This window comes from Devosia sp. Root105 (genome assembly GCF_001424865.1).
Taxonomy (GTDB): Bacteria; Pseudomonadota; Alphaproteobacteria; order Rhizobiales; family Devosiaceae; genus Devosia_A.
The window spans coordinates 331,506-387,574 of sequence record NZ_LMCR01000012.1 but is presented as its reverse complement, the minus strand read 5'-3'; the positions used below and the strand labels follow the sequence as shown (position 1 = coordinate 387,574).

Below are 56,069 nucleotides of genomic sequence, written 5' to 3'. Positions count from 1 at the left end.
ATTGATCGATCCCAAGCAATGGGAAGTAGAAGCCGAGCCTGAACTGTTGCGCACCGAACGCGATAGCGCCGACTTCACGGTAAAAGTCTATCGTCGGCGTGAACCCGCTGCACGTTGATCGCAGGGGAGCGCTTGCCTATATAGGGCGGCAATCGATAATCCGGCTGAAAGGTGGCGTATGCCCTGGGACAACAATACGGGCGGGGGAGGCCGCAACTCCAACAACGGCGGCCCCTGGGGTCAGACGCCGGGTGGTGGGGGTAGCGGTGGTGGCGGCGGTGGCCGCCGGGGCGGTGGTACGCCCAACCTCGAAGAACTTCTGTCCCGCGGTCGCGACCGTTTTCAGGGTGGGATCCCCGGTGGGCGCTGGACTATCATCGGCGTCGTCCTGGCGCTCGGCGCGTTCTGGGTGGCCAACTCGGTGTTCACCGTCCAGGAACAGGAATGGGCGGTAAAGCTCCGCTTCGGCCAGCCGCTGGAAAGCGTTCCGGCCGGCCTGCATTTCGCGCTGTGGCCGATCGAGACCGTCGAGCGGGCGCCGCGTACGGAAAACCGCACCGAGATCGGATCTGTCGGCTCGACGCGCACGCAGTCTGACGAAGGGCTGATGCTCTCGGGCGACCAGAACATCGTCGACGTGAAGTTCTCGGTGCTGTGGTCGGTGACCGACCCGGTAGCCTACCTGTTCAACGTCCGCGATCCCGACGACATGGTGCGCTCGATCGGCGAAAGCGCGATGCGCGAAATCGTCGGCCGCCGTCCGGCGCAGGACGTGTTCCGCGACGATCGCGCCGGCATCCAAAACGACGTGCGCGGTATCGTACAGTCGATCGTCCAGAGCTACAGCATGGGCGTGACGGTGTCGCAGATCGCCATCGAGCAGGCGGCCCCGCCGACTGAAGTGGCCGACGCCTTCAACGAAGTGCAGCGTGCCGAACAGGACGAAGACCGTTTCCAGGAAGAAGCGCGGCAATACGCCAACACGCTTCTGGGTGACGCTCGAGGTCAGGCCGCACAGGTCCGCGAAGATGCGGCCGCCTACAAGAACCGTGTCGTGCAGGAAGCAGAAGGTGAGGCGGCTCGCTTCCTCTCCATCTACGCCGAGTACGCCAAGGCCCCCGAAGTGACGCGCAAGCGTCTGTTCCTCGAAACCATGGAGCAGGTGCTGGGCGGTTCGGAGAAGGTGCTCGTCGACAAGAGCGCCGGATCGGGCGTTGTGCCCTACCTGCCGCTGCCGGAGATCCGGCCGAACTCGACACTCAACACCACGCCCGTCCCCGCCGACGCGACGCCGAGGTAAGCCATGAACAGACTTGTTATTCTCGGCATTGCCGTCGTCGCTCTGCTGTACATCTTCGTGTCGTCGATCTTCGTGGTCAACGAGCGCGAACAGGCCATCGTCATGCGCTTCGGCCAGATCACCGACGTGAAGACGGATCCGGGTCTCTATTTCAAGATCCCGACCAACTTCGTCGACACGGTGCAGATCATCGAAGACCGGCTGCTGCGCTACGACGCCGCCAACATGACGGTGCAGGTGTCGGACGGTAAGTTCTACATCGTCGACGCCTACCTCACCTACCGCATCGCCGACCCGCGGCTGTTCCGCTCCCGCGCGCAGGGCGAACTGCGCGTGGTGGAGGATCGTGTGTCGACCCGTTTCGACGCGGCGCTCCGCCAGGTCTACGGTCGTCGCGCCTTCACCGAGGCGCTGTCCGAACAGCGTCCGGAGATGATGCGCGAGGCGCGCGACCTGATCCGCCCCGATATGGCCCAACTGGGCATCGAGGTGGTTGATGTGCGCATCATCCGCACTGACCTCGATCCGAGCGTTTCGGCCGAAACCTTCAACCGTATGAAGGCCGAGCGTCTGGCCGAAGCGGCATTGCTTCGCGCCCGTGGTCAGGAAGCGGCGCAGACCGCCCGAGCCATCGCCGATCGTCAGGCCGTCGAGGTTCTCTCGGCAGCCCGCCGTGACGCGGAAATCCTGCGAGGCGAGGGCGATGCCGAGCGCTCGCAGATCTTCGCCGATGCTTATAACCGCGACACCGACTTCTTCGACTTCTACCGTTCGATGCAGTCGTATCGCGCGGCGCTCGGGCCGAACGGCACCACCATGGTGCTGTCGCCGGACTCGGAGTTCTTCCGGTTCTTCCAGAACCAGAACCCCGACAACGTGACGCCGCCGCCCGAAGCCGCGACGACGCCGATCCCGGCGACGCCGCTGGTCGAAGAGCCGCCCGTGGACTCGCCGGTCCTCAGCCAGCCTGCCGCCGACGCGGTCACCGCCCCTGCCGAGGCTGCACCGACGGAAGCTGCACCGGCGGAGACCACTCCGGCAACGCCGGCTTCGGCCGAACCTGCACCGGCCGCGCCGGCGCAGTAAATGCTCGAGCTCTTCTCGGCACTGGCCCTCGTGCTGGTCCTGGAAGGGCTCGTCTATGCCGCGTTCCCCGAACAGATGAAGAAGCTGCTGGCGTCGATCCAATCGACGCCAGCTTCAACCATTCGTGCGGCTGCGCTGGCTTGCGCCGGGGTCGGACTTGTTCTCTTGTGGCTGCTTCGGGGCTGACTGCGACATGCGCAGCCGCGGCTGAGTCGTTGCAGGAGAAGTGAATGCGTGCTGCCGGTCGGGTTTTGCGGTCTCTGGCCGTCGCGGGAGTGCTGGCCCTGGCGGCGCAGGCGGCGCCGGTGGCGGCGAGGGGCCCGGAATCGGTCGCAGCGCTCGCCGAGCAACTCTCTCCCGCGGTGGTGAACATCGGCACCTCACGGCGTGTGCCGGGCGGTGGCGGCGTGCCGTTCCCCGATCTGCCTGATGGCTCGCCGCTCGAGGAACTGTTCGACGAGCACAACCCGAACAATGGGCTGGGCGAGGAGCAGATGCAGGAGGCGCGCAGCCTTGGCTCCGGCTTCATCATCTCCGCCGACGGCATCGTCGTCACCAACAACCACGTCATCGAGGGCGCCGAGGAAATCGAGGTCTACCTGACCGACGGCACCCGCCTGCCGGCGACCATTGTCGGCAAGGACGACAAGACCGACCTCGCGGTGCTGAAGGTCGATGCCGGCCATGCGCTGCCGTTCGTCGAGTTCGGCGACAGCGACGGCGCGGTGGTCGGCGACTGGGTGATGGCGATCGGCAACCCATTTGGCCTTGGCGGCTCGGTAACGCTGGGCATCGTCTCCGCCCGTAACCGCGACATCCAGTCCGGCCCCTATGACCAGTTCATCCAGACCGACGCAGCGATCAACCAGGGCAACTCCGGTGGTCCGTTGTTCGACATGGACGGTAAGGTGGTCGGCATCAACACCGCCATCATTGCCCGCGGCGGCTCGTCATTGGGGATCGGCTTTGCCGTGCCGGTGAACCTGGCGCGGCCGGTGATCGACCAGCTCGCCGAGTTCGGCGAAACCCGCCGCGGCTGGCTCGGCGTCGGTATCCAGGAAGTCAGCGAGGACATCGCCAGCAGCCTTGGCCTCAAGAGTACTGCCGGGGCGCTGGTGATCGACGTCACCAAAGGCGGCCCGTCCGAGGGGCAGGTGGTCGAGGGCGACATCATCCTCGAGTTCGACAGCAAGCCGATTGCCCGCATGCGGGACCTGCCGCGTGTCGTCGCCGAGACGGAAGTCGGCAAGGCCGTGCCGGTGAAGATCCTGCGCGACGGCGCCGAGCAGACGCTCAGCATCACTTTGGGCCGCCTTGAACTCGGCGAGCAGTTGATCGCCAAGAACAATACACCGGCAACGCCGACGCCGGAGGCTGCGCCGGCGCCGGAGCCGACCGCCACCGAGGAGGAGACGCCGCCGCTGGGGTTGCCCGACCTCGTCGGCTTCGACGTGGCGCTGCTCGACGAGGGCAAGCGTGCGGAGTTCGGCATTGCGCCGGAGGAGGACGGTATCGTCGTCACCAGCGTGAAGAGCGGCAGCGACGCCGATCAGAAGGGTTTCATCCCGGGCCTCTTGGTCACCGAGGTGAACCAGAAGGAGATCGGCACCATCGATGAACTGAGCGAACTGGTGGGGCAGGCCAAGGAGGCTGGCCGTCCGGCGGTGCTGTTCAAGGTGATCGACCCCACCGGCACCAGCCGGTTCATCGCCGTCCGGTTGGGCTAGAGTTCCAGCCGGTACAGCACGTGCGGCCGGAGCGGGTTGCCCTCCGGCACGGTGATGTCGTTGAAATCCTCGGCTGGGTCCCGCCGCATCCCGAGCTTTTCCATCAGCCGTCGCGACGGGGTGTTGATCTCGGAGGTGTAGCCGATCACCTGCAAGGGCAGCCGGCCGGGAGCCCAGGCAAGGCAGGCGGTCGCCGCTTCGAACGCGTAGCCCTGGCCCCAATATTGCTGCCCGAAGATCCAGCCGATCTCGATCTGGCGGCCGCCGGGAATCTCCTCGTCGGTCCAGGAGAAGCCGATGCCGCCGATCAGCGCATGGTCGGCCTGCCGCTCAACCGCCACGAAGCCGAACCCTTGCTCATCCAGCGCTTGCTCACAGGCCACGATGACCGCATCGGACTCGCTGCGGCTCTGGATCGACGGCCAGTAGTAGCGGCGGACTTCGAGATCGGCGTTGATGGCAGCCCATGCTTCGTGATCTGCCCCCTGCCACGGTCTCAGCAGCAGACGGTCCGTCTCGATCCTCACGCGTCGAGCGCCGGATTGGTGATCCGGTACACCACGTGCGAACGCAGTGGGTGACCTGGCGCAAGCCTCGGGTGCTCGAAGTCGGCGTCCGCATCGCGCACCATGCCGATCTTCTTCATGACGCGCTGGCTGGGCAGGTTGCCAACAAAGGTGAAGGCGACGACCTCCGGCAGCTGGAGCGTCTCGAAGCCATAGGTGAGCCAGGCTCGGGCGCCCTCCGGGGCAAGGCCCTGACCCCAGAATGCCTTGTCGAACTGCCAGCCGATCTCGACCGCCGGCTGGCCACGAATGGCGGCGCGCGTTTCCTCGGGAATGTAGCCAAGGCCGACGAGGCCGACGAACTGGCCAGTCGACCTGAGCTCGGCCGCGCCGAAATGAAAGCCCATGGCGGCCTGCTTCTCGATCGAGAACTCCAGCTGCGCCCTGGTCTGCTCCGGCGTCGCCACCGTGGGATAAAAGCGGCGGACTTCAGCATCGCCGAGGACTGCCGCCAGCGAAGCGTGATCGCGGCTTTCCCAGGACCTGAGAACGAGTCGCTCCGTCTCCAGCCTCACCTGACTATGTCCTCATCGGTATAGCCCTGCAGGTAGAGTAGGGCCGTGAGGTCGCCATGGTCGATGCGGATGCCCGCCTCGGCCGCGACATGCGGCTTGGCATGGAGCGCCACGCCGAAGCCGGCGGCCTTGATCATGTCGAGATCATTGGCGCCATCGCCCACCGCCATCGTCGCGCTCATCGGCAGGTTGCGCTCGGCGGCCAGCGCCTCCAGGCGATGCAGCTTGGTCGACTTGTCGACGATCGGGCTCTTGACCGTACCGGTCAGCCGCTCGCCATCGAACTCGAGCACGTTGGCGATCGCCTCGTCAAAGCCGATGCGCTTGCCGAAATAGTCGGCAAAGAAGGTGAAGCCGCCCGAAACCAGCGAAGTATAGGCGCCATAGGCCTTCATGGTGTGGATCAGGGCGCGGCCGCCCGGTGCGAGGGTAATACGCTCACGCCGAATCTCCTCGATGGCGGTGCGTTCCAACCCCTTGATCAGCGCCACCCGGGTACGCAGCGCCTGCTCGAAATCCAGCTCGCCATTCATGGCGCGCTCGGTGATTGCGGCCACCTCGGCCTTGATGCCAACGGCGTCGGCGAGCTCGTCGATACATTCCTGCTCGATCATGGTGGAATCCATGTCGGCGACCAGCACCTGCTTGCGGCGACCTTCCGCCGGGACCAGCGCTACGTCGACTGGCCGATTGCCGATGACGGCGCGCGCTGCAGCGACCGGATCGGCAGCCTTGGGCGCCTCGATGTCACAGGCGATGCGCTGGTGCAGCCAGTTGATCTCACCCCTGGTCTCGTGCTGGATCGCCGCGACCAGCGCCGAGTCAATTGCAGGGTCAGCCGGATTGGCGATGAGGCAGAGAACCATCATGTGCGTGAGAAAGGCCTGAAAAGGATGGGCAAGGGCCCGGAAAGGCGAGCGGTGTTGATAGCGGGTCCGACTGCCAGCGGCAAGTCGGCGCTGGCGCTCGACCTGGCGCGCCAGCAGGGCGGGGTGATCGTCAACACCGACGCGTTGCAGGTCTATGACGTGCTGCAGCTGCTGACCGCCCGTCCATCCGAAATCGAAATGGCCGGCGTGCCGCACCGGCTCTACGGCACGGTGCATCCATCCGTGCGCTTTTCGACCGGCGAATGGGCCCGCGCGGCGGCCGTGGTGATCGAAACAGAGGCCGATCGGCCGCTGATCTTCGTCGGTGGGACGGGCCTCTACTTCGATGTGCTCACCACCGGCTTTGCCGACGTCCCGGAGGTGCCGGCGGCCGCACTGGCGGCTGCCGAGGCCGAGGTCGAGGGGCTGGACCGGGAGGGCCGCGGCCGGCTGATTGCGGCGCGCGATCCCCTCGTTGCGAGCCGCCTCAGGGCGCCGGACCCGCAGCGGGTGATCCGGGCGCTCGCCGTGCTGAATGCCACCGGCCGCTCGCTCGCCAGCTATCAGGACGAAGCACAGCAGGGGCTGCTCGAGGGGTTCGCGCTCGAGCGCCTGGTGCTCAACCCCGACCGCGAAGTGCTGCGCCAGCGCATCGCCCGCCGCTTCGAGACCATGTTCTCAGGCGGTGCAGTGGAGGAGGTCGAGGCGCTGCTGGCGCTGACACTCGATCCCAGCCTGCCGGCGATGAAGGCGATCGGCGTGCCGGAAATCACGGCGATGCTGGCGGGGGAGCTCGAAGAGAATCAGGCCATCGAGCGCGCCGTCATCGCCACCCGGCAATACGCCAAGCGCCAGCGCACCTGGTTCCGCAACCGCATGGCCGACTGGAACTGGATTACTTCTTAGACCGCCTCAGCAAACGTTGTGTCAGGTAACGTCGATGCGCGTCGCGCCGGTGGTGCGCTCGAGGTCGGCAGCGGTGATCTCGAACACCGAGCGCGGGTCGCCGGCCGCCGCCCAGACCGTGCCGTAATTGTAGAGCGCGTCATCGAGATAGGTGGTCAGCGGCAGAGGGTGCCCGTAGGGCGAGACGCCGCCGATCGAGAAGCCGGTGTGGAGCTTGACGAAATCCGCATCCGGCCGCTCCAGCACCTCGCCGATGCGCTGTCCGGCGCGCTTCTCGTGCACCCGGTTGCTGCCCGAGACCAGCAGCAGGTACGGCTTGCCGCTGTCCTTGCCCTTGAACAGCAGCGACTTGACGATCCGTCCGACCTCGACGCCGAGCGCATCCGCCGCCATCTGGGCGGTGGTAGCCAGTTGCTCGAGCACGATCACCTGTGCCGGCAGGGCGTGGCTGGCAAGGGCGTCGGCGACGCGCTGTTCGGCGGCTTTTAGCGGGGGCATTGGGCGAGGATCCTAAGCAGGTACGACGAGCTTCTTCATCAGGCCCAGCCGCCCGCGCAAGGCGAAGCGGCTGACCAGCAATGTCGCCACGAACGCCAGGCCGGTGGCAAGGCCCAGCCAGACGCCGACACCGCGCATGTCGAAGACAAAGCCGAGCACGTAGGCGGTCGGCAGGCCGACGAACCAGTAGCCGAATATGGCCAGCAGCATCGGGGTGCGGGTGTCGGAGAGGCCACGCAGCGAATGGGCCGCGACCACCTGCGCGCCATCGACCAGCTGGAAGATGCCGGCAATGCCGAGATAGGTGGCGGCGAGCATCAGCGCGCTCGCATTGGCGGGGTCGGAGCTGTCGAGGAAGATGGTGACCAGCGCATGCGGCACGGCGAGGAAGAGCGCCGCGGTCAGCGCCATGAACCCCGTGCCCATGACGATAGCCGTCCAGCCGGCAAGGCGCACGCCCTCGCTGTCGCCGCGGCCGTAAGCGAGGCCGACGCGCACCGTGGCGGCCATGCCAAGGCCGAGCGGCACCATGAACGCGGTCGAGGCCAGTTGCAGCGCCACGGCGTGGGCGGCGGTCTCGTTGGTGCCGAGCCGGCCCATCAGGATAGCGGCAACCGAGAACAGCCCGACTTCGGCTGCGACGGTCAGCCCGATCGGCAGCCCGACCTTGAGGATTTCACGGAAGCGCGGCCAGTCCGGCTTGAAGAACCGCACCAGAATATGGAAGCGCTTCAGCTTCCGGTGCGTCACCACATAGCCGAGCAGGGCAAGGAACATCACCACGTTGACGAGGCCGGTGGCGATGGCGGCGCCGCGCAACTCGAGGCGCGGGAAGCCGAAATGGCCGAAGATCAGCGTGTAGGCGAGCAAGCCGTTGACCAGCACGCCGATGACCGTGACGACGAGGATCACCCGGGTCGCGGCAAAGGCCGAGAGGAACGAGCGCACCACCATGATGCCGAGCGCCGGGTAGAGCATCCAGAAGCCGGCAAACATGTAGCTCTCGGCCAGCGTCGTGACCTCCGGGTCCTGGCCGATGGCGAGGTAGATCGGGCGAATGTTAAGGACGATCGGCACCAGCAGCGTGGCAACAAGGATCGCCACCCAGAAGCCCTGGCGGACGATGCGGCGCACTGCCTTGGTATCACCGCGGCCACGCGCCTGTGCCACCAGCGGCGCGACGGCGCCGACGATGCCGATGCCGGTCAACTGGAACGGCATGAGGAAGGCGCCGGCCAGCGTGCCGGCCGCAAGATATTTCGGGCCGAGCCAGCCCATCAGCACCACGTCGGTGGTGAACAGCAGGTTCTGCGCCAGCTGCGCGACGATCAACGGCCAGGCCAGCGCAAAGCTTGCACGAAGCTCTGTTGCCCAGCCATTGGACGGCGTTGAAGCATCGATGCCGGATACCGGCACCGTTGTCGGCTCATTCATAATGGTAATCCCAATCGCGTGGGACCCTTACCTCAGCCAACGATTTGCCTCAAGTTCATGCGGAACCTATCCGGAGCCGGTGCATTGTCGTGCAGGGCTCGCGTCTTAACAAAACCTCCCGGAGGGTATTCATGCGTAAACTTCTATCCATCGCCGTCGTTCTGGCCGGGGCGATGACGCTCACGGCGTGCTCCACCACCGAGAAGACGGCCAGTACCGGCGCGATTGCCGGGGCCGTGATCGGTGGCGTGACGACCGGTACTGTCGGCGGTGCGCTGGTTGGTGCAACGGTTGGCGGCATCAGTGGTGCCGTGGCCGGCGAGCTCATCGGCCGCTATCGCGATGACCCGTCCAAGTGCGTCTGGGAAGACCGCAACGGTCGCCGCTATCTCGCTCCGTGCTCGCCGAACGGCTGACACGGCAAGCGATTTGAACAATGGCCCGACGGGAAACCGTCGGGCCATTTTCATTTGCGTCCGGTCATTTGAGCCCGATCAGCAGCCGGTCCGCTCCGCCCCGGCTGGCGACGAACAAATCGGGCCGGCCATCGCCGTTGAAATCGGCAAGCTCGATATCGAATGCATTGGCGCCGGCAATAGGCGGTACGACATCCGGCGCGGCGGTGAAATGGCCGGCACCATCGTTGGCGAAAGCTAGCGGCGGAAAGTCCGAGCGCTTTGCCATGAGGTCACCCATTCGGCCGCGGATCAGGTCCACGTCCCCATCGCGGTCGTAGTCGATGAAGGCGACCGCCGTGGTAAGTTCGTCATCGGGCTCGAGATGCGTGGCGGTCACGTCGGTGAAGCGGCCGCGGCCGTCATTGAGCAGCAGCCGATCCTGCTGGTCGCGGTCGGCGTTGAAGATGCGGACATTGGCGAAATAGAGGTCGAGGTCGCCGTCGCCATCCACATCGCTCAGATCGGCGTCCCGCGTCTCCTCGGGCGTCGCTCGCAACGGCAGCGGCGCATCGGCGAAATGGCCGGCGCCGTCGTTCAGGTAGAGCCGGTTCTGCTCCTCGTTGCCGAAAACCAGGTCGGCGTCTCCGTCGCCATCAACGTCGCCGACCGCAATATCCTGGCTGATGTCGCCGTACTGGGGCAGGCGGGCTGCGCTCTCGTCAACGAACCTACCGGCGCCATCGTTGATCCAGACGAAATCCGGACCGGCGTTGGCGGTGACGAGATCGGCATCGGCGTCGCCGTCGACATCCACGGCGACCACTGTGTTGGAAGTGGCGCGGTCGGGCAGTCGGTCCGATACATCGGTGAAGCCGGCGGCGCCGTCGTTGAGGTGATAACCCACCACCTGATCGTCCTCGCCGATAAACACCAGGTCGGGGTCGCCATCCCCGTCATAGTCGGCGATGGCGACGTCCTCGTGGTCGCCGCCGGGGCCTCCGAGTGGAGCCTCGCTGAACCGCCCGGTGTCGTCATTGAGCAGCACGCGGTTGCCGCCGTACTCGATGGCAATGGCGAGGTCGGCATCGCCGTCGCCATCGAGGTCGGCGGCGGTCGCGCCCATCGCGTTGGGAGAACCACTCTTGGGCGGCAACGCCTCTGCCGACACCTCGATGAAATACGGCGTGGCGGTGTCCGGCGAGCAGAGGCCGAAGCTGATGGCGGCGATCAGGGCGCAGAGCTGATCCATTGGTCGACGGTATTGGCTGAGGCGTCCCGGGACAAGCGCCTGTCGCCGCGGGGCCGATTGTGCTAGGGTCGGCTCGAGGCTCAGGCCGGAGTGATACCGGCGTCGCGTTCGTGGCGCCGGACTCGTACCCCAGGACCACAGTGAATACCTTCAAGAGCATCGCCGTGCCGGTGACGCGTCGGCTTGGTGCCGGCAAGGCCAAACCGCGCGCCGGTGCGTCGGGGGTCGATCGTCATTCCGACAGGCCGGCCGCCGAGTTCCATCGTCAGCCGGCGCAGCCCATCACACCGAATGCGGTGCACCGCTTCCATGTCGGGCAACGATTGACCATGGCGCGCGGCTCGCGCGACATCGCGCGGTCGGCGGCGGTCTGCCAGGTGGTGGCGCTGCTGCCGCACGAAAGCGGCCCGTTGCTCTACCGCGTGCGCAGCGAACTCGAGAGCTTTGAGCGCGTGGTCGACGAGGTCGATCTGGCGCCATACCGGTAATCGTCGCGGTCGGCCTTGATTAAGGCGCAATGGTGGCAGATATAACCGGGCACGTTTCGCTTCCATCTGGCGCTACCAGCTCGGGCCGCTTGCGGTCTAATTGGCTACCTCTTGATATTGTGAACGTTTAGACCCGGTCGGCATGTCGCCGAACGAGGAACGCGTGCAAAGCGGGAAGATCCTGCGCACGACAATTGAAAGGGGGCCATCATGATCGAAGGCACCGTTAAGTTCTTCAACACCACCAAGGGCTTCGGCTTCATTCAGCCGGACGATGGTTCGAAGGACGCTTTCGTCCACATCTCTGCCGTCGAGCGTTCGGGCCTGTCCGGCCTCGCCGAAGGCCAGAAGGTGAGCTACGAGCTCGAAAAGGGCCGTGACGGCAAGGTTTCGGCGACGAACCTCAAGGCGCTCTAAGAACGCCCCGTGGCGCTGAGGGACTTGTCCTGGCGGCGCAACGACGGAAAAGGCCCCTCACGGGGCCTTTTTTGTTGGTCGACTTTCCCAGAGCTTACGGCTTCAAGCCGGCTGGAACCGGCGGCGCCTCGTAGCGCACCGTGATCTGCACCCGGCCGTTGCCGGCAAGGTACGGATCGTTGGGAAACAGCGGCTCCGACGTGGCGCTGCCGTTCACTGCCCGAATGCGATCGTCGGACAGGCCGAACTCGCCGAGGATAGCGCGAACCGCGTTGGCGCGGTCGCTCGAGAGATCCCAGGCGCCATAGCGTGGGTTGTCGTAGACCGCGCCGGCGGCGGTATGGCCCGAGATGGTGATCTGGTTCGACAGCTTCTGCAGGATCGGGGCGAGTGAGGCGATGGCCTTGCGAGTCGACTCGTAGGGGTATTTCGACCCCTCGGGGAACATCGGCCGGCCTTCCTGGTCCATGATCTCGATGTCGAGCCCGTTCTCGGTCTCGCGCACCAAGAGGTTATCGGCGATCTTGGTGATGTCGGGCAGGGCCTGCCAGGCCTGGCGGATGCTGGCGGCTGCCGCGTGATAGTCGGCATTGTAGCGGGATTCGAGCGTCACCGTCGAAGCGCGGATCGCGTCGTAGTCGCTGCCGCCGATCTCGGCCACGCCGCCACGCGATTCCATCTTCGGGCCGGCTTCGCTGCTCTCCGGCGCGGTCAGCGCGTCCTTGTTGGATTCGACGGCGATCTTGGCGCCATCCTCGGCAAAGGCGAGGCCACCCATGACGCCGCCGGCGCCGCTGGTGTTCTCGCTGACATTGGGCGGCGCGAAATAGTCGGCGAGGCCCTTCTTCTGCTCCGGCGTCGTCATGCTGATCAGCCACAGCAGCAGGAAGAACGCCATCATGGCCGTCACGAAGTCGGCGTAGGCGATCTTCCAGGCGCCGCCATGATGGGCATGGGCGGCCCGCTTGACCCGCTTGATGATGATGGTCTGGTCGTTGCGCGCCATGGCTCAGACCTTCACGATGCCGGCAGGTTGGCAGTGGCTTCGTCGATCTCGGCGAAGGTCGGCCGCACTTCCGACATCAGCGCCTTGCGCGCGAACTCGACGGCGATGGCCGGGGCATAGCCCGACATCTGCGCCAAGAGGCCAACCTTCATCGACAGGAAGTACTTCGACTCCGCCTCGAAGATGTTGCGCAGCGACTGCGCCATCGGTCCGAAGAAGCCATAGGCGACGAACACGCCGAGAAAGGTTCCGACCAGCGCGCCGCCGATCATGTGGCCGAGCACTTCCGGCGGCTCGCTGATCGACCCCATGGTCTTGATCACGCCGAGCACCGCCGCGACGATGCCGAGCGCCGGCGTGCCGTCGGCCAGCGCCTGCACCGCGGACACCAGGCGCTCGCGCTCCTGGTGATGCGTCTCCAGTTCCTCATCCATCAACGACTCCATCTCGTGGGCGACGTTGCTGCCGAGGGTGACCATGCGCAGGTAATCGCACATGAACTCGACGGCGTCGTGGTTGCCGGCGAAGGTCGGGAAGCGCTGGAACAGCGATGAGTTGGCGGGATCCTCGATATGCGGCTCGAGCGCCAGCACGCCCTTGGCCTGTACCAGCTTGAACAGCGTGAACTGCAGTCCGAGCAGCTCGACATAGGCGGCCTTGTCGTAGCGCGGACCGCGGAACAGGATGCCGAAGATGCTGGCCGTCTGCTTCAGCACCGGCCCGGTATTGCCGATGATGTAGGCGCCGAACGCCGCACCCAGGATGATCAGCGCCTCGAAGGGCTGGATCAGCACTTCGAGATGCCCGCCCATGGCGACATAGCCGCCGATGACGCTGGCAAAGATTACGACAATGCCGATGATGAGACGCATAAAACAGGACCCGCGCTACTAAATCAGGGACAAGGGTCCTGCGAACCTGAGGCGAGCGATCGGCGCGGTCCGATCCAGCTGCCTTCTATGTTCGAAGCGACTCCTGTCTGCTTCTCGAACTCCGCCCGAAACCGCGCGGAAACCTAGTCTTTTCGGCGCCTTTCACCGGCGCGTCGTTCAGCCGCCAATCTGCTATGCCGCGGTTAAGGTTCAGCTAATGGCGAGGCGCGGAAAGGCGGGCAGACTGATGCGTTGGTTCCGCAAGCTTTCCTGGTTCAGTAAGCCACCAAAGCGTTGCCCCCAACACCGGCCGTCATCCCGAGGAAAGTCGGGACCCAGTGCGCAGGACGTTCGCCCCGCGCGGAGCTTTCCGACCTTGCGGTGACGGACCGGGGCGGTTCGCGTATGCCCAACCATCGAGCAGTGGGTCCCGGCGTTCGCCGGGATGACGGCCGGTGAATAGAACGGCGTGAAGCGCCGAAGCGACCTCCCGCACCGACAATTTCGAAAATGCCCCATTAGGAGCATTCAAATCCGCGCGGGAATGCGGCATAGCTGCCATACTGGTATGGTAGGGATTTTGAGGAGCTTCCCGTTGAAGATTACAGACCTGAAATGCGCGATCATTGCCTCGAGCCCGGTGATCCGCATCACCACCGATGAGGGCATCACCGGCTGGAGCCAGATCGAGACCCCCAAACCCTACGTCAAGCCGCAGGTGCTGCAGCTGAAGGATTGGATCGTCGGGCAGGACCCGCGCGACGTCGAGCGCGTCATGCGCCGCATCCGGGTGCGCGGTGGCTTCAAGCCGTTCGGCTCGGCGGTCTCGGCCATCGAGCATGCGCTGTGGGACATTGCCGGCAAGGCGGCCAACGCTCCGGCCTACCGCCTGCTCGGCGGCAAGGTGCGCGACCAGGTCCGCACCTATCGCACGCTGTACCAGGCCGAGGTGCCTGGCGGCGCCGAGCACACACCCGAGGGCTACAAGCGCTGGGCCGAGTACGGCAAGTCGCTGAAGGGCGAGTTCACCCTGTTCAAGCTGCCGAGCGCCTACCACTCGTCGATGGTGCGCGACTTCCCGGATTTCTTCTACGGCGAAGTGCAGGAGGATGCGCCGTTCCCGTACCCGCACAAGGGCACGATGACCAAGGAAGGCTTCGACCACCTCGTCGCCTGCATCACCTCGGCCTGCGAGACGCTGGGCAAGGGCTACAATACCGCGGTCGATGCCGGCCCGGGCTTCATGCCGCTCGATGCGCTGCGCCTCGCCAAGGCGGTCGAGCACCTGCACCTGCTGTGGATCGAAGATACCGTGACCGGCGACTACTCGCCCTACGTCAACCCTGACGTCTACAAGGACGTGACGCACCACACCACGACGCCGATCCACACCGGCGAGCAGATCTATCTGCGCCAGCACTATAAGCAGCTGATCGAGAGCCACGCGGTGAACGTCATTGGCCCCGATCCCTGCGACGTCGGCGGCCTCGCCGAGATCAAGTGGGTCGCCGAGCACGCGGACCTGCACGGCATTGCCATCGCGCCACACGGCACCGCCAACGGCATCCTCGGGCTCGCCGCGCTGATCCAGGTCTGCGCCACCATGCCGGACAACCTGATCGCCTTCGAGTACCCGGCCCGCTTCGAACCGTTCTGGTACGACATCACCGAGGGCTTTGAGGGCATGCCGGTGAAGGGCGGGCTGATCGACGTGCCGGATCGCCCAGGCCTCGGCGTCAACCTGATCGCCAAGGAAGCCAGGAAGTACCTCGAAGAGGGCGACGAGAACTTCTTCGACTGAGGTACAACGAGGGGCAGAAGCTCCAGCGCAGGTGCGGGCTGTCCCCCACCCCTGTCCCCTCCCCGCAAGGGGGAGGGAGACGCCTGCTGAGGTGCCGGTGTTTTGGTCTCCCTCCCCCTCGAGGGGAGGGACAGTGGTGGGGGGCGGCAGCCACCGGCGGCAGCGGCTTGCCAAGACCCAGACTACCCGGCGCGACGCGCCGCCTCGTACACCGCGACGAGCCGGTCGATGGTCATGTTCCAGCCGGCGACCATGCCGCAATTCATCCACCAGTCGACCCTTTCAGGGGTGTACTGGTCCGGGAACTGCACGTGGAAATCCATCAGGGTCTGCGCCCCATAGGGGGTCAGCTGGATGGTGACCAGCGGGCTCTCGTCGAGATTGTCGAGGTCGAGTTCAGGCCAGCCGCCGACGGCGCCCCAGTAGAACGCCAGCTTCTTGCCCGGCACGATCTCGCGATAGACGCCGCCGGTGAAGTACCGCTTTTCGGGGGTCTCCACCATCTCCTGGCGCCATTGGCCGCCGACCCTGAGGTCGACCGTCGCTGGCTGATCGGTGTGCTGGTCGGGGTTGAAGTACCAGTCGAGATAGGCCGGGTCGGTCCAGGCTTCGAACACCACGCTGGCCGGCGCGGCGAAGGTGCGTTGCAGAGCGATTCCACGATCGAGGGCATAGCTGGCAGGCATGTCACTGGTCTCCCTTGGAGGCTTTTGCGGCATCGGCGCGGGCGGCCATCATGGCCTCGAGCTGCGTGTCGAGCCGGTCGAAGCGGGTGGTGAAGAACTCGCGGTATTGCGCCATCCAGGCGTCGGCTTCGACCAGCGGCGCGATCTCCAGCGTGCAGGGCCGCGATTGCGCCGAGCGCTGCTTGCTGATCAGCCCCGCCTGCTCGAGCACCTTGAGATGCCGCGACACGGTGGGGAGGGTGAGCGCGAAGGGTTCGGCCAGCTCGTTGACCGTGGCTGGCCCCTGGGTCAGCCGCGCCAGCATGGCGCGACGCGTGGGGTCGGCAAGGGCGGCGAAGGTAGCGGTGAGTGGATCTTGTATTTGCATGACAACGTAATTACGCCATAGAGCAAATAATGTAAAGCCCTGTTGCGCCGGTGACGCAGGGCACCTGTGACGCCGCCGCGCTTGCGTCGCGGGCCGGCTGATGCTTTACGCCACGCAACAACCCGCGGCCGCGATCACCCAGCAGAGGCCCGACACTTCAGCAGGGCCTCGTAACCGCATGATCCGCCTCGAGAACATTTCCAAGCAGAACGGCAAGCAGATCGTCTTCATCGAAGCCTCCGCTGCGCTGCAGCGTGGCGAGAAGGTCGGGCTGGTCGGCCCGAACGGCGCCGGCAAGACCACCCTGTTCCGGATGATCACCGGCGAAGAGCAGCCGGACGAGGGGCAGGTAGCGGTCGATCGCGGCGTCACCATCGGCTATTTCAGCCAGGATGTCGGCGACATGGCCGGTCGTCCGGCGGTTGCCGAAGTAATGGAGGGCGCGGGGCCCGCCGGCGCGCTGATTGCCGAGATGAGCGAGCTCGAGGCGGCGATGGCCGACCCGGATCGCGCCGACGAGATGGACGAGATCATCACCCGCTATGGCGAGGTGCAGGGCCAGTTCCAGGAGTTGGATGGCTACAGCCTCGATGCGCGGGCGCGCGAAGTGCTGCACGGGCTTGGCTTCAGCCAGGAGATGATGGACGGCGACGTCGGTGCGCTGTCAGGCGGCTGGAAGATGCGCGTGGCGCTCGGCAAGATCCTGTTGATGCGGCCCGATGCCCTGCTGCTCGACGAGCCATCCAACCACCTTGATATCGAAAGCCTGATCTGGCTCGAGGATTTCCTGAAGCGCTACGAGGGCGGGGTGCTGATGACCTCGCACGACCGCGCCTTCATGAACCGCATCGTCAACAAGGTCGTCGAAATCGACGGCGGTTCGCTCACCGCATATTCCGGCGACTACGAGTATTACCAGCAGCAGCGCGCCCTTTCGGACAAGCAGATGCAGGCGCAGTTCGAGCGCCAGCAGGCGATGCTGGCCAAGGAGATCGCCTTCATCGAGCGCTTCAAGGCGCGCGCCAGCCACGCCGCGCAGGTGCAGAGCCGGGTCAAGAAGCTCGACAAGATCGACAAGGTGGAGCCGCCCAAGCGCCGCCAGACCGTAAACTTCGAGTTCCGTCCGCCGGCGCGCTCCGGCGAGGACGTGGTGCTGCTGAAGGGCGTCGACAAAGCCTATGGCAGCCGCTCGATCTACGAGGGGCTGGATTTCCATGTCCGGCGCAAGGAGCGCTGGTGCATCATGGGCGTCAACGGCGCCGGCAAATCGACGCTGCTGAAGCTGGTGGCGGGCAGCACCGAGCCGGATAACGGCTCGATCAATGTCGGGCCCAGCGTCAAGCTCGGCTATTTCGCGCAGCACGCCATGGACCTGCTCGATGGCGACCGCACGGTGTTCCAGTCGCTCGAGGACAGTTTTCCGCAGGCTGGGCAGGCGGCGCTGCGGGCGCTGGCCGGTTGCTTCGGCTTTTCCGGCGATGAGATCGAGAAGAGGTGCCGGGTGCTGTCAGGCGGCGAGAAAGCCCGCCTGGTGATGGCCAAGCTCCTGTTCGACTCCCCGAACTTCCTGGTGCTCGACGAGCCGACCAACCACCTGGATATCGCGACAAAGGAAATGCTGATCGAGGCATTGTCGCAGTATGAGGGGACGATGCTGTTCGTCTCGCACGACCGCCACTTCCTCGCCGCGCTCAGCAACCGCGTCCTGGAGCTGACGCCCGAGGGCGTCCACGCCTATGGCGGTGGCTACACCGAATATGTGGCGCGCACCGGCCAGGAAGCACCGGGCCTCCGGGGCTAGAGCGGCCCCTCTCCTCTGAGCGGAGACGGGAAGACGAGGCGATCTCATGGCGACCAAGGTCGCTAAATTGCGATGCTTCGCCAAAATCGGATGTTGATCGTCTTGCTCTAGCTTTGCTTTGCGAGGGCAGGGGCAATTTCCAGATGTTCGGCTATTTCGACACGATGCTGCGGTACTTCGAGTTCACGGGGCGCTCTTCGCGGACCCAATACTGGGTGTATACGCTGGTCTCGCTGCTCCTGCTGTTCGGCGCGCTCTATGTCGACATTGCCGTTCTCGGGTACTTTCGGCCGGGCGTCAGTGGCCTGGGGCCGCTGACGCTGTTCTGCGTCTTCATCCACGTCGTGCCGAACATCACTGTGACGGTGCGGCGGCTGCATGACAGCGGGCGCTCCGGCTGGTGGTACTGGATCAGCCTGGTGCCGTTCATCGGCGGCATCTGGCTGCTGGTGCTGATGTGCTTCGGGCCCGACGGCTATGGCGCCAACGCGTACGGCGACGACCCGCGCGAGACCAGCACGTGGGCGCCCCGCGCCAAGGCCGTCCCGCTCAGCCGGGCGCAGGCGTTTGTCGCAGACATGGACGCCCGCCGGCGCGCCCGCGGCCCCTGGTCGCCAAGTTCGGAAAGCTAGGTCGCGATCCCGTGCACCGGCGGCAGCGCCGCTGGCAGCTCTGTGTCGCCGAGCCGGGCCCTCAGTTCGATCTCGAGGTCGCGGCTGATCTGTGAGATCGGCACGTCGTTGGCATTGCCCTCGAACGGGTTCGAGGTGCTCTCGCCGACGAGGTCGAGCGCAAAGTACATCCAGCCGATCAGCACGCTGAACGGCACGCTCAGCCACAGCATCACCGTACCGAGCACGCCGCCGGAGCCGCCCATGGCTGCGAAGGTCGGCACCACGCCGAATGGCAGGAGCGTTGCGAAGATGACGACGAAGATGGCGCTGACCACGGCATATTGGCGGGGGTAGGGCGTGTTCTTGATCCGATCGCAGCGCGCCTGCTGGTCGTGACAATCACGCAGGAGCTTCATCAGCTCGGAATAGACCTGCGTCGGGATAGCGCTCTGCTTCAGCAACGCGTTGATTTCTTCGCCCTGCAGCTGCAGCAGCGCCAGCGCCGGCTGCGGCCGGGCCGCGATGGCATCCGCCTCCGCGCCGAGCAACGGCGCCAGCGCCTGTGGCAGCGTCGTGAGATCTTCCTGGATCTGGTAGTAGCGCCGCCGGAACGCGCGGTTGGCGCCCTGGCTCACCGTCTCCCATGGCATTGGCCGGCGCAGCGAGTAGCGCAGCGCCGTCAACCAGGCGAGGTGGCGGAGGATCACCCGGCGCGCCGCCTCCTTGTCGAGGAAATCGCAGCTCAGCGTCGCCAGCAGCCGGCTGATCGCGGCGATCTGGGCGAAGGCCTGCAACGCATCGGAGCTGCGCTGCAGCACCTGGCCGTTCTTGAACCCGGCGACCAGCGCCACGCTGGTGCCGAGCACCGCGACGATCGGCCAGGGGATGGAGAACCCGGCCAGCGGCGGCAGGCTGTAGGCCGCCACCGCCACGAGGCTGACGATCAGGACATAAAGCGCACCGCGCCGCGACCAGACCGCGAAATCCAGCAACCGGTAGGAACGTCCGACATGCATCAGCGGCGACTCCGAGATTCGAAGCCGCCATTATTGCATGCGCGAAATGGAAGCGCCGCTGGCGAGGCGCTTAGCCGATCACCTTCCACTGCTCGTCGCGCGGCCCGGTGGGGCGGAAGTCGTAGCGGTCGAGCCCGAGGCCGTGCAGCGTCGCACGTTCGATCAGCGAGAACTCGGCCGGGTCGTCGCGGTTGAAGTTCATCGGGTCCTTCAGCACCACCGGCGGGTTGGTCATGAAGCGCACATTGGGCGAATGGTTGTTCGACGAAGCGTGCAGCATGTAGGGGTGGAGGATGATGAAGTCGCCGACCTCGCCGGTGACTTCGACGAACTCCTCGCACTTGTCGATCAGGTGGCCGAAGTCGAACGACGGATCGACCCCCTCCGGATGGTCGGCTAGGTAGCGCGCCACGTGCTTGATCGAGTCGGGCGCAATGAAGGTGCCGCCGCCCTTGTGGCCGACGTTGGACCAGTAGACGACGGTCAACAGGCCCTGTTCGCGGCTATCGAGGAAGTGGCGGAAGAAGCTGCCATCCTTGTGCCAGCCGCCGGCTTCCGGCGAGGGCTTCATCCACGGCTTGTCGGCGCCGCGGCGGAAGTTGACGATGAAGGCATCCGACCACTCGGTGGAATCGATGGTGGTGAAATGCTGCGACTCGATCTCCATCACCTTGTGATCGATGCGGTCTTCGCCGCCGGTCACGTCGCAAAGCGCCCCCCAGGCCCTGGGCGAGATATCCTTGATCGCCGCAATGTTGTTGCGGTCCATCCAGACGATGTCCTTCTTCCAGGTCGAGCGGTCGACCGGGTCATAACCCAGCCGCGTGTACGCCTCAGCCGTCCATTTCCTGGCCAGCTCCGGATCGAGGCAGCCTTTGACGAGCACATAGCCCTTTTCGACAAAGTGCTGCGCCTGCTCTGGAGTGAGCACCTGGAGTTTGTGAGGCATGGGATGTTCCTACGGGATGTGACAGCTCAGTCCGCGGGCGCGGTATGGTAGTATGTTAAGCACGGATTTTGTGGCGAGTGGAGCCCTGCCATTCGTCGGATAGCAGCTGATGCGTGCTTACCATCCGAAGCGTTTGGCTATCGCAGGCTCCGCCCCTGTTGAAACGCCTCCGCCACGAACTCGGCGATGAACTCGACATCCTCCGACCAGGTCTCGCGAAGCGCCGCCACCGACAGCGTTCGCGCCTCGATAGGTGGCTCCGCAGCGTAACGCACTACCCTCGCGGCGAGTTCTGGGCTGAGCAGTGCCGGGGTGATCACTGCGAAGCCGAGGCCTGCCGCCACCAGTTCAGAGATCACCGATAGCGAGTTGCAGACGCTCAGCGATTTAGGTGCCTCCCGGCCGGTATCGAACCAGGCACGGATGGTCCGTCCGATGGTCGATTGCGCCGGCTGCGTGAAGATCGCCTCGTCTATGAGGTCCGCCGGATGCAGCACCTGGTCGGCCAGCCGATGACCTACCGGGCCCACCCACGCCAGGTCGATCTGCCCCAGCGCCTGCGATATGGCGCCTTCCACGTTGGTGCTGTCGTTGCTGATCACCACGTCGAGTTGGCGCTCTTCGAGCTGCCGGATCAAAGCGGCGCCCACGTCGACTGCCAGTTCGACCCGCAGTTGCGGCCGCCGCAGCTTCAGCGCACCGATCAGCCCAGGCAGCGCCAGATGCGCCACCGTCTCCACCACGCCGAGGCGCAGCAGCCCGCGGAGCTTTCCCGACCCGGCCTCGTCATGGATCTCGCGCGCCAGCGTCAGCATCTGTTCGGCCTGGTTCTGGATGGCTCGGCCCGCTTCAGTCAGTCGGGCCCGCCCGCCCGAACGGTCGAACAGCGCCGTCCCCAGTTCCAGTTCGAGCTCGCGGATGCGACCGGAGACCGATGGCTGCGTGACGTTGAGCTGCCGCGCCGCGGCGTGAAAGCTGCCCAGCCGGCTGATCCAGTAGAAGGTTTCAATCTGGGCGAGGGTCAGACGCATGATAGGCAAAGCCTATCAGTCTGGCGCCAACTATCAATTGGAACTGATCGCTCGCACCTGACTAGACTTCGTCCACTGTACGAGACGGAGATCAGCCTTGGCCTATCGCGTTGGCATCGATATCGGCGGCACCTTCACCGACATCGCCTTGGTCGACGCCGCCGGCACGGTGTCGATCCGCAAGGTCCCGTCGACGCCGGATGATTACAGTCGCGGCATTGCTGATGGGCTCGCGACACTGATCGGCGAGCTCGGCATCGTGCCGGCCGAGATCTCCGCGATCGTCCACGCCACCACCGTTGCCACCAACACCATTCTCGAATTCAAGGGCGCCCGCACCGGGCTTGTTACCACCCGCGGGTTTCGCGACGTGCTGGAGCTGCGGCGCTTGCGCATCCCGGTGCTCTACGACCTGCAATATGACAAGCCGCCGCCGCTGGTGCCGCGCCAGCGCCGGCTCGAGATCAGCGAGCGGATGAGGCCCGACGGCACGGTTCGCGTGCCGCTTGATGAGGCCGAGGTCCGTAACGCCGCCCAGCGCTTCCGCGCCGCGGGCATCGAGTCGGTGGCGATCAGCTACCTGCACGCCTATGCCAACCCGGAGCACGAGATCCGCACCGAGGCGATCCTGCGTGAGGAACTCGGCGACAGCGTCTACATCACTCGCGGCTCGGAAATCCTGCCCGAGATCCGCGAGTATGAGCGCACTTCGACCGCGGTGGTGAACGCCTATGTCGGTCCGGTGATCCGTTCCTATGCCGATGCGCTGGCCGGCCGGCTCGCCGCCATCGGTGTCACCGCGCCGATCGAGATGATGCATTCGGGCGGCGGCATCATGCGGCTCGCCGCATCGGTGAAGCGCGCCGCCTCGCTGGTCGAATCGGGCCCGGCCGCCGGCGTCATCGCCTGCGCCCGGCTGGTGCGCGGCGAGGGGCGGGGGGCCAACATCATCTCGTTCGACATGGGCGGCACCACCGCCAAGGCAGCGCTGATCGAGAACGGCGAAGCGGCTCGCACCGACGAGTACGAAGTGGGCGCCGGCATCAACCTCTCCAGCAAGCTGGTGAAGGGCGGCGGTTATCCGATCAAGATGCCGTTCATCGACGTGTCGGAGATCGGCGCCGGCGGCGGCAGCCTTGTGGCGCTGGACCGGCAAGGGCGCGTCACCGTCGGGCCGGAAAGCGCCGGCGCCATGCCGGGTCCGGTCGCCTATGGCCGCGGCGGTACGCGCGCCACCCTGACCGACGTGTTCGTGACGCTCGGCTATATCAACGACACGACGCTCGCCGGTGGCAGCATCGCCGTCGATGCCGAGGGGGCGCGCAACGCGCTCCGCACCCAGATCGCCGAGCCACTTGGCCAGGATCTGCTGACCACTGCGCGGGGCGTGCTGACCCTTGCGGTTTCGACCATGACCCGGGCGGTGAAAGCCGTTTCCACCTATCGCGGTCGCGACCCGCGCGATTTCAGCCTCGTCGCCTTCGGCGGCAATGGCCCGGTGGTCGCTGCCGATATCGCCGCGGCGCTCGGCATCCGCCACATTATCGTGCCGGTGGCCGCCGGCGTGTTCAGTGGTTCGGGGCTGCTGCGCTCCGATGTGGAGCAGGAGTTCGTGCAGCCGCTGCTGGCCGACACCGTGGCGATCAGCCCCGCGATGCTGGCCGACCTGAAGGCCGAGTTGAGTATCCGGGCCCGAGCGGCGCTCGCTGCCGATGGTTACGATGCCGCCAGCGCCGAGTTCCGCTACAGCGCCGATCTCCGCTATTTCGGCCAGGCCTATGAGTTGAACATTGCCGACCGAACCGGCGAGGTCGCTGACCTGGTCGAGGGCTTCCACACCGAGCACGAGCGCACCTATGGCCACCGCTCCAGCGCCGATCCGGTGCAACTGGTGAACCTTCGCCTTACCGTGCGTGTACCCGTCGCTTCGGAGATCGTGCGCTACGCGCCGGCCCCGGATTTCGAGCGGCGCGACCGGTTGGTGGCCTTCGGCACGACGCCAGTGATGACCCCGGTGATCGGCCGCGAGGCGCTGGGCTTGAGCCTGCGGCCCGGGCCCTTCATCATCGAGGATTACGACTGCACCTGCGTGATCCCGCCAAATGCGTCCGCTCGGCTCGATGCGGCCGGCAACATCGAAATCGAGGTCAGCCAGCCATGAGCCGCGTCGATCCCATCACCCTCGAGGTCATCCGCAACGGCCTGGCTTCGATCGCCGACGAAATGGCGCTGATCGTCATGCGCAGCGCCTATTCCCCCGTAGTGCGCGACATCATGGATTACTCGACGGCGCTCTGCGACCCCCAGGGGCGGGTGATCGCCCAAGGCCTCACGCTGCCGATCCAGCTCTGCTCGTTCCCGCGCGTCATGCGCTTCATCGAAGAAAAGTTCGGCGCCGACCTGAGCCCAGGCGACGTGCTGATCACCAACGACCCCTACAGCGCCGGTGGCCAGCACCTCCCCGATATCTACGTGATCAAGCCGATCTTTCAGGGGACGGCGCTCGCCGGCTATGCGGCGACCGTCGCCCACCATACCGATCTCGGCGGCATCGTGCCCGGGAGCGTTGCAATCTATGCCACCGAGATCCAGCAGGAGGGGCTGCGTCTGCCGCTGCTGAAGCTCTACGCCGCGGGCGAGCCCAATGCGACGCTGTTCGAGCTGATCCAGTCCAACACCCGCCAGCCGGTGGAGGTGCTGGGCGATTTGCGGGCGCAGATCGCTGCCTGCACCACCGCCGAGCGCGGCCTGCTGCAACTGGTCGAGCGCTATGGCGCCGCCGAGCTGGCGCTCTATACCGAGGCGCTTCATGCGCATGCCGAACGGATGATGCGCGACACCATCCGCGAGCTGCCCAACGGCGTCTATGTCGGCGAGGATTACCTCGACGGCATCGGCGAGGCGCCCGAACCGATCCGCATCCGGGCCACCGTGACCGTCATGGACGACAGCATCGACATCGACTTCGAGGGCACCTCGGGCCAGGTGGCAGCGAGCATCAACTGCCCGATTTCGCTCCCCGAGTCCGCCGCCTTCACTGCCATCCGCTGTCTGTCGCGCCGCGATATCCCCAATTGCGATGGCTACCTGAAGCCGATCACCGTCCGGGCGCCCGAGGGGTGCCTGCTCAACCCGGTCTACCCGGCCGCCTGTGGGGCGCGGGGCGTCGTCGGCTATCGGGTGTTCGACACCATCATGCACGCACTGGCCCAGGTGGTGCCCGAACGCGCCATTGCCGGCTCGGAAGGCGGGCCGTTCCTGATGGCGGCGGGCGGCACGTACCAAGGCCGACAATATGTGCTCAACGAGATGCTGGTGGGCACCTGGGGGGCGCGTGCCGATCGTGACGGCATCGAGGGGATTTCCAACCCGGCGGCCAACCTCTCCAACCAACCGATCGAGATGATCGAGGCCGAGATGCCGGTCGAGGTGCTGCGCTACGGCTTCGTCACCGATTCCGGTGGGGCAGGGCGCCATCGCGGCGGCCTCGCCTTCACCCGCGAGTTCAGGTTCCTGCAGCCCACCGGTTTCAACCTGCGCGGCGATCGTCGCGACCACCCGCCCTACGGGCTCGAAGGCGGCGGCACCGGCGGCCCGTCGGCGCACGTCCATATCGGCGCCGATGGCAGCGAAAAACTGCTCCCCACCATGCCGATGCGTGGCTTCGCCGCTGCCGCCGGCGATGTGTTCCGCCTCGTCGGGGCAGGGGGCGGAGGCTATGGCGACGCGCTCGAACGCGAACCCGAGCGGGTGCTTGCCGATGTGGTGGCCGAGAAGGTCAGCATCGATGGCGCGGCGCGCGACTACGGCGTCGTAATCGGCGACGATCTCAGGCTCGACCTTGGCGCCACGCAAAGCCTCCGCGCCGCCCGTCGCGCCGGAGTGGTGCGATGAAACGCGGGGTCGCCGGTCTCAACGAGGCGCTGATCGGGCAGCCGGGCAGCCGGGCAGAGCTCGAAACGCCGGCCCTGCTGCTCGATGCCGACCGCTTCGAAGCGAGCCTCGATCGCCTCGCCCAACTGGCCAGGCTCTCTGGCATGGGGCTGCGTCCGCACGCCAAATCGCACAAATGCGCAGCGATCGCCGTGCGCCAGATGGCGGCCGGCGCGCTGGGCATTGCCTGTGCCAAGCCTGGGGAATTGCTGGCGCTGTTCGAGGCGGGGCTGACGAAACTGATGCTGACTGCGCCGGTGTCGAGCCGGTTGAAGATCGACCGGTTGACCGCTGCCGCGGCACGTGGGCTTGAGCTGATCGTGGTGGTCGACCGACTGGAGCTGGTTGCGGCGTTCGGGGCTTCCGCCCGCGCTGCCGGCACGCATGTCGCCGTGCTGATCGATTGCGACACCGGGCTCGGCCGCACCGGGGTGACCACCACCGAAGACGCGGTAAGCCTAGGCCGTGCCATCAGCGCCGAGGCTGGCCTCGTCTATGCCGGAGTGCAGGCTTATGCCGGAAAGGTGCAGCACGTCTTCGATCACCAGGAGCGCCGAGCTGCCAATGACCTCGCCAACGCGCGGCTCACCCCCATCCTCGTCGGCCTTCGCGCCGCCGGGCTGGCGCCGGCGATCGTCAGTGGCGGCGGCACCGGCAGCCACCTCCTGGATTTCGAGGATGGCATCCTCACCGAAGTCCAGGCCGGCTCCTACGTGCTGATGGACGAAGGCTACCGCCCGGTGGATTTCCACGGCACTGGCGAGCCGGTATTCGATTTCGCCATGTTGGTAGTCGTCAGCGTCATCGGCCACAGCGCCAATGGCGAGGCGATCGTCGATGGCGGTTCAAAGAGCTTCGCCGTCGATGGCCCGCCACCGCGCGTCTATCGCGATGGCGTCGAGATCGGCACCATCGCCTGGGCCGGCGACGAGTTCGGCCGGGTGAAGACCTACGACGGCATCGCCCCACCCCCTGCTGGCGCTCGGCTCGAATGCACCGTGCCGCATTGCGACCCTACGGCCAACCTCCACGACTTCATCCACGTGGTGCGTGGAGAGAGGTTGGAAGCGATCTGGCCGATCGAGGCGCGCGGGTTGTCGGATTAAGAGGGCGGAACGGGCGCGGCAAGGGGTCCCCGCAGCACCTTGATGATCGCACTGTGCTGCTTGTCGCCTAACCCAAGATCCCGAGCGCGCGCGAACAGAGCGGCAGCAAGTCGCGCAAACTCGGCCTCCGCGCCGGTAGCGTCGGCGAGTTCAGCGAGCCAGCGCAGGTCTCCGGCTATGGTCTTTACCGTGCTCTCTGCCTCGTCAAACGCTTCTGCGGCTATGGCACGCCCCATGCGTTGCATATCGGTCGCGAGGATCGGCCCCATGCTCGCCAGCGTGTCGCCAAGCATCGCCGGATCGAGACCTTCGGTCTCTAGTACCGCGGCACCCTGGGCAAAGCCGATCCAATGCCCAGCGAAGTAGGCCAATCCCGCGTTGGCGTAGGCTTTGGCGTGGCCGACATCTGGCCCGACATGCGCTAGCTGGCCGCCCATCAGGTCGAGCAGCGGACGCGCCGCTGCAAAATCGTCGGCGTTGCCGGCGAGGGTGAATGAAGCATCGGGTGAGCCGACCTGCCGTGGCCAGGCGCCGATAGCGCCGTCGAGATACCGCCCTCCCGCCTGGCGAATCTTGGTCTCCAAAGCTCGGGCCTGCGCCGGTGTTCCCGAAGCGAACTGGACGATCAGCCTGCCGTGGAGGGCACGCGTCGTGCCCTCGAGCAGCGCCATCGTTGCAGGGTAGTCGCTCACGCAGAGCAGCGCAGCCGGGCTCGCCTCGATGGCCGCACGAGCAGAAACGGCGGCCGTTGCTCCCCGCTCGACCAGCGGCCTCACCTTGGCGTCACTGCGGTTCCACACCGTCACAGCCAGGCCCGCTGCAAGCAGGGTCCGTGCAATCGCGCTGCCCATATCGCCCACGCCAATGACACTCACATCGCTCATTCTTGACGCTCCGTCGCCAGAAAACTACAATACGTAAGTTACATAATGTAGGTTAACTCGAGAGGCAAGTGGGGATGGCACGCCTGAGCAAGGAGGATCGTCGCCAGCAACTGCTCGACGTCGCCCTGAGGATCGTTCGAGAGGAGGGTGCCGATGCGCTGACGCTGGTCTCGTTGGCGCTGCGGGCCGATGTCAGCAGGCCGGTGACCTACGAGCATTTCGGCACGCGGCCCGGCCTTCTGCTGGCCCTCTACGAGCGGCTCGAGCGCGCCTATGTCGACGCTTTGCGCGAGGCACTGGCCGCCGCTCCCCGCTCGCTCTCCGCCCTGGCGGCGCTGATGAGCTCGGCGTATTTCGGTTGCCTTGTCGACGCCGGAGTAGAAGGGCCGGCCCTCTCGGCCGCTCTGCAGGGCAGCGAAGAGATGGCCGCGCAGCAGCTGGCGATGCGCGACGAGTATGTCGAGGTGATGCAAGGCGAACTGCAGCCGTTCACGGACCTCCCCGGCGATGAGCTTCGCTTGTGCTGCATCGGGCTGCTCGGCGCCGCCGAGGCGATGGCCCGTGAGCAGCAGGGCGGGCGTGTCGATCTCGACGCGGCCACTCGAGCCTTCACTACGCTGATCGAGCGCGCCGTCGAACGGCCCGTGGGCTGATCACGCCAACGCATCCGCGGGCAGCCCCGTCCGCCTCGGAGGCAAACTAGCCCCCTTGACACCGCCACCCCGCCACCCCCATAACTCCCCACCTAATCTTGGAGCACGATCCGTGCAGAAGCTTATCGTAGTAGTGGGGCGCATCGAGCACGTGGGGTAAATCCCTGCGAGGGTCGGTGCGCTCGTTCGAAGGTCCCTAACGGGGCCTTTTTTGTTGCCGAATTTCCGCCGGAGACGGCGTAGCGAATAGAAGACCGGCAGAGCCCGGGGGAGTTATGAGAAAATGGCCGAGCAGATGACAGGCGCGGAGATGGTGATCCAGGCCCTGGTCGATAACGGGGTGGAGCACATCTTCGGCTATCCCGGCGGGGCGGCGTTGCCGATCTATGATGCGATGTTCCAGCAGGACAAGGTGCAGCACATCCTCGTCCGCCACGAGCAGGGCGCGACCCACATGGCCGAGGGCTATGCGCGCTCGACCGGCAAAGTCGGCGTCGTGCTGGTGACCTCGGGTCCGGGCGCGACCAACGCGGTCACCGGGCTAACCGACGCGCTGATGGACTCGATCCCCTTGGTCTGCATCACGGCACAGGTGCCGACGACGCTGATCGGCTCGGACGCCTTCCAGGAATGCGACACGGTCGGCATCACCCGCTCGTGCACCAAGCACAATTACCTGGTGAAGAACGTCAACGACCTGCCGCGGGTCATGCACGAGGCGTTCCACATCGCCAATTCGGGCCGCCCCGGTCCGGTGCTGGTTGATATCCCCAAGGACGTGCAGTTCGCCCTCGGCACCTATCTCGGCATCGACGAGATCGGGCCGAGCCGCCACAAGAGCTACCACCCAGCCACGGCGGGCGACAGCAAGGCCATCGAGGCGGCCGTCGATATGATGCTGAAGGCCGAGCGGCCGATCTTCTATACCGGCGGCGGCATCATCAACTCGGGGCCGGAAGCTTCCGAGAAGCTGCGCGAGCTGGCCGAACTGACCGGCTTTCCGGTGACCTCGACGCTGATGGGGCTGGGCGCTTTCCCGGGCTCCAACCCGCAGTGGATGGGGATGCTCGGCATGCACGGCACCTACGAAGCCAACATGGCGATGCATGACTGCGATCTGATGATCAATATCGGGGCGCGGTTCGACGACCGTATCACCGGCCGCATCGATGCGTTCTCGCCCGGCTCGACCCGTATCCACGTCGATATCGACCCCAGCTCGATCGGCAAGAACGTCCGCACCGATCTCGCCATCGTCGGCGATAGCGGGCTGGTGATGGAAGAGATGGTCCGCATCTGGCGCACCAAGACCAACCAGCCGCGCACCGAGGCGATCGCGCCGTGGTGGCAGCAGATCGAAGGCTGGCGCAGCAAGCACTCGCTGGGCTTCAAGAACTCGACTACGACGATCAAGCCGCAGCACGCCATCCAGCGCCTCTACGAGGCGACCAAAGGACGGGATGTCTACATCACTACCGAAGTCGGCCAGCACCAGATGTGGGCGGCGCAGCATTTCCCGTTCGAAATGCCGAACCGCTGGATGACCTCGGGTGGCCTCGGCACCATGGGTTATGGCCTCCCCGCCGCCGTCGGCGTGCAGGTGGCGCATCCTGATGCGCTGGTCATCGACATCGCCGGCGAGGCGAGCGTGCAGATGACCATGCAGGAGCTCTCGACGGCGGTACAGTACCGTCTGCCGATCAAGGTGTTCATCCTCAACAATGAGCGCATGGGCATGGTCCGGCAGTGGCAGGACCTGCTGCATGGCGGGCGCTATGCGCACTCCTACAGCGAGAGCCTGCCCGATTTCGTCAAGCTGGCCGAAGCCTATGGCGGCAAGGGCATCCGCTGTTCCGATCCGGCGCTGCTCGATGCGGCCATCCAGGAGATGCTCGATTACGACGGCCCGGTGCTGTTCGACTGCCTGGTCGAAAAGCACGAGAACTGCCTGCCGATGATCCCGTCGGGCAAGCCGCACAACGAGATGATCCTGCCCGATTTCGAGGACGATATCGGCGCGGTGATCGACGAAAAAGGCCGGCAGCTGGTTTGAGGAGTTAGAACCATGAACGCACATTTGCAGCCGAGCGGTTCGGCATACTTCCTCGCCGCAGAAACCCAGGTTCCTGAGCGGCACACGCTGAGCGTGCTGGTCGATAACGAACCGGGCATTCTCGCCCGGATCGTCGGGCTGTTCGCCGCCCGCGGCTATAATATCGACAGTCTCACGGTCTCAGAGACTGAGCACGAGAAGGGTCTAAGCCGTATCACCGTGGTTACGGTTGCGACGCCCAAGGTGCTGACCCAGATCAAGCTGCAGCTCGAGCGGCTGATCCCGGTGCACCGGGTGCATGACCTCACCAGCGAGGGGAAATCCTTGGAGCGCGAGCTGGCGCTGATCAAGGTCGGCGGCTCGGGCGAGCCGCGCGCCGAGGCGCTGCGCCTCGCCGATGCGTTCCGCGCCCAGATTGTCGATGCCACCACCGAGAGCTTCGTCTTCGAGGTGACCGGCAAGCCATCGAAGATCGACAGCTTTATCGCACTGATGGTGCCGCTGGGGCTGATCGAAGTGGTGCGCACCGGGCTCGCCGCGATCTCGCGTGGGCCGGAAGGCATGTGACGTCCGTCGCAAGGGCAGGGCAATCAATGTGATGAGCCTCCGGCCCTGAAGTAGTTGGCCTTCTCCCCTTGTGGGAGAAGGTGGCCGAAGGCCGGATGAGGGGTTTCTCTCCGCGCACTCTGTCGCTCGTCGCTTCGCTCCGATCGCGCAACCTTCGGTTGCGATACCCCTCATCCGCCCTTCGGGCACCTTCTCCCACAAGGGGAGAAGGCCACCGCTTCACGGCCGGTGGCTGTTTCTGGCCCCCGCCGCGACCGCCCCCGCTCAGTCGAGCGGGATCAGTTCGGCCATGCTGCCCATGTCGTGACCGCCCCGGCCGGTGGCCACCGCCTTCTGCAGCAGCCGCTGCATCGGCTCGACCAGGTCGGTCGAGAGTTTTCGCGCCCGGCTGGCATCGATCAGGTTGACATAGGCTGCGTCCTGCATGGCGAGGTTGGAGGCGACGTTGCGGCCGTAATCGGCGGCATCGATCTGTCGTGCCATCTCCGGCAGGCTCGCTTGCATGGCCGTGAGCCAGGCTTGCACCAGCTCGACAAAACCCGCTGCCGCGATCCCGTCGGCTTTGAGCAGCGCAGTGCCCTGCAGGTAGCCGCCGAACATGCCGTACATCGCGGTGAGCAACGCCAGGTCGTAGAGCGCTGCGTGGCCGGGGTCGCCACCGAGATAGCGGCTGGAGCCGAAGCTCGCGAGCACGTCGTGCGCTGTCGCCCGGGCGGCCGCTGAGCCGCTGGTGAGGATCAGCGTCTCCGGTCGGCCGATCATCGGCGGAATGGCCATGATGCCACCATCGAGGTAGTCGGCGCCTTCCGCTTCGGCCCATGCGGCCAGCCCGCGCGCCTGCTCGGGTGTGCCGTTGGTCAGGTTGAGAATGGTCTTGCCACGCAGCGTCGCGCCCGCGGCGTCGAGCACGGCGCGCACCGAGGGATAGTCGAGCAGGCAGATGACGACGAGGTCGGCCGCGGCGATTGCGCCGCCGCTGTCCGTGGCGGCGGTGGCTCCCTGCGCCACCAGCGGCTCGGCACGCGTCGGCGTGCGGTTCCATACCGTGATGTCGAGGTTGGCGGCGAGGGCGGCGCGGGCGAGCGCACTGCCCATCGCGCCGAGGCCGAGGAAGGTGATCTTGCGGGTCATCTGCTGCTCCGTTGCTTGGTGCCGCAGAAGGTAGGTCTGGCTTTCTTTCCCGCAAGAACCTACAATAAAGTCAGGTACTTACCAAAAAGTCAGTAGGAGCTGAGAGATGCAGCAGGTTCCCTATGTCTGCGGGCTCGCCCCGGCGATCGATGTGATCAGCGGCAAGTGGAAGGCGCTACTGCTCTGGGCCATCGCCGAAAAACCCTGCCGCTTCGGCGAGCTGAAGCGCGCCGTTCCCGGCATCACCGAGAAGATGCTGATCCAGCATCTGCGCGAGCTCGAGGCCGACGGCATCGTGCACCGCGAGGTGTTCCACGAGATTCCACCCAAGGTAGTGTATTCGGCGACCGAACTGGGCGCTTCGCTCAATAAGGCGCTGGAGCCGCTGGGCGCCTGGGGGGATGCGCATATCACCGAGATCAGCGAGCGGCGGCAGCGCAAGGCATCGGCGATTTCGCACGGGCCGGAAAGCATGTAGAAGGGCAGGGCCGGGAGCGATCCCGGCTTTTCTTCGAGGGGAAGTCACCAGTGTCGTTCGCATCGCACCCGTTCCGCGGGCCCTTGTTCATGGTCATCGCGACCTGTTCGTATGTGATCAACGACACGCTGATGAAGCTCGCGACCGAGGGCCTGCCGCCCTACCAGGTGCTGATGCTGCGCGGTTGCGCCGGCCTCATCTGGGGCCTGCCGCTGATGCTGGCGCTGGGCTACGGCCGGCAACTGCCGCTGGTGTTCGAGCGGCGCGTGCTGGCGCGCAATCTCGCCGAGACCGTGGCGATCCTCTGTTACGTCGTGGCGCTCGCCAACATGCCGATCGCCGATGCCTCGGCGCTCGGGCAGATAACTCCGCTGCTGGTGCTGCTCGGCGCCTCGATCCTGTTCCGCGAACGGATCGGCGGGGTGCGGATGGCGCTGATCGGGGTCGGCTTCATCGGCGCCATCATGGTGGCGCAGCCGACCATGCAGGGGATCTCGATCTATGCGGTGCTGGCGCTGGCCAATGCGGTGCTCTGTGCGGTGCGCGATCTCGCCGGGCGGCGGATCGCAGCCGAGGTGCCGGGAATGATCGTCGCCATTTCGGCCATCATCGTCGTGCTGCTCGGGGCAGGGGCGATGCATCTCGCCACCGAACAATGGGTGGTGCCTCAGACGCATCACCTGCTGCTGCTCGCCGGCGCCGGGCTGTTCCTGATCTTCGGCCACTTCTTCATCTTCATGGCCTACCGCGTCGGGCCGACCGGCGTCGTCGCGCCGTTCTACTACTTCTTCACCTTCTGGGCGGTGCTGTCGGGTCTCGTGGTGTTCGGTCAGTTCCCGAACCTCCTCGCCATCAGCGGCATCGTGCTGGTGGTGGCCGCCGGCCTCACCATCGTGGTGCTCGATGAGCGCAAACGCCGGCTGGTGCCGGTGGCGTGATGCCGGCCCGCGCCGCGCGAGGCCATCTCCGCCGCTGATCGGGCTCATCAAAACGTTCGATTGGCCCGGTGGCATCCGATGCGGTAAGCCTCCGCCCAGTTCTGCCGAGGTCCCGCGATGACTCATCTCAGCGTCAATCTCAATGCCGTCGCCATGCTGCGCAACCGGCGCTCCGTGCCCTGGCCGAGCGTTACCGGTATTGCCCGCATCGCGCTCGATGCCGGTGCCGACGGCATCACCGTGCATCCGCGGCCCGACGAGCGGCACATCCGGCGCACCGATGTGTTCGAGCTGGTGACCCTGCTACGCCAGGATTATCCGGGCCGCGAGTTCAACATCGAAGGCTACCCGACCGAGGATTTCCTCACCCTGGTCGAGCGCGCCGCGCCGGACCAGGTGACCTTCGTGCCCGACGATCCCCTGCAATCGACCTCGGATCACGGCTGGAACATCGAGGCCAATCGCGCCGTGCTGACCCCGGCGATCTCGAGGATGAAGAAGGCCGGCATCCGGGTGTCGCTGTTCATCAATGCCGACCCCGCAGCGCCGGCGGCGGCGGCCAATGTCGGGGCGGATCGGGTCGAGCTCTATACCGGCCCATACGGCGGGTCGCTGAAGCCGGAGGTGCAAGCGGTACATCTCGACGCGCTGCGCGAGACCGCGGATGCGGCGCGCGCCGCCGGGCACAATGCACGGCCGGGGCAGGGTGGGTTGCTGGTCAATGCCGGACACGACCTCAACCTCGTCAACCTGCCGCCGCTGAAGCACGCGATCCCCGACCTCGCCGAGGTCTCGATCGGCCATGCGATCACTGCGGACGCGCTGATCTATGGCATGGCCGAGACGGTGCGGCACTACAAGATCGCCTGCGCCTGACGGCCACAGCATGTCTCCCGAAAGTGGGTGCCGGTTTCGGGACAAAGACATGCGTGAAAACAAAGAGCTAAGGCGCAAAGAGCGAATCTGAAGGATCGCGACGCGCTTTAGGGCCGGCCGCGGAAAGTGAAGGTGTGGTCCTCGCAGAGGCGGGCCCGGTAGGAGTATTCCTTGCCGGCGGTCGACAGCAGTTTCAGATCGACCACGCATTTGTCGACGCCGTCCTCGAGCATGAACTGCATCTTGCCTTTTGGTTCGATGGTTTTGCCGCGCAGCCGCTCGGCGCCCCAGTCGGTGCCCATGATCTCGACATAGAGTTTGTCGATGGTCACCGTCGAAGCGTTCTTCACCCAGAGCCGCAGCGGCGGCCCGGCCGCTGCAGTGGTCGCGAACAACGTCATGGCGAGCACGGCCGTGGCGACTAGCTTCATCTCAAATCCCCCAAAACAATGGGCGGACACTGATCTGGCTACGTGCAAGGCGCAACCGCGACAACCAGGCGTGGTGAACGCCGCAGCCCAACTGGGCGCTTTCGCGCATATGTTAACGGGCAACCTGCGGTCGGCCGTCAAATCCGACTTAACTACCGCCATTGCCGCTTATTTCGCTTCAACGGTGGATGGACCAAGTTGGAGCCTTTCACGGATTGGGCGGGTTGCCATATGGCTTTGAGAGCAGTTGCATACGAGCAGGCGATGAGCGACCCGATCAACGAAGCCCTGGTGCTCTATACCGGTTTCGGCAACTCGCCGTTCCCGCGGGCCAAGACCCCGCATCTGGTGCAACGCTTCGGTGAAGCCGAAGGCACTGAGTTGAAGCAGCGTATCCTCGGCCTGCTCGAGGAGCTGCAGCAGCCCGTCGACGGGCTGGAGAAGCGCTCGAAGAAAAGTCTCACCGAGCGCGCCATCGAGCAGCTGCAGCCCAAGCACCCCGAGCTGGATGAGTCCGGGCTCAAGGCGCTGGCCTGGACCTATTCGTTCGGCCTGCGCTGACACGCTTCCGTTATCGGTTGTTCGATAATCGCGAACGCTGCATTTCGCGCCCGGTGCGAATGGGCAGCGTTGGCCGACGCACGCCCGACCCCGGGTCGCGAAACCGCCGGAACTGCTTCACTCACAACGCTGTAACCCAACGAACAGGGATGTAACCGGGGCTGGATTGTGTGCCTTCGCTTCATCGAGGTGCCTGCTTGTGCGGCACCACCTTGGGCACTTATTTGCCGCTAGTCACATTTTGATACTGGAGTGCAGCAAATGTCCAAACCCAAGATTGCCGTGATCATCAGCTCGATCCGCCCGACCCGCTTCGGTGACAAGCCGGCCAGCTGGATTGCCGGCCACGTCGCCGCCCGCGGTGATGTCGATGTCGAGATCGTCGACCTGAAGGATTACCCGCTTCCGCTGTTCGATGCGGCCGCGTCCGACTTCTGGATGCCGACCCCGAACGAGATCGCCGCCAAGTGGCAGGCCAAGCTCAATGAGTTCGACGGCTACATCGTCGTCACCGCCGAGTATAACCGCTCGATCACCGGTGCGCTGAAGAACGCTATCGACTGGGCCTATAAGCCCTTCATGAAGAAGGCCGTGGCCTTCGTCGGCTACGGTTCGGTGGGCGGCGCCCGTGCCATCGAGCACCTGCGCAACATCATGGTTGAGCTGCTGGCCGTCCCGGTCCGTCACGCCGTCCACATCGGTGGCTCGGACTTCATCCCCATCATGATGGGCCAGAAGAGCTGGGACGACACCAAGGCCAATTTCGACTTCTTCGTGCCCGAGATGCTCGACAACCTGATCTGGTGGACCAACGCTACCCGCAATGCCCGCCAGGCTGACGCGGCTGCCGCGGCCAAGGCCGCCTAAGCTCTACGACTGCGTGGGCGTTCATCGTTTCGATGAACGCCTCCAGCTCACTAACCTGAGCGGGAAGCGCGTCAGTCTTCCGGGGTTCTCCTCCTTTCGCACCCCGGTCGGGGGCGGTGCTTCCCATGGCGCCGCCCCTTTTCCGTTGTCGTGCCCACGCAAATCCGCATAACTGTCCATCAGCAAATGCGAGCCTCGGCGGAATTTGACCGTTGAGTGCGCCGGTGGTCGGGTGTAGACAGCCGCCCACCCGATAACAGGGTGAGCGAAGGGCATATGACCCAGACCACTTCGTCCGGCGTGACGGCCGGCGCCACGGCGACCGAACAAACCGGCCACGCCACAGGCAAGCTACCCCTTATCATTCTCGGCGCCCTGGGCGTCGTCTTCGGCGATATCGGCACCAGCCCCCTCTATGCCTTCCGCGACACACTGCACGCGGCCGGTGGCTCTCCGAATGAGCCCGAGGTGCTCGGGCTGCTGTCGCTGATCGTCTGGTCGCTGACCATGGTGGTCACGGTCAAGTACGTGATCTTCGTGCTGCGCGCCGACAACAAGGGCGAAGGCGGCACCCTGTCGCTGATGACCCTCGCCAGCAACGCCTTCGCCAAGCGGCCGGCCTGGATCCTCGGGCTCGGCATCGTCGGCGGTGCGCTGTTCCTCGGTGATGCGATCATTACGCCGGCCATCTCGGTGCTCTCGGCAGTCGAAGGCCTCGAGGTGGTGGAGCCGCGGCTTACCCCCTGGGTGGTGCCGATGACGGTGGTGATCATCATCGGGCTGTTCATGGTGCAGCGTTTCGGCACGGCGCGGGTATCGACGGTGTTCGGGCCGGTGATGGCCATTTGGTTCGTTGTCCTTGGCGGCACCGGTCTGCTGCATATCGCCGATGCGCCGCAGGTGCTGATGGCGCTGAACCCGGCGCATGGCATCACCTTCCTCTACACCCATGCCGGCATCTCGATCGTGGTGCTGGGGGCGGTGTTCCTGTCGGTGACGGGCGCCGAGGCTTTGTATGTCGACCTCGGGCATTTCGGCCGCCGGCCGATTATCCTCGCCTGGCTGCTGCTGGTGTTCCCGGCCCTGCTGCTCAACTATTTCGGGCAGGGCGCCTTCGTCCTCAGCCACCCGCACGAGGTGGTCAACCCGTTCTTCGAAATGCAGGCCGACTGGGCCCGTTTGCCGATGGTGGGCCTGGCAACGCTCGCCACCGTCATCGCCAGCCAGTCGGTCATCACTGGCGCCTATTCGCTGGTTCGCCAGGCCATGCACTTGAACCTCCTGCCGCGCCTCGAAGTGCGCCACACCTCCGAGGAGGTGGCCGGGCAGATCTTCATGCCGCAGGTCAACTTCCTGCTCTTGATCTGCGTCGTGCTGCTGGTCGTCGGTTTCCGCTCGTCGACGGCGCTGGCGGCCGCCTACGGCATCGCGGTGACCGGCGAGATGCTGGTGACGGCGGTGCTGCTGTTCATCGTCATGTGGCGGCTGTGGAAATGGAGCCTCATCGTCGCGGTGGTGGTGATTGCCCCGCTGCTGGTGATCGACACCAGTTTCTTCATCGCCAACGCCGCCAAGTTCTCGCAGGGCGGCTGGGTGCCGGCCGTGGTCGCGACGCTGATCGCCTCGATGATGACGATCTGGATCTGGGGCCGCCGCCGGCTGGCCGAAAAGACCCGGCGTGACGAGGTGCCACTCGAGTTCCTGGTCGAGAACCTCGCCAAGAAGAAGCCGACCATCGTCCCTGGCACCGCGGTGTTCCTCACCTCCGACATCGAGGGCGCGCCGACCGCACTGCTGCACAGCCTCAAGCACTATAAAGTGCTGCACGAGCACAACGTGATCCTGACCGTCGTCACCTCGGATCGGCCGCGTGTCGCCGACGAGGAAAAGATCAGGATCGATGCCTATAACGACCTGTTCTACCGCGTGGTGGTGACCTTCGGTTACATCGAGACGCCGAACATCCCCAAAGCACTGGCGCTGGCTCGCAAGCTCGGCTGGAAGTTCGACATCATGTCGACGTCCTTCTTCCTGTCGCGCCGCTCGTTGAAGCCGTCGCTGAAGGGTGGCGCGCCGCTCTTCCTCGACCGGATCTTCATCGGTCTCGCCCGTAACGCCACCGACGCAACGGAATACTTCCATATTCCTACCGGCCGTGTGGTTGAAATCGGCACGCAGGTGGTGATCTAGTCCGTCCTCGGGTACCCTGGGGACGCGAGACTGCTGAAATCATTTGATATTGCGATCGCGGGCGCTGGCCCGGGCGGACTGGCTGCGGCGCTGCTGCTGAGTCGCGCCGGCCATCGCGTCCGGCTGTTCGAGCGCTTCGAGACGCCACGCCCGCTCGGTTCGGGCCTGATGCTGCAGCCCACCGGCCTCGCCGTGCTGGCGGCACTTGGCCTTTATCCCGAGATCGCCGCGCTCGGCTCGCGAGTCGAGCGGCTGATCGGCACCGACGCGCAGAGTGGCCGGGTGGTGCTCGACGTGGGCTATCGCCCCCTCGGCCCCGATGTGCACGCCATCGCCGTCCACCGCGCGGCGCTGTTCAATGTGCTGCATGACGCCGTGGTGGCCGAGCGTCTGCCGATCCGCACCGGCTTCGCCATCGAGGCGCTGGAGCGCGCCGGTGGCAAGCAGTGGTTGCGCGCCCTGCAGGGGCGTGAAGGGCCGTTCGATCTGGTGGTCGACGCGCTGGGTTCGGCCTCGCCGCTGAAGCGTGAGGCGAAGCTGCCGAGCACCTCGCGGCCGCTGAGCTTCGGCGCCATCTGGGGCACGGTGCCCTGGGTCGATCAAGGGTTCCGCCGCGATGCGCTGATGCAGCGCTATCGCAAGGCCAGTGTGATGATCGGCGTGCTGCCGGTCGGCCGCCAGCGCCGCGACGGACCGGAGCTCGCGGCGTTTTTCTGGAGTCTCAAGCCCGAAACCTTCGAGGCGCTGCAGGCCGCCGGCATCGATGGCTGGCGCGACGAAGTGCTGGGGCACTGGCCGGAAACGGCGCCGCATCTCGAGGCGATCCGCGGCTTCGACGAGATGACGCTGGCGCGCTATGCCCACCATACGCTCGCGGTTCCGGCCGGCGACGGCATCGTCTTCATCGGCGACAGCGCCCACGCCACCAGCCCGCAGCTCGGGCAGGGTGCCAATATGGCGCTGCTCGATGCCGCGGCGCTGGCCGGAGCGCTTGCCGGGGCCGCCTCGGTCGGTGAGGCCCTCAGCGACTATGCGCGGTTGCGCCGCTGGCACGTACGGCTCTACCAATTGCTGTCGCTTACGCTCACCCCGTTCTATCAATCCGATGGCGTGCTGCTGCCGCTGGCGCGCGACGTGCTGGTGTCGGCGGTAGCCAGGCTGCCGCCGCTGCCCTGGCTGCTCGCCACCATGGTGTCGGGGCAGTTGCTCAACCCGCTCAAGGCGGTGCAACTGGAAACGGAATCGTTACGCGAGGTTGCGGCATGAGCCGCCCGCATATCCTCATCGTCGGAGGCGCCGGCGTGTTCGGCTCGCGCCTGGCGCGCCTCTTGGCGCGCCGCAAGGGCTTTCGCGTCAGCCTCGGTGGGCGCACCGAACGCCGGGCAGTGGCGCTGCAGCGCGAGTTGCGGACAATCGACGAGCAGGGCGAATACGGCTTCGTCTTGATCGATCGCGACCGCATCGGCGTCGAACGGCTGAAGGAGATCGACTGCGACGTCGTCGTCGATTGCTCCGGCCCGTTCCAGCTCAGCGGCACCCAGCTGATTGAGGCGGCGATCGGCGCGCGCTGCCATTATGTCGACATCGCCGACTCGAGGGCGTTCGTTGCCGGCATCGCCAGGTTCGACAGTGCGGCCCGCGCCGTCGCCATCTCGGTAATCTCGGGCGCCAGCTCGACACCCGGGCTGACCCACGCCGTGCTTGACCAGGTCACCAGCGCCTGGCTGGCCGTCGACAGCGTGGATGTTGCAATCGTTCCCGGCAACAGGACGCCCAAGGGCCGCTCGGTCATCGAGGGTATCCTGAGCTGGGTTGGTCAGCCGGTCCGGGTGTTCCGCGAGGCCGGCTGGGAGCGGGGCCGCGGCTGGAGCGGCGGCCGCTCGGTCACCATCGAAGGGCTGCCGCCCCGCCGCGCCATGTTGGCCGACGTTCCCGATCTCGACCTGCTGCCCGCGCGTTTTGCGCCACGCGTCCGGGCTGGGTTCGATGCCGGAATGGAGCTGCCGGTGCTCAACTGGCTGATCGGCGTCGCCGCGCTGCCGGTGCGCTGGGGGCTGGTCAAATCGGCGGGCGTATTCGCCGGCCTCGGAACGCAGATCGCACTTTGGCTCGATCGTTTCGGCACCGCCGACGGCGGCATGCTGGTCGAGGCGGCGGGGCAGGATGCACGCGGCGACCCACGCGTGGTGCGCTGGTGGCTGAGGGCCGCCAATGGCGACGGCCCCTATGTGCCGGTGCTGCCGACGGCGGCGATCATCGAGCAGCTGACCTTTGGCGGCCGGCTGCGCGGTGGCGCCCGCTCGGCCGCTGGCGTCGTCAGCCTCGAGCAGATCAAGCCCTGGCTCGAAGGCCTCGCCATCGAGACCAAGCAGGTGGCGTTCCGGGGCGAGAAGCCGCTCTACCGGCGGGTGATGGGCGAGGGGTTCGACCGCTTGCCTGAGGTAACGCGGCGGCTGCATCGCGGCCGGCCGGCGGTGATCGCCGAAGGCGAGGCAGTGGTGGCCCCAGCCACCAACCCGGTCGCCCGCTTCCTCGCCAAACGCCTCGGCCTGCCGCTCGACGAGGGCCGGCTGCCGGTGCGGGTGGTGATCGAGAGTCGCGAGGGCAGGGAGCATTGGACGCGCTTCTTCGCCGACCGGCCGATGCGCTCGGTGATGAGCGCGGCGCCCGACGGGCTGATCGAGGAGCGGTTCGGTGCCGTCGCCATCCGCATGCGCCTGGTGCCGCGCGGCGACGGGCTCGACATGCAGCGCGTCTCCGGCCGGATCTGGAACGTGCCGCTCCCCGGCCTGCTGCTGCCCCGCATCACCGCCGAGGAGCGGGTCGACGAGGGCGGCCGCCACCGCTTCGAAGTCGATATCGGCCTGCCCCTGTTCGGACGGTTGGTGGCGTACCGGGGGTATTTGGTTCTCTAGCTCCCCTCCCCCTCGCGGCGCTACCGCGTCCGCTAGGAGGGGAGGGGTTGGGGGTGGGGGTGGCGAGGGGGACCTCGGTGCCGACTGCACCACCCCTCCCTCGATCCCTCCCCTCAAGGGGGAGGGAGGCGATGGCCTGCATCGCGGGGGCTAAATACTAGCCTGCACGCTGTGCAGCGCTGCATAGACGCCATCCCGCGCCACCAGCGCCTCGTGCGTCCCTTCTTCGGCGACCCCGTCGCGGGTGAGCACCAGGATGCGGTCGGCATGGCGCACGGTGGAGAGCCGGTGCGCGATGACGATGGTGGTCCGTCCCTTGGCGAGGGTCAGCAGCGCCTGCTGCACCGCCCGCTCGCTCTCGTTGTCGAGCGCGCTCGTCGCCTCGTCGAAGATCAGGATCGCCGGGTCCTTGAGGAAGGCACGGGCGATGGTGAGGCGCTGCTTCTGCCCGCCCGAGAGCTTGACGCCGCGCTGCCCGACATCGGTGTCGTAGCCATTGGGCAGCGCCATGATGAACTCATGTGCATTGGCGGCGCGGGCGGCAGCCTCGATCTCGGCGTCGGTGGCGTCGGGCCGGCCGTAGCGGAGGTTTTCGGCCACCGAGCCGGCGAACAGGTAGACATCCTGCTGCACCACCGCGACATGCCGGCGGAGCGAGGCCAGTTGCACATCGCGGATGTCGCGCCCATCGATCCGGATGGCGCCCGCATCGACATCGTAGAAGCGCGGGATCAGCGCACAGAGCGTGCTCTTGCCCACTCCAGACGGGCCGACCAGCGCTACGAACTCACCCGGCGCGATGTCGAGCGACAGCTTGCTGAGCACCTGCGGCCCGCTCGACTCGTAGCGGAAGGTCACGTCGTCGAAGCGGATCGCCCCGCGCGGCACCGGCATCGGCGCCGCACCGGGCCGGTCAGTGATATCGGGCTCGACCTCGAGGATCTCCATGGCGCGCACGAACCCGGTATAGCCCTCCTGCAGCAGCCGAGCGAAGTTGGCGAGCCGCTTGACCGGATCGACCAGCACCGCGACGCAGAGCAGGAAGGTCAGCATTTCGGCGACCGTCAGTTCACCCGAGAGGATGCGCAGCGCCCCGACCACCACCACCATGATGGTGACCAGCTGGGCAAAGCTTTCGGTCCCCGCCGAGAACCAGGCCTCCGAGCGATAGCCATCGGCGCGGCTGACCACGAAGCGGCGGTTCTGCTCGGCGAAGCGATCGGTCTCCAGCCCCTCGTTGGTGAAGGACTGCACGACCCGGATACCGGCCAGTGCGTCCTCGACCCGCTCGTTCACCGCCGCGATCTGCTGTTTGCTCCGTTCCAGCGCCCGGTTCATCCGCCGGTTGAAATGCAGCGCATAGGCCACCGCGAACGGGGTGAGGGCGAGAATCAGGGCGGCCAGCACCGGATCGATGAAGAACAGCACCAGCATGGCGCCGCCGAACTTGAACACCGCGATGGCCAGGTCTTCCGGGCCATGGTGGAACAGTTCGCCCAGCCACAGCGTGTCGTTGCTGATCCGGCTCATCAATTGGCCGGTGCGTTGCCGGTCGTAGAAACCGAAGGACAGTTTCTGGCAGTGCTCGAACAGCTCCTGGCGCACCGCCGCCTCGATGCGGGCGCCCATCACGTGGCCCTGGTAGTCGACGAAGAAGGTCGCCGCCACTTCGACCGCGAGGATGGCAAGCATCAACGCGCCGATGAAGAGGATCTGCCAGAACGCCTCGGGCGCTTCGGGCAGGGCGAGCAGGCGCGTCGTCACAAAGTTGGCGCTGAGCGGCAGCGCGATAGCGGTGCCGGCAACGAGGATGGCGCAGCAGAGGTCCGCCACGAGCAGCGGCAGGTGCGGCCGATAGTAGGAAACGAACTTTTGCGCTCGCGAACGATTGCGCTGCCGGGCAGCGGGATCGGTCGGGTTGGCGAAGAGGCTGCGAAAGCGGTTAGGGCGCTGCGGGTTTTTCCTCGCGCGCGGGGAGTGAGAAGGCATGAAGCGTTGTGTCCTTGCTGAAATAGGCTCCTTTCTGGTGGGACAGCGTCGCTTTCATTCTGAACTCCCTGGGGGCAGCGATTTAGGAAGCGGACCATAGGCCGAGCCTGCGCGCCGGGCAACCGGGGCGCGTGCGATCAGGACGGGGAGTGTGGCGGCGCGGCTACAATGTCCGCTGGGGGTCAGCCCGCTCCGGCGCTTGAGCATTTGCACCGGGAGGGCAAAGCTCCCTACAGCGCCAGGGCGGCGTCGCGCTTGCCGTAGGCGCGCAAGAATGTTCGCACGCCATTGCGGGCGGCCTGCTCAAGCTCGGCGTTGCTGACCGTCTCGCCCGGCTCGTTCGGCAGGTCGGCGCGGATCAGCGCCATGAACTGCCGAGCCGCCAGGTCAGGGTCATCGAGCTCGATATCGCCGTCGCGCGCCAGGCGCGCGAAACGGGCCGAAATGGCCGGCCAGTTCTTGCCCGGGCCATAGTCCTTCCAGGTCTCGAACAGCTCGGGGTAGCGGCTGCCTTCGTTCTCGATCAGCTTGCGCAGCGCCCGCGAACCCTCGTCGCAAAGGCAATTGCGCGTCAGCCGGATGGCGAACTCCACCAGTTCGCGGCCGATATCCTGCGGGGCATCGGGGAAGGTGGCGAGCGTCTCGACCAGCCGCGCGCTGCCTTGCTCGTTGATGCCACGCACCACTTCGACGAACAGCCGCTCCTTGTCGCCGATCTGGTTGTAGATCGTCTGCCGCGAGACGTTCGCCTCTTCGGCGATCGCGTCGATGCTGGCGCCGACATAGCCATCGCGCACGAACACCGCCGTGGCGGCGCTGATGATGGCGCATCGCTTGTTGTAGTTCCCCCGCTGCATGGCAGGGCTGCGAACGAGGTCGTGGCTGATCTCCATGCGAGGGATGATAATAGCACTTGACGAATTGGACAAGAGTGTCCAAAAGTCACTTTGACACTAGTGTCCAATTTTGTGGACTCAGGTGTCATTCAAGCGGCAGCTGAACCGGGTACACCGGCGAGGGAGGCAAACGACGCGCGGGGGTGATCCGCGCGCGGCCGAACTCTGTCCGACGCTCGTTGCCGGATCGCCTGCCCGCTCTCAGTCACACAAGCAGTGTTGGGATTTACTGCTATGAACGCAAAACTCATCCGTATGGCCATCGTGCTTGGCCTGTTGTCGGTGATCGGCCCCGTCGCCATCGACATGTATCTGCCTGCCTTGCCGGAAATCGGCGGGCAACTGGGCGTCACCGACGCGTCGGTGCAGCTCAGCCTGATGTCCTTCATGGCCGCTTTCGCTGTGGGACAGCTGATCTATGGTCCGATCAGCGACATGATCGGCCGCAAGCCGCCGCTCTATATCGGCACGCTGGTCTTCATCGCCGGTTCCATCGGCTGCGCCGTGGCGCCTTCGGTCGAGTGGCTGATCGTTTCGCGGTTCATCCAGGGTATCGGTGGTTGCGCGGCAATGTCGCTGCCGCGCGCCATCGTGCGTGACGAGTATACCGGCGCCGAGGCCGCACAGCTGTTCAGCCTCATCATGCTGGTGTTCTCGATCTCGCCGATTCTTGCGCCGCTGGCGGGCAGTGTGGTCATCGCCTTCGGCGACTGGCGGCTGCTGTTCTGGGTGATGGGTGCGGTCGGCGTGTTCGGCCTGATCCTTTCGATCGTCGCCCTCAAGGAAACGCGTCCCAAGCACCAGCGCACCGAGTCGACCATCGGCAGCGCCATCCGCGGCTACGGCATGCTGCTGAAGGACTGGAACTTCCTCGGGCTGACCTTCATCGGCGCCTTCGGCATGTCGGCCTTCATGGCCTTCATCGGCAACTCCAGCTTCGTGTTCATCGAGCACTACGGGCTGACGCCGACCGAATACAGCCTCGCCTTCTCGGTCAACGCGATCTCGTTCTTTGCGGTGTCGCAGTCGACCGGCTTCATGGTGAAGCGCTTCGGCCTGCAGCGGGTAGTGCGCACGGCGGTAACCGGCTTTGCGCTGTCGATGGCGCTGCTGGCCGGCATCTTCGTCGCCGGCATCGACAGCATGTGGGTGCTTTCGGGCCTGATGTTCATTGCCTTCGGCTTCCTCGGCCTGGTGCTGCCGACCACTGGCGTCCTGGCGATGGAAGAGCATGGCGAGTTTGCTGGCACCGCATCGGCCCTGATGGGCACGCTGCAGATGGTGCTCGGTGCCGTGGTGATGGGGATTGTCGGAGCCTTCCACGATGGCACCGCCATCCCGATGGTTGTCGGCTTCGCCATCTGCGCCATCCTCGCCTTCATCCTGACCCAGCTGACCATCCGCACCACGGTCACCCCCGTCGTCGGCGCACCGGCGGAATAACAGCTATCCCATGCAGGATGGTGGGCGCGGGAGGAAACTTCCGCGCCCTTTCTCTTGGGGGAGACGACTGAAGCGGACGGCCCCCTCCCATCCTCCTCCATAAAGGGGGAGGTGCTCCCGCAGTGTATTTGGCACCATCGAAGACAGAGCCTCGACTCTTCACCTCCCCCTTTATGGGGGAGGATGGGAGGGGGCCGTCTCTATCAGTCGACCTTGTCGATCAGCTCTTCGGCATATCCGGGCAGACATACGGCACTGTCGCCGTCACATACTTCTCCTCGACCGCGTCGCTGCCGAGCTTGAGGCTCAGCACCAGCTCGGCGTCGGTCAGGGAGACGATGTCGGCATTGATATCCATGCCGTCCTCGTTCCACTTGAGAGCGGTCTCCGAGGTGAGCTCCCAAGCGGAGAGCCGGTGGGTTTCCCAGCAGGAATCCTGCACCAGCGTGCCATCGGAGAGGAAGATCTTCATCACGCCGGGCAGATCGCCATCGGCCTTGGTCCAGACCCGGTCGACGAGACCGGCTTTGCTGGTCTTGGCGTCGGTGGCGGATTCGGTGGGGGTATCCTCGGCGAAAGCCGGAAGGCAGCTGGTGGAGCCGACGCCCCACATGGCGAGCAAGGCGAAGAGGGCGGCTTTGCTGGTCATTCGGCGTCTAACTCCCGTGGTGATCCGAAGATGGGTGCGGCGCAGTCGGCATGCAAGGAGGCACGGGGATTGCGACGGAAATCGGATCATTAGCGTGGGAAAATGAACGGCCGATGAGCGTGGGGCTCACCGGCCGTATCGAAGTAGCAACGCGGGTGGGGGCTGCTACTCGATGCTTGGCGGCGGCGGTGGGGAAGGTGACTCGCCGGAGCCTGAAAGCAGGGATCCGCGCTCAATCGGCACATGCGTTCCGGCGGCCGGAGCGGCCCTGAACACGATCACGTTGCACTTGTCCTTGTAGCAGCCGTAGTCGCAGACCGTGTTGCCGCATTTCTTCGAACAGCCGATCGCGCCGCCACCAGATTGCAGGTCCTTGCCGCAGACGTTCCGGACCTGCGTCTCGGTGACCCGTGTCGCCGCCAAGGCGAAGCCTGGGACGAGGCAGAGGCACACCACCGACAGCAGGATCATTGATCTCGTCATAACTCGGCTCCCTGTGAGGAGCCCCCCGTGCCGCCGATATTGCCGATCCCGGCGACGCGTTCGCCCTCCGAACGGATGGGCCGTCATGTGCTGGCGAGGCTGGTGAAGCCGGCGAGCAGCTTCACGAGGTCCGCGTGCCGTCGGCTGCCGGTCTTTTCGTACAGCCGGCGCAGGTGGAACTTCACCGTCGTCTCGCTGACACCAAGCGCCTCGGCGACCTCCGGCGCGCCGCCGATCTCGACGATGGCAAGCAGCACCCGCAACTCGGCCGGCGTCAGTCCATAGGCGCGGATCAGCGCTTCGGGCGCCGTTTCGATGTGCAGTTCGGCGCGCTGCACGAACAGCGCTGCCACGGCAGCGGTGCTGGTGCGAACCTGGCGGCGAAAGCCCGAGCTCAGCGGCAGCACATGGGCGACCAGTGCCTCCCCGCCAGGGCCGGTGAGCGGCAGGGCGATGCCGCGCTCGCCGAGCAGTGCGTCGCCTCCCTCGTCGAACGACGCCGCGTCGCGCAGGCACTGTTCCAGCGCTGCATCGGTGGTGACCAGCCGGCCGGCAGCGACGCGCAACGGCCCGCCCGGTGCGAGCAGGCCGTGGCCGGCTGCATTGGCATGAACCAGCGCGCCGTTGGCGCCAACCAGGAACATGCCGGCCCGAATGGTGTCGAGCGAGCTCGCCAGCACCTCGGCGCGCGCCGAGTGCTGTTCCATCGCCCGGCCGATCAGCGCCGCGCGGCGGATATGCGGCACCACGAGCTGCATGCGGTGGCGCGTCGCCTCATCGACGATGCCGTCGCGCTCATGGCGGAACACCCCGAACATCGAGGCCGAGGTCCCGGAGCGGTCGAGAACGGTGCTGACGAAATCCACCAGCTGCTGCGGCTGCACCCACTCGCGATAGAAGCGCGACTGCTGGAACTCGGCGTGCGGCATGATGTCGATGGTGGAGACCAGCTCGCCGATCTCGGTGAAGAAGTGTCGCGTCGTGGCGGGGTCGAGCTGCACGTAGCGCTCGAAGTAGGCCGTGCGATAGGCCAGCGACAGGCCACCGTCGTCATAGAGCACGCCGCCTGAACGACTGGTGGGGTCCTTGCTGTAGATGGCGGCGGAACAGCCGCCGACAAACCGCGCTGTTTCCCGCAAGGCATCAGGCCAGAAGCCCGGATCGATGGCTGCGTCGTAGATCTTGCCGACCAGCCCGGAGAGGGCCTCAGACTCGTTCACTGTGGTATTCCGCCTGGACGCCCCCGGCGCCGAGACCTTAGGTCGGGTCGGGAGCGTTTGGCAAGAGTCGTATTATGACTGCCGAATACCCAGCGCGCGATCGCGGTCGCGGATGCGGCTGCGGGCCTGCTTGGGCCACAGCTGGTAGGCATCGCCGCCGCCTTCCAGCGTGTGGCGCGCATGCACCGGCCAGTTGGGGTCTTCGAGCGCGGTACGCGCAAAAGCCACGAGATCCGCCTCGCCCTCGTTGAGGATGCGCTCGGCATCATTCGCGTCATCGATGAGCCCGACTGCGATCGTCGGGACACCGGCGGCGCGGATCGCCTTGGATAGTTCCACCTGATAGAGCGGCGCCGCCTTCAGCGAATAGCCGTCGAAGCCGCCTGACGAGCAGTGGATCATATCGACGCCCAGCGCCTGCATCTCGCGCGACAAGACGATCGAGTCCTCGATGCCCCAGCCACCGGGGCTGCCATCGGTCACCGACAGCCGCACGATCAGCGGCTTGTCCTCGGGCCAGGCGGCGCGGACCGCCTCGGTTACCTCAAGGGCGAAACGCATGCGGTTCTCGCGGCTGCCGCCATATTCGTCGGTGCGGTGGTTAGCGAGCGGCGACAGGAACTGGCTGATCAGGTAGCCATGCGCGCCGTGGATCTCGACCGTATCGAAGCCGGCCTGGTCAGCCCGGCGGCCGGCATCGGCAAAGCTCTGCACGACCCGCTGGATCCCCGCCTTGTCGAGCGCCACCGGCATCTGGAAATTGGGATTGTCGGAATGGCGTTCGGCGCTGGGGGCTTCGGGCACCCAGGTCTCGTAGGCGTAGTCGCGCTTGTCGGCTTCGGTTTCATCAAAGCCGCGGCGCCATGCGATCGGCGTCGCCGCCTTGCGGCCGGCATGGCCGAGCTGGATACCGGTCGCCGCGCCTTCGGCTTTCAGAAACTCGACGATGTGCTTGAGCGGCGCGATCTGCTCGTCGTTCCACAACCCGAGGTCGCCATACGAGATGCGTGCCTCGGGCGTGACACCGGTCGCCTCGAGGATGACGAGGCCGAAGCCGCCGAGCGCAAAGCGCCCCAGATGCACGAAGTGCCAGTCATTGGCGAGACCGTGCTGGGCCGAATACTGGCACATCGGTGCGATGACCGTGCGATTGCGCATGGTCAGGCCACGCAGTGTGAACGGCGAGAAAAGCTGGGACATATGGGAGGTTTGCTGCACTGGGTTGAAGTCGGCCGCACCATGCACCGGTCGGCATCCATCGGCAAGTGCCGATGAAGTGATCGGACAGCGCGCCCACGCGGCCGTGTCAGCCGGACCGGAGCCCGGCCTCGAAGGCAAATAACGGGATCGTGCTAGTCGGTAACGGTGTACTCGGTGATGCCGTTGGCGGCCACACTGAGGCGCTGGCGGGCTTCGCCATAGCCAACCGAGCCAGCATCGACATCCCAGCAGCCCGCCGAAACAGTGAAGCTGTAGCTCTGCCCGGACCCGAGGGCGACGGTGTCGGGCAGCCGGTCGAGCCCGTAGGTCGAGGCGCCGCACTCGGAAATCAGGATGACGTCGATCACCCGGCTAGTGCCGTTGACCACGGTGATCGTCCCGGTGGGCTCACCCGGGCGGATCAACTCGCCGCCGGTGATCCAGGCGTCACCGCTGCAGCCGGCCAGCAACATAAGACATGCCGCCGATGCGGCTGTACGAAATACAGAAGTCATCTTGTCCCCCCAATGACGAGAGGACGTGCCGCATCGTCTCCCCCGAGACAATTGCTAGCAGAGCAACGAGGGCAGTCAATCGGTCTGCTTGCGGCCTGCGGGCAGGGGGAGGGAAAGCTCAGGCTGCCTGCGGCCGCTGGTGGCCCGATACTTCGGCGCCGGCGTTTCGCTCGAGCGTCAGCAGCTGCAGCGCACAGACGATGATGACGAGGCCCATCACCAGATAGGCAATCTGGAAGTCGATCACCCCGAGCGTCGGCGCGCCGCGCCACATCTGGCTGAGGTTGAGGCAGCCGGCGGCGACGGCGACGCCGAACACCATCGAGAGCTGTTGCGACATACTCGAGATGGTGGTGGCGGAGCTGCGCTGTTTGGCATCCACGTCGGCGAAGGCCAGCGTCGCCAGCGCCGTGAACTGCATCGAGCGGGTGGCGCCGGCGATGAACAGCACGGCAGCCGTCAGCAGATACGGCGTCTGTGGCCCGAGCAGGCCACAGGCCGCGACCGAGACGCCGGCCAGTACGCCATTGACCGTCAGGATGCTGCGGAAGCCGAAGCGGCGCAGCGTCGGGGTGGTCACCGCCTTGATGGCGAGATTGCCGAAGAAATAGATCACCACCAGCCCGCCGGCGCTCAGGGCATCCATGCCATAGGCGACCTGGAACATCAGTGGCAGCAGGAACGGCGTGGCGTTGATCGCGGTCCTCAAGATCGCGCCGGCCTTGGCGTCGGTAGCGGCGAAGGTGCGGATGCCGAGCGTCCGCAAATCGATCAGCGGATGGTCGGCGCGCAGCAGCCAGAACACCGCGCCCGTGCCGACGGCCAGGCCAATGGCGATCAGCAGTGCCGACAGCCACACCGGCAGCCCGCCCTGCACCAGCGCGTCAAAGCCGTAGAGCAGGCAGCCCAGCGTAATACCGGTCAGGACGAAGCCGATACCGTCGAACGGCCGCTCTGCGAACTCGGTGTCTTTCGGCACGATCGCCAGCACCAGCGCTATGCCGATGATGCCGAGCGGGATGTTGATCCAGAAATTCCAGTGCCAGGAAATGTACTCGGTGATGAAGCCGCCGAGCGCTGGACCGAGCACCGGGGCAAACAGCGCCGGCCAGATGGTGAGCCCGATGGCCGAGACGATCTCGGATTTCTGCGCGGTCCTCAGCACGATGATGCGTCCCACCGGGAACAGCACCGAGCTGCTGGCGCCCTGCAGCGCCCGGGCAATGGCGAACTGGCCCAGATCCTCTGCCATGCCGCATGCGATCGAGGTGAGCGTAAACAGCGCGATCGCCACGACGAAGACGCGCCGTGCTCCGAACCGGTCGGAGAGCCAGGCTGCAGCGGGAATACAGACCGCCACCGCCAGCATGTAGATGGTGACGCCGAGGCTCATCTCGAGCGTCCCGACGTTGAAATCCTGCGCCATGCGGGGCAGGGCAGTGACGATGATCACCCCGTCCAGGAACTGCATGAACAGCGTGGCGGCGACCACGAGGGCGACGTTGCGGGCGTGTGGGCTGAGCGGTGTGGACATGGCGAGGATGCAAATGACTAGTATGGTACCAATACATCATTCACCGGCCACGCCTATCGGCGAATAGGATGAGGCGGAGGATTTTCGGGCGACGTGTCGCGGGTGCACACATCAGCCCGACTGACAGAGACGGCCCTCCCCCATGAAGGGGGAGGTGCCCCGCCGGTGTGCTTAGGACGATCGAAGACACAGCCTCGACTCTTCACCTCCCCCTTCATGGGGGAGGTTGGGAGGGGGCCGTCTGCTTCAGTCTGCAACTACCCCTTCACCGCGCCCGCCGTCATCCCCGCCACGATCTGGCGGTTGAAGAACAGGTAGACGATCAGCGGCGGGATGGTGATCAGCAGGATGTTCATGAAGAGCAGGTGCAGCGAGGTGTTGAACTGCCCCTGGAAGTTGAACAGCGTCAGCTGCACCGTGACGTTCTGCTTGCCCGGCAGGTAGTAGAGCGGGTTGGTGAAATCGTTGAAGATGGCGACCGACTGCACCACGATCACCGTCACCACCACCGGTTTGAGCAGCGGCAGCACGACCTGGAAGAACAGCCGCAGCGGTCCGGCGCCGTCGATGATCGCCGCCTCGTCGAGCTCGCGCGGGATGGTCGCAACGAAGGCGCGGAAGAGCAGGATCGTAAAGCTCAACCCATAGGCGACTTCGATCAGGATCATTCCGTGCATGGTCTTGAACATGCCGACCGACTGCAGCACCCAGATCGTCGGCACCACCGCCGGCGGGATGATCAGCCCGGCCAGCACCAGGAAATTGACGATCGGCGTCCAGCGCGACGGCCGGCGTTGCAGCACGAAGCCGACCATGGCGCCGAACACCACCAGCAGCGTGACGCTCACCACGGTGAGGATGATCGAGTTGATGAACGCCGTGACCAGCATGTAGTCCTGCGTCCTCAGCACCTCCATCAGGTTATCCCAGAAGTGCCAGCTGGTCGGCCAGTCGAACGAGCGGGTCGCCGCCTGCCGCCGGTCCTTGACCGCGGTCAGGATGATGAAGGCGAACGGCACGAGGAAAACCACGATCGACGCAGCGATCGCGATGCCGCCGAGAATGTAACGCTGGGCGTGTCTCACCGGTCGGTCTCCTGGCGATTGAGCAGCATGGAGAGCGGCACGATGATCAGTGCGACCATGATGAACAGCACGACATTGCCGGCGGTGGAGAGGCCATAGAAGCCGGCCTGGTACTGCTTATAGATCACCGACGCGATAACGTCGGAGGTGAAGCCGGGACCGCCCTTGGTCATCGCCCAGATCATGTCGAAGGAGCGCAGGCCCCCGATGAAGCTGAGGATGATCACTGTCGCAGTGGCCGGATGCACCAGCGGCAGGGTCACAGTCCAGAACCGCTGCCACGGCGTGGCGCCGTCGATCTTGGCGGCTTCATAATATTCGAGCGGGATCGAGACGATGCCGGCGATGTAGATCACCGTGGCGAGCCCGACGCCCTTCCACACATCGACCAGTGCGACCGAGTAGAGTGCAAAGCGCGGATCGGTGAGCCAGCCCGGCCCCTTGATGCCGATCGAAGCCAGCGTCTCGTTGATCAGCCCCTGGGTCGGGTGCATCATGGCGGTGAAGGTGATGCCGACGCCGACGGTCGAGACCAGCACCGGGAAGAACACCACGGCGCGGAGGTACCCGCGGCCGAAAATGTCGGAGGTGAGCAGCAGCGCCAGCAGCATGCCGAGCACCACTTTCAGCCCCGAGGTGACGACGCCATAGATCAGCGTGTTGACGAGGCCCTGGAACAGGAAGGGCTCGCGGAAGAACTGGGCGAAATTTTCGAGCCCGATAAAGTCGGCCTTCTGCAGCGTCCACCGGGTCAGGCTGAAGAACAGCGACGCAAAGGTGGGCAGCATGAACAGCACGGCGAAGATGATGGCCGCCGGAAGGTAGAACCAGCTCGGATAGAGCCCCGCCGTGCGCGACTTGCGGCGCGGGTTTGCAATGGGCACCGAGCCCTCAGCGACCGCAACTGCCATACCTGTCCTCCTCCAAGTCCAAGGTGTTGGCGTCCGGCCGGTGAGGCCGGACGCCAAGTTTCACACGCGACTGGCGCGATTACCAGCCGGGCAGGCCGAGCTGCTGGGCCTGCTTCTTGACGTCTTCGTCGTAGAGCGCGGCGCCGTCAGCGGCCGAACGGATGCCCGAACCGACTTCCACGGTGATCTGCTCGAGCGCCGGGCCCTTGATCGGCGACAGGTACTCGAGGGCAGGGGCGCTGTGGCCGCCTTCCTGGAAGTAGGGCAGCAGGTCGGAGACCACCGGCGGCACGTCGGCCGGCAGGGTGCAGTCCTTCACCAGGTAGGGACCGGTCGCGCCGGCGGACTGGGTCTGGACATCGCAGCCCTCGATCGAGGCGACGAAGGCGACGAACGCCTTGGCCTCGTCCGGGTGCTTCGAGGTCTTGGGGATATAGAGACCGGCCGGCATCCAGGTGGTGAGGCCATTGCTGGCTGCGTCATCGCCGGGAATGGCGAAGAAGCCGACATCGTTGATGTGCTCGGGCGCCAGTTCCTTGATGTTGGAGACGGCGAACGACAGCATCGGGTAATGCGCGCCTTCGCCGGTGGCGATCTTGGTGACGCCGTCAGGGAAGGTGGCGGCGGCGAAGTCCTCGTTGAGGTAGCCGGCCTTGAACACCTCTTCCTGGCGCTCAAAACCCTTCATGGCGGCGGGCGTCGTGGCGTACTTGGCCTTGCCGGCGGTATAGTCGGCGGCGAAAGTCGGAACCGCTGCCTGCACGTTGTAGAAGTCGCCGAGGACGAACAGCTGCGACGTCCAGGTCTCGCCGAACGTCTGGATCACCGCGGTCTTGCCGGCCGCCTTGATCTTCTCGTTATTGGCCATGAACTCCGCCCATGACTTCGGTACGCTCAGGCCCAGCTCCTTGTAGATCGGGATGTTGTAGAGCATGCCGCCGCCCATCGCGGTGCCGATCGGCGCGCCATAGACGCGGCCATCGGTGCCGGTGACGGTGGCCTTGAAGCTGTCGATGACATTGGCCTGGAACGGCTCATCGGTGACATCGACGAGGTTCTGCACCGGGTTGATCGCCTGGAACAGCGAGCCGGCATTGTAGAGAAACACGTCGCTCATCTCGCCGGTGGCGAGGCGGGTCTTGATCAGGTTGTCGCCATCGGCGCCGCCCGGGCGGCTTTCAGTCTCGATGTCGATATTGGGGTTCTTGGCCTCGAAGGCGGCGGCCAGGGCCTCGGCCATGGCGACCGTCGACGGCGCGTTGTCGAACAGGAAGGTCACTTTGACCTTGTCCTGCGCGCTTGCGGCGCCCGCCATGATCACGACGATGCCGGTGGTTGCCAGCGCCGCACGCGTCAGATTGCGCATCAGCATTGATAGTTCCTCCCTTGTGGCCGCCATGGGTCCTCCGGCGGCCGGTTGCAGTTCTTCCAGTCCTTTCGGCTCCTCTGCCGTCAGGGCTTGCTGATCCGGAACGTCACCTTGTGCTTTCCGGGCGCCAGCAGGCTGCGCGCTTTTCCGTCCGTGCCGCGCTCGCTGACGGCGATGCCGTCGACACTGGCGTCGGTGTAGTCGGCGGCGAGGACGAGCGTGCCGCTCGCGCCCTCGGGCACCGTGAGATTGTAGGTCACCTTGCCGCCATCGACCTTCCAGCCGGCCTCGATCCGGCCGGCGGCCGAGTCATGGTTGGCGGCGACCGGCGACAGCGCCGGGATGATCGTCGGCTCGAAGAAGATGTGCTTGAACGCCGGCAGCGCCGGATCGGGGCGGAAACCCGCGACGCCTTCGAGCAGCCACTGGCACACTGCGCCATAGGCATAGTGGTTGTAGCTGTTCATCTGCGGATCGAACGCCACGCCGTCCTCGTTGAGCGCGTTCCAGCGCTCCCAGATCGTCGTGGCGCCCATCTTCACCTGGAACAGCCAGCCGGGCAGGCCTTCCTGGAGGAACACCGAGCCGGCGAGCTCGGACTCGCCGATCTTGACCAGCGCCGGCAGCAGCGCCGGGGTGCCGATGAAGCCGGTGCCGATGCGGCCATGGGCGCGCGCCACCGTCTCCTTGAAGTAGCCCTTGGCCGCTTCGTAGTGCTCGGGCGGGATCAGGTCCCACAAAAACCCTAGCGCATAGGAGGTCTGGTCGTTGTAGCCGATACGGCCGGCGGCGGTCATGAACTCCCGCTGGAAAGCCTTCTTTACTTCGGCAGCGCGGTCGTTGAGGCGCTTGGCCTGCGCCTGGTCGCCAACCACTTCGGCGGTTTTGGCAGCGAGGTGCGAGGAGATGTAGAGGTAGATCGTCGCCGCGGCGTCGTCGCCGATAGTCGGGTAGGGCTTGGCGAAATCGCCCTGCGGCTGCAGCCAGTCACCGAAGGTGAAGCCGCGCCCGCCCCAGCCGGCCGGCGGGCGAACGATCGGGCCATCGCTGATCGACCAGACGAAATCGTTCCACTTGACCATCGCCGGCAGCGCTTCCTCGAGGATCGCGCGGTCGCCATAGTGGTTGTAGAGCGTCCACGGGATGACGGCGATCGCATCGCCCCAGCCGGTCGAGCCGTAAAAGCCCGGCACCACGTCCTCATGGTTGCGCGTCGGATCCGGCACCACATGCGGGATGGCGCCATCCGGCCGCTGGTCGGCGATCAGATCGCGGACATACTTCACTAGCATGCCGTGGCTCTCGTGCAGGTAGCAGGCGGTGGGCGCGAACACCTGCGCATCGCCGGTCCAGCCCAGCCGCTCGTCGCGCTGCGGGCAATCGGTCGGCACCTCGATGAAGTTCGAGCGCTGCGACCAGACGGTATTCTCGACCAGCCGGTTGACCAGCGGGTTGGCCGAGCTGAAGTTCGCCGTGCGGGTGACCGCCGAGCTGATCGGGATCATCTCGATCTTGCTGATCGTCGCCTTGCCCTCGATGGCGACGCGGGCGAAGCGGAAGCCGAAGAAACTGAAGGTCGGGCGATAGCTCTCCGGC

Annotated in this window: 55 protein-coding genes (2 of these 55 cut by a window edge); 27 read left to right on the top strand and 28 right to left on the bottom strand. The window is 65.8% G+C overall.

What is annotated here, in order from left to right; genetic code table 11:
- The 5 genes in view from ASC68_RS10555 to ASC68_RS10535 are tightly spaced (at most 60 nt apart) and all read left to right on the top strand, a layout consistent with a single transcriptional unit that may run on beyond the window.
- Nucleotides 1–118, top strand: the end of a protein-coding gene (locus ASC68_RS10555; RefSeq protein ID WP_248310539.1) for a dihydrofolate reductase. Its footprint begins 389 nt before the window's first position; only the last 118 of its 507 coding nucleotides appear in the window; the start codon falls outside the window, past its left edge; it ends in the stop codon at nt 116–118.
- Between the two features lie 60 nt (nt 119–178).
- Complete coding sequence (hflK, locus tag ASC68_RS10550) at nt 179–1,300, top strand: FtsH protease activity modulator HflK (protein WP_055878497.1); 1,122 nt, start codon at nt 179–181, stop codon at nt 1,298–1,300.
- Nucleotides 1,301–1,303: 3 nt separating this feature from the next.
- Nucleotides 1,304–2,386: a protease modulator HflC gene (locus ASC68_RS10545; protein WP_055878495.1), complete on the top strand. Its 1,083-nt coding sequence runs from the start codon at nt 1,304–1,306 to the stop codon at nt 2,384–2,386.
- The gene (locus tag ASC68_RS10540; protein WP_055878493.1) at nt 2,387–2,572 is read left to right on the top strand and encodes a DUF2065 domain-containing protein; all 186 of its coding nucleotides are present in this window, start codon (nt 2,387–2,389) and stop codon (nt 2,570–2,572) included. It begins immediately after the preceding gene.
- A gap of 44 nt (nt 2,573–2,616) precedes the next feature.
- A complete protein-coding gene (locus ASC68_RS10535) occupies nt 2,617–4,113 on the top strand; it encodes a Do family serine endopeptidase (RefSeq protein WP_055878490.1) in 1,497 nt (498 codons plus the stop codon).
- On the opposite strand, the gene ASC68_RS10530 is transcribed toward ASC68_RS10535, so the two are convergent.
- Genes ASC68_RS10530 through serB form a run of 3 tightly spaced genes read right to left on the bottom strand, consistent with a single transcriptional unit; the run spans nt 4,110 to nt 6,063 of the window.
- Nucleotides 4,110–4,640 carry a GNAT family N-acetyltransferase gene (locus tag ASC68_RS10530; RefSeq protein ID WP_055878489.1) on the bottom strand — a complete coding sequence of 177 codons (531 nt, stop codon included), beginning with the start codon at nt 4,638–4,640 and terminating at the stop codon, nt 4,110–4,112. The genes ASC68_RS10535 and ASC68_RS10530 overlap by 4 nt on opposite strands.
- On the bottom strand, nt 4,637–5,194 hold the full coding sequence (locus ASC68_RS10525) for a GNAT family N-acetyltransferase (RefSeq protein ID WP_055878487.1): 558 nt from the start codon (nt 5,192–5,194) through the stop codon (nt 4,637–4,639). The genes ASC68_RS10530 and ASC68_RS10525 overlap by 4 nt, the downstream gene beginning before the upstream one ends.
- Nucleotides 5,191–6,063 carry a phosphoserine phosphatase SerB gene (gene serB, locus ASC68_RS10520; protein ID WP_055878485.1) on the bottom strand — a complete coding sequence of 291 codons (873 nt, stop codon included), beginning with the start codon at nt 6,061–6,063 and terminating at the stop codon, nt 5,191–5,193. The genes ASC68_RS10525 and serB overlap by 4 nt, the downstream gene beginning before the upstream one ends.
- 51 nt (nt 6,064–6,114) lie before the next feature.
- On the opposite strand from serB, the gene miaA reads away from it, so the two are divergent.
- Entirely contained in the window at nt 6,115–6,969 is an 855-nt protein-coding gene (gene miaA / locus ASC68_RS10515) for a tRNA (adenosine(37)-N6)-dimethylallyltransferase MiaA (RefSeq protein ID WP_349236238.1), read from the top strand.
- Between the two features lie 21 nt (nt 6,970–6,990).
- On the opposite strand, the gene ASC68_RS10510 is transcribed toward miaA, so the two are convergent.
- Both ASC68_RS10510 and ASC68_RS10505 read right to left on the bottom strand, forming a co-directional pair.
- The gene (locus ASC68_RS10510) at nt 6,991–7,467 is read right to left on the bottom strand and encodes a YbaK/EbsC family protein (protein WP_055878481.1); all 477 of its coding nucleotides are present in this window, start codon (nt 7,465–7,467) and stop codon (nt 6,991–6,993) included.
- Between the two features lie 12 nt (nt 7,468–7,479).
- Nucleotides 7,480–8,901: an MATE family efflux transporter gene (locus tag ASC68_RS10505; protein WP_055878480.1), complete on the bottom strand. Its 1,422-nt coding sequence runs from the start codon at nt 8,899–8,901 to the stop codon at nt 7,480–7,482.
- Between the two features lie 131 nt (nt 8,902–9,032).
- Between ASC68_RS10505 and ASC68_RS10500 the strand changes: the two genes are divergently transcribed.
- Complete coding sequence (locus ASC68_RS10500; protein ID WP_055878477.1) at nt 9,033–9,317, top strand: hypothetical protein; 285 nt, start codon at nt 9,033–9,035, stop codon at nt 9,315–9,317.
- Nucleotides 9,318–9,381: 64 nt separating this feature from the next.
- Here ASC68_RS10500 and ASC68_RS10495 read toward each other — a convergent pair whose 3' ends face one another.
- Nucleotides 9,382–10,548, bottom strand: coding sequence for a VCBS repeat-containing protein (locus tag ASC68_RS10495; protein ID WP_055878475.1), 1,167 nt, complete (start codon nt 10,546–10,548; stop codon nt 9,382–9,384).
- Between the two features lie 140 nt (nt 10,549–10,688).
- Between ASC68_RS10495 and ASC68_RS10490 the strand changes: the two genes are divergently transcribed.
- Together ASC68_RS10490 and ASC68_RS10485 are read left to right on the top strand one after the other, a co-directional pair.
- Complete coding sequence (locus ASC68_RS10490; protein WP_055878473.1) at nt 10,689–11,036, top strand: hypothetical protein; 348 nt, start codon at nt 10,689–10,691, stop codon at nt 11,034–11,036.
- A gap of 210 nt (nt 11,037–11,246) precedes the next feature.
- A complete protein-coding gene (locus tag ASC68_RS10485; RefSeq protein ID WP_055878471.1) occupies nt 11,247–11,453 on the top strand; it encodes a cold-shock protein in 207 nt (68 codons plus the stop codon).
- A gap of 94 nt (nt 11,454–11,547) precedes the next feature.
- Here the strand turns inward: ASC68_RS10485 and ASC68_RS10480 are convergent, their stop codons facing one another.
- Together ASC68_RS10480 and motA are read right to left on the bottom strand one after the other, a co-directional pair.
- On the bottom strand, nt 11,548–12,459 hold the full coding sequence (locus tag ASC68_RS10480; RefSeq protein WP_055878469.1) for a flagellar motor protein MotB: 912 nt from the start codon (nt 12,457–12,459) through the stop codon (nt 11,548–11,550).
- Between the two features lie 11 nt (nt 12,460–12,470).
- Nucleotides 12,471–13,331: a flagellar motor stator protein MotA gene (motA, locus tag ASC68_RS10475; RefSeq protein WP_055878468.1), complete on the bottom strand. Its 861-nt coding sequence runs from the start codon at nt 13,329–13,331 to the stop codon at nt 12,471–12,473.
- 595 nt (nt 13,332–13,926) lie between these two features.
- On the opposite strand from motA, the gene ASC68_RS10470 reads away from it, so the two are divergent.
- On the top strand, nt 13,927–15,132 hold the full coding sequence (locus ASC68_RS10470) for a mandelate racemase/muconate lactonizing enzyme family protein (RefSeq protein ID WP_055878466.1): 1,206 nt from the start codon (nt 13,927–13,929) through the stop codon (nt 15,130–15,132).
- A 182-nt stretch (nt 15,133–15,314) separates the two neighbouring features.
- Here ASC68_RS10470 and ASC68_RS10465 read toward each other — a convergent pair whose 3' ends face one another.
- Both ASC68_RS10465 and ASC68_RS10460 read right to left on the bottom strand, forming a co-directional pair.
- Nucleotides 15,315–15,818, bottom strand: coding sequence for an SRPBCC domain-containing protein (locus tag ASC68_RS10465; RefSeq protein ID WP_055878464.1), 504 nt, complete (start codon nt 15,816–15,818; stop codon nt 15,315–15,317).
- A 1-nt stretch (nt 15,819) separates the two neighbouring features.
- Nucleotides 15,820–16,185 (bottom strand): metalloregulator ArsR/SmtB family transcription factor, encoded by a 366-nt coding sequence (locus tag ASC68_RS10460; RefSeq protein WP_055878462.1) that lies wholly within the window; start codon nt 16,183–16,185, stop codon nt 15,820–15,822.
- 178 nt (nt 16,186–16,363) lie between these two features.
- Here ASC68_RS10460 and ASC68_RS10455 point away from each other — a divergent pair, with 178 nt between their 5' ends.
- Nucleotides 16,364–17,986: an ABC-F family ATP-binding cassette domain-containing protein gene (locus tag ASC68_RS10455; protein ID WP_055878461.1), complete on the top strand. Its 1,623-nt coding sequence runs from the start codon at nt 16,364–16,366 to the stop codon at nt 17,984–17,986.
- A gap of 143 nt (nt 17,987–18,129) precedes the next feature.
- Nucleotides 18,130–18,618 (top strand): DUF805 domain-containing protein, encoded by a 489-nt coding sequence (locus ASC68_RS10450; RefSeq protein WP_055878459.1) that lies wholly within the window; start codon nt 18,130–18,132, stop codon nt 18,616–18,618.
- Here ASC68_RS10450 and ASC68_RS10445 read toward each other — a convergent pair.
- The 3 genes from ASC68_RS10445 to ASC68_RS10435 all read right to left on the bottom strand — a co-directional run bounded on the left by ASC68_RS10445 (nt 18,615) and on the right by ASC68_RS10435 (nt 21,596).
- Nucleotides 18,615–19,616, bottom strand: a complete 1,002-nt coding sequence (locus ASC68_RS10445; protein ID WP_055878458.1) for a bestrophin family ion channel — start codon at nt 19,614–19,616, stop codon at nt 18,615–18,617. The genes ASC68_RS10450 and ASC68_RS10445 overlap by 4 nt on opposite strands.
- A gap of 70 nt (nt 19,617–19,686) precedes the next feature.
- On the bottom strand, nt 19,687–20,565 hold the full coding sequence (locus ASC68_RS10440; protein ID WP_055878456.1) for a phytanoyl-CoA dioxygenase family protein: 879 nt from the start codon (nt 20,563–20,565) through the stop codon (nt 19,687–19,689).
- Nucleotides 20,566–20,702: 137 nt separating this feature from the next.
- Nucleotides 20,703–21,596: a LysR family transcriptional regulator gene (locus ASC68_RS10435; RefSeq protein ID WP_055878454.1), complete on the bottom strand. Its 894-nt coding sequence runs from the start codon at nt 21,594–21,596 to the stop codon at nt 20,703–20,705.
- Nucleotides 21,597–21,693: 97 nt separating this feature from the next.
- On the opposite strand from ASC68_RS10435, the gene ASC68_RS10430 reads away from it, so the two are divergent.
- From ASC68_RS10430 to ASC68_RS10420, 3 genes are read left to right on the top strand one after another with little or no spacing between them, the layout of a single operon-like run.
- Complete coding sequence (locus tag ASC68_RS10430; RefSeq protein ID WP_055878453.1) at nt 21,694–23,757, top strand: hydantoinase/oxoprolinase family protein; 2,064 nt, start codon at nt 21,694–21,696, stop codon at nt 23,755–23,757.
- Nucleotides 23,754–25,490, top strand: a complete 1,737-nt coding sequence (locus ASC68_RS10425; RefSeq protein ID WP_055878452.1) for a hydantoinase B/oxoprolinase family protein — start codon at nt 23,754–23,756, stop codon at nt 25,488–25,490. Before ASC68_RS10430 ends, ASC68_RS10425 begins: the two co-directional genes overlap by 4 nt.
- Entirely contained in the window at nt 25,487–26,635 is a 1,149-nt protein-coding gene (locus ASC68_RS10420; RefSeq protein ID WP_055878451.1) for an alanine racemase, read from the top strand. Before ASC68_RS10425 ends, ASC68_RS10420 begins: the two co-directional genes overlap by 4 nt.
- Here the strand turns inward: ASC68_RS10420 and ASC68_RS10415 are convergent.
- Nucleotides 26,632–27,519, bottom strand: coding sequence for an NAD(P)-binding domain-containing protein (locus ASC68_RS10415; RefSeq protein WP_055878450.1), 888 nt, complete (start codon nt 27,517–27,519; stop codon nt 26,632–26,634). The two genes, ASC68_RS10420 and ASC68_RS10415, sit on opposite strands and share 4 nt — an antisense overlap.
- 74 nt (nt 27,520–27,593) lie before the next feature.
- Here ASC68_RS10415 and ASC68_RS10410 point away from each other — a divergent pair, with 74 nt between their 5' ends.
- The 3 genes from ASC68_RS10410 (at nt 27,594) to ilvN (ending at nt 30,792) form a co-directional block, all read left to right on the top strand.
- Nucleotides 27,594–28,172, top strand: coding sequence for a TetR/AcrR family transcriptional regulator (locus tag ASC68_RS10410; protein WP_082528059.1), 579 nt, complete (start codon nt 27,594–27,596; stop codon nt 28,170–28,172).
- A gap of 283 nt (nt 28,173–28,455) precedes the next feature.
- Entirely contained in the window at nt 28,456–30,225 is a 1,770-nt protein-coding gene (locus tag ASC68_RS10405) for an acetolactate synthase 3 large subunit (protein WP_055878449.1), read from the top strand.
- A 12-nt stretch (nt 30,226–30,237) separates the two neighbouring features.
- Complete coding sequence (gene ilvN / locus ASC68_RS10400) at nt 30,238–30,792, top strand: acetolactate synthase small subunit (RefSeq protein ID WP_055878448.1); 555 nt, start codon at nt 30,238–30,240, stop codon at nt 30,790–30,792.
- 264 nt (nt 30,793–31,056) lie between these two features.
- Here ilvN and ASC68_RS10395 read toward each other — a convergent pair whose 3' ends face one another.
- Nucleotides 31,057–31,923, bottom strand: coding sequence for an NAD(P)-binding domain-containing protein (locus ASC68_RS10395; protein WP_055878447.1), 867 nt, complete (start codon nt 31,921–31,923; stop codon nt 31,057–31,059).
- 106 nt (nt 31,924–32,029) lie between these two features.
- On the opposite strand from ASC68_RS10395, the gene ASC68_RS10390 reads away from it, so the two are divergent.
- The 3 genes from ASC68_RS10390 to ASC68_RS10380 all read left to right on the top strand — a co-directional run bounded on the left by ASC68_RS10390 (nt 32,030) and on the right by ASC68_RS10380 (nt 34,215).
- Nucleotides 32,030–32,401 (top strand): helix-turn-helix domain-containing protein, encoded by a 372-nt coding sequence (locus ASC68_RS10390; protein WP_055878446.1) that lies wholly within the window; start codon nt 32,030–32,032, stop codon nt 32,399–32,401.
- Between the two features lie 50 nt (nt 32,402–32,451).
- Nucleotides 32,452–33,339 carry a DMT family transporter gene (locus ASC68_RS10385; RefSeq protein WP_248310522.1) on the top strand — a complete coding sequence of 296 codons (888 nt, stop codon included), beginning with the start codon at nt 32,452–32,454 and terminating at the stop codon, nt 33,337–33,339.
- A 117-nt stretch (nt 33,340–33,456) separates the two neighbouring features.
- The gene (locus ASC68_RS10380; protein ID WP_055878445.1) at nt 33,457–34,215 is read left to right on the top strand and encodes a pyridoxine 5'-phosphate synthase; all 759 of its coding nucleotides are present in this window, start codon (nt 33,457–33,459) and stop codon (nt 34,213–34,215) included.
- Between the two features lie 107 nt (nt 34,216–34,322).
- Here the strand turns inward: ASC68_RS10380 and ASC68_RS10375 are convergent, their stop codons facing one another.
- Nucleotides 34,323–34,646, bottom strand: a complete 324-nt coding sequence (locus ASC68_RS10375) for a hypothetical protein (RefSeq protein WP_055878442.1) — start codon at nt 34,644–34,646, stop codon at nt 34,323–34,325.
- A 264-nt stretch (nt 34,647–34,910) separates the two neighbouring features.
- On the opposite strand from ASC68_RS10375, the gene ASC68_RS10370 reads away from it, so the two are divergent.
- From ASC68_RS10370 to ASC68_RS10350, 5 genes are all read left to right on the top strand, one after another.
- A complete protein-coding gene (locus tag ASC68_RS10370; RefSeq protein WP_055878440.1) occupies nt 34,911–35,207 on the top strand; it encodes a hypothetical protein in 297 nt (98 codons plus the stop codon).
- Nucleotides 35,208–35,468: 261 nt separating this feature from the next.
- Nucleotides 35,469–36,074, top strand: coding sequence for an NADPH-dependent FMN reductase (locus ASC68_RS10365; protein WP_055878437.1), 606 nt, complete (start codon nt 35,469–35,471; stop codon nt 36,072–36,074).
- Between the two features lie 276 nt (nt 36,075–36,350).
- Nucleotides 36,351–38,264, top strand: a complete 1,914-nt coding sequence (locus tag ASC68_RS10360; protein WP_055878435.1) for a potassium transporter Kup — start codon at nt 36,351–36,353, stop codon at nt 38,262–38,264.
- Nucleotides 38,265–38,294: 30 nt separating this feature from the next.
- Complete coding sequence (locus ASC68_RS10355) at nt 38,295–39,530, top strand: NAD(P)/FAD-dependent oxidoreductase (protein ID WP_055878433.1); 1,236 nt, start codon at nt 38,295–38,297, stop codon at nt 39,528–39,530.
- Nucleotides 39,527–41,179, top strand: a complete 1,653-nt coding sequence (locus ASC68_RS10350; protein ID WP_055878431.1) for an SDR family oxidoreductase — start codon at nt 39,527–39,529, stop codon at nt 41,177–41,179. Before ASC68_RS10355 ends, ASC68_RS10350 begins: the two co-directional genes overlap by 4 nt.
- A 150-nt stretch (nt 41,180–41,329) precedes the next feature.
- On the opposite strand, the gene ASC68_RS10345 is transcribed toward ASC68_RS10350, so the two are convergent.
- Together ASC68_RS10345 and ASC68_RS10340 are read right to left on the bottom strand one after the other, a co-directional pair.
- Complete coding sequence (locus tag ASC68_RS10345; protein ID WP_055878429.1) at nt 41,330–43,168, bottom strand: ABC transporter ATP-binding protein; 1,839 nt, start codon at nt 43,166–43,168, stop codon at nt 41,330–41,332.
- A gap of 230 nt (nt 43,169–43,398) precedes the next feature.
- A complete protein-coding gene (locus ASC68_RS10340) occupies nt 43,399–44,061 on the bottom strand; it encodes a TetR/AcrR family transcriptional regulator (RefSeq protein WP_055878427.1) in 663 nt (220 codons plus the stop codon).
- A gap of 237 nt (nt 44,062–44,298) precedes the next feature.
- On the opposite strand from ASC68_RS10340, the gene ASC68_RS10335 reads away from it, so the two are divergent.
- Entirely contained in the window at nt 44,299–45,507 is a 1,209-nt protein-coding gene (locus ASC68_RS10335) for a multidrug effflux MFS transporter (protein WP_055878424.1), read from the top strand.
- Nucleotides 45,508–45,727: 220 nt separating this feature from the next.
- Here ASC68_RS10335 and ASC68_RS10330 read toward each other — a convergent pair whose 3' ends face one another.
- The 10 genes from ASC68_RS10330 to ASC68_RS10285 form a co-directional block, all read right to left on the bottom strand.
- Nucleotides 45,728–46,156 (bottom strand): hypothetical protein, encoded by a 429-nt coding sequence (locus ASC68_RS10330; RefSeq protein ID WP_055878422.1) that lies wholly within the window; start codon nt 46,154–46,156, stop codon nt 45,728–45,730.
- A gap of 165 nt (nt 46,157–46,321) precedes the next feature.
- Nucleotides 46,322–46,639, bottom strand: coding sequence for a hypothetical protein (locus ASC68_RS10325; protein WP_156387305.1), 318 nt, complete (start codon nt 46,637–46,639; stop codon nt 46,322–46,324).
- Between the two features lie 83 nt (nt 46,640–46,722).
- A complete protein-coding gene (locus ASC68_RS10320; protein ID WP_055878418.1) occupies nt 46,723–47,859 on the bottom strand; it encodes a LuxR family transcriptional regulator in 1,137 nt (378 codons plus the stop codon).
- Nucleotides 47,860–47,931: 72 nt separating this feature from the next.
- A complete protein-coding gene (locus ASC68_RS10315; RefSeq protein WP_055878417.1) occupies nt 47,932–49,059 on the bottom strand; it encodes an NADH:flavin oxidoreductase/NADH oxidase in 1,128 nt (375 codons plus the stop codon).
- Nucleotides 49,060–49,211: 152 nt separating this feature from the next.
- Nucleotides 49,212–49,532 carry a hypothetical protein gene (locus ASC68_RS10310; RefSeq protein ID WP_055878415.1) on the bottom strand — a complete coding sequence of 107 codons (321 nt, stop codon included), beginning with the start codon at nt 49,530–49,532 and terminating at the stop codon, nt 49,212–49,214.
- A gap of 160 nt (nt 49,533–49,692) precedes the next feature.
- Nucleotides 49,693–51,108, bottom strand: a complete 1,416-nt coding sequence (locus ASC68_RS10305) for an MFS transporter (protein WP_055878414.1) — start codon at nt 51,106–51,108, stop codon at nt 49,693–49,695.
- A 257-nt stretch (nt 51,109–51,365) separates the two neighbouring features.
- A complete protein-coding gene (locus ASC68_RS10300; protein WP_055878412.1) occupies nt 51,366–52,193 on the bottom strand; it encodes a carbohydrate ABC transporter permease in 828 nt (275 codons plus the stop codon).
- Nucleotides 52,190–53,071 (bottom strand): sugar ABC transporter permease, encoded by an 882-nt coding sequence (locus tag ASC68_RS10295; RefSeq protein ID WP_197421198.1) that lies wholly within the window; start codon nt 53,069–53,071, stop codon nt 52,190–52,192. The genes ASC68_RS10300 and ASC68_RS10295 overlap by 4 nt, the downstream gene beginning before the upstream one ends.
- Nucleotides 53,072–53,183: 112 nt before the next feature.
- Nucleotides 53,184–54,470, bottom strand: coding sequence for an extracellular solute-binding protein (locus ASC68_RS10290; RefSeq protein ID WP_055879818.1), 1,287 nt, complete (start codon nt 54,468–54,470; stop codon nt 53,184–53,186).
- Between the two features lie 86 nt (nt 54,471–54,556).
- Nucleotides 54,557–56,069, bottom strand: the 3' portion of a protein-coding gene (locus ASC68_RS10285) for an alpha-L-rhamnosidase (RefSeq protein WP_055879816.1). The gene runs 830 nt beyond the window's last position; 1,513 of the gene's 2,343 nt are visible here — the last part of the coding sequence; its start codon lies off the right edge, out of view; its stop codon occupies nt 54,557–54,559.

Coding starts and splice junctions, on each gene's coding strand:
- hflK (WP_055878497.1), top strand. CDS start 179: ATGCCCTGGGACAACAATACGGGCGGGGGAGGCCGCAACTCCAACAAC.
- ASC68_RS10545 (WP_055878495.1), top strand. CDS start 1,304: ATGAACAGACTTGTTATTCTCGGCATTGCCGTCGTCGCTCTGCTGTAC.
- ASC68_RS10540 (WP_055878493.1), top strand. CDS start 2,387: ATGCTCGAGCTCTTCTCGGCACTGGCCCTCGTGCTGGTCCTGGAAGGG.
- ASC68_RS10535 (WP_055878490.1), top strand. CDS start 2,617: ATGCGTGCTGCCGGTCGGGTTTTGCGGTCTCTGGCCGTCGCGGGAGTG.
- serB (WP_055878485.1), bottom strand. CDS start 6,063: ATGATGGTTCTCTGCCTCATCGCCAATCCGGCTGACCCTGCAATTGAC.
- ASC68_RS10510 (WP_055878481.1), bottom strand. CDS start 7,467: ATGCCCCCGCTAAAAGCCGCCGAACAGCGCGTCGCCGACGCCCTTGCC.
- ASC68_RS10505 (WP_055878480.1), bottom strand. CDS start 8,901: ATGAATGAGCCGACAACGGTGCCGGTATCCGGCATCGATGCTTCAACG.
- ASC68_RS10500 (WP_055878477.1), top strand. CDS start 9,033: ATGCGTAAACTTCTATCCATCGCCGTCGTTCTGGCCGGGGCGATGACG.
- ASC68_RS10495 (WP_055878475.1), bottom strand. CDS start 10,548: ATGGATCAGCTCTGCGCCCTGATCGCCGCCATCAGCTTCGGCCTCTGC.
- ASC68_RS10485 (WP_055878471.1), top strand. CDS start 11,247: ATGATCGAAGGCACCGTTAAGTTCTTCAACACCACCAAGGGCTTCGGC.
- ASC68_RS10480 (WP_055878469.1), bottom strand. CDS start 12,459: ATGGCGCGCAACGACCAGACCATCATCATCAAGCGGGTCAAGCGGGCC.
- motA (WP_055878468.1), bottom strand. CDS start 13,331: ATGCGTCTCATCATCGGCATTGTCGTAATCTTTGCCAGCGTCATCGGC.
- ASC68_RS10465 (WP_055878464.1), bottom strand. CDS start 15,818: ATGCCTGCCAGCTATGCCCTCGATCGTGGAATCGCTCTGCAACGCACC.
- ASC68_RS10460 (WP_055878462.1), bottom strand. CDS start 16,185: ATGCAAATACAAGATCCACTCACCGCTACCTTCGCCGCCCTTGCCGAC.
- ASC68_RS10455 (WP_055878461.1), top strand. CDS start 16,364: ATGATCCGCCTCGAGAACATTTCCAAGCAGAACGGCAAGCAGATCGTC.
- ASC68_RS10450 (WP_055878459.1), top strand. CDS start 18,130: ATGTTCGGCTATTTCGACACGATGCTGCGGTACTTCGAGTTCACGGGG.
- ASC68_RS10445 (WP_055878458.1), bottom strand. CDS start 19,616: ATGCATGTCGGACGTTCCTACCGGTTGCTGGATTTCGCGGTCTGGTCG.
- ASC68_RS10440 (WP_055878456.1), bottom strand. CDS start 20,565: ATGCCTCACAAACTCCAGGTGCTCACTCCAGAGCAGGCGCAGCACTTT.
- ASC68_RS10435 (WP_055878454.1), bottom strand. CDS start 21,596: ATGCGTCTGACCCTCGCCCAGATTGAAACCTTCTACTGGATCAGCCGG.
- ASC68_RS10425 (WP_055878452.1), top strand. CDS start 23,754: ATGAGCCGCGTCGATCCCATCACCCTCGAGGTCATCCGCAACGGCCTG.
- ASC68_RS10420 (WP_055878451.1), top strand. CDS start 25,487: ATGAAACGCGGGGTCGCCGGTCTCAACGAGGCGCTGATCGGGCAGCCG.
- ASC68_RS10415 (WP_055878450.1), bottom strand. CDS start 27,519: ATGAGCGATGTGAGTGTCATTGGCGTGGGCGATATGGGCAGCGCGATT.
- ASC68_RS10410 (WP_082528059.1), top strand. CDS start 27,594: ATGGCACGCCTGAGCAAGGAGGATCGTCGCCAGCAACTGCTCGACGTC.
- ASC68_RS10405 (WP_055878449.1), top strand. CDS start 28,456: ATGGCCGAGCAGATGACAGGCGCGGAGATGGTGATCCAGGCCCTGGTC.
- ilvN (WP_055878448.1), top strand. CDS start 30,238: ATGAACGCACATTTGCAGCCGAGCGGTTCGGCATACTTCCTCGCCGCA.
- ASC68_RS10395 (WP_055878447.1), bottom strand. CDS start 31,923: ATGACCCGCAAGATCACCTTCCTCGGCCTCGGCGCGATGGGCAGTGCG.
- ASC68_RS10390 (WP_055878446.1), top strand. CDS start 32,030: ATGCAGCAGGTTCCCTATGTCTGCGGGCTCGCCCCGGCGATCGATGTG.
- ASC68_RS10380 (WP_055878445.1), top strand. CDS start 33,457: ATGACTCATCTCAGCGTCAATCTCAATGCCGTCGCCATGCTGCGCAAC.
- ASC68_RS10375 (WP_055878442.1), bottom strand. CDS start 34,646: ATGAAGCTAGTCGCCACGGCCGTGCTCGCCATGACGTTGTTCGCGACC.
- ASC68_RS10370 (WP_055878440.1), top strand. CDS start 34,911: ATGAGCGACCCGATCAACGAAGCCCTGGTGCTCTATACCGGTTTCGGC.
- ASC68_RS10365 (WP_055878437.1), top strand. CDS start 35,469: ATGTCCAAACCCAAGATTGCCGTGATCATCAGCTCGATCCGCCCGACC.
- ASC68_RS10360 (WP_055878435.1), top strand. CDS start 36,351: ATGACCCAGACCACTTCGTCCGGCGTGACGGCCGGCGCCACGGCGACC.
- ASC68_RS10350 (WP_055878431.1), top strand. CDS start 39,527: ATGAGCCGCCCGCATATCCTCATCGTCGGAGGCGCCGGCGTGTTCGGC.
- ASC68_RS10345 (WP_055878429.1), bottom strand. CDS start 43,168: ATGCCTTCTCACTCCCCGCGCGCGAGGAAAAACCCGCAGCGCCCTAAC.
- ASC68_RS10340 (WP_055878427.1), bottom strand. CDS start 44,061: ATGGAGATCAGCCACGACCTCGTTCGCAGCCCTGCCATGCAGCGGGGG.
- ASC68_RS10335 (WP_055878424.1), top strand. CDS start 44,299: ATGAACGCAAAACTCATCCGTATGGCCATCGTGCTTGGCCTGTTGTCG.
- ASC68_RS10330 (WP_055878422.1), bottom strand. CDS start 46,156: ATGACCAGCAAAGCCGCCCTCTTCGCCTTGCTCGCCATGTGGGGCGTC.
- ASC68_RS10325 (WP_156387305.1), bottom strand. CDS start 46,639: ATGACGAGATCAATGATCCTGCTGTCGGTGGTGTGCCTCTGCCTCGTC.
- ASC68_RS10315 (WP_055878417.1), bottom strand. CDS start 49,059: ATGTCCCAGCTTTTCTCGCCGTTCACACTGCGTGGCCTGACCATGCGC.
- ASC68_RS10310 (WP_055878415.1), bottom strand. CDS start 49,532: ATGTTGCTGGCCGGCTGCAGCGGTGACGCCTGGATCACCGGCGGCGAG.
- ASC68_RS10305 (WP_055878414.1), bottom strand. CDS start 51,108: ATGTCCACACCGCTCAGCCCACACGCCCGCAACGTCGCCCTCGTGGTC.
- ASC68_RS10290 (WP_055879818.1), bottom strand. CDS start 54,470: ATGCGCAATCTGACGCGTGCGGCGCTGGCAACCACCGGCATCGTCGTG.